47 protein-coding genes (1 of these 47 cut by a window edge) are annotated in these 45,828 nt (G+C 72.5%); 25 read left to right on the top strand and 22 right to left on the bottom strand.

The features are described 5' to 3' along the window. Positions 1–267: 267 nt before the first annotated feature. The 4 genes from tatB to sigE form a co-directional block, all read right to left on the bottom strand. On the bottom strand, positions 268–684 hold the full coding sequence (gene tatB, locus ABZX11_RS27820) for a Sec-independent protein translocase protein TatB (protein ID WP_354918167.1): 417 nt from the start codon (positions 682–684) through the stop codon (positions 268–270). 78 nt (positions 685–762) lie between these two features. Continuing rightward, positions 763–2,280, bottom strand: coding sequence for a trypsin-like peptidase domain-containing protein (locus tag ABZX11_RS27815; RefSeq protein WP_176172966.1), 1,518 nt, complete (start codon positions 2,278–2,280; stop codon positions 763–765). Between the two features lie 212 nt (positions 2,281–2,492). Next, positions 2,493–3,143 carry a zf-HC2 domain-containing protein gene (locus tag ABZX11_RS27810; RefSeq protein WP_354918164.1) on the bottom strand — a complete coding sequence of 217 codons (651 nt, stop codon included), beginning with the start codon at positions 3,141–3,143 and terminating at the stop codon, positions 2,493–2,495. After that, positions 3,140–3,751: an RNA polymerase sigma factor SigE gene (gene sigE / locus ABZX11_RS27805; RefSeq protein WP_176172968.1), complete on the bottom strand. Its 612-nt coding sequence runs from the start codon at positions 3,749–3,751 to the stop codon at positions 3,140–3,142. Before sigE ends, ABZX11_RS27810 begins: the two co-directional genes overlap by 4 nt. A 190-nt stretch (positions 3,752–3,941) precedes the next feature. Between sigE and ABZX11_RS27800 the strand changes: the two genes are divergently transcribed. Then, the gene (locus ABZX11_RS27800; RefSeq protein WP_091304386.1) at positions 3,942–4,586 is read left to right on the top strand and encodes an O-methyltransferase; all 645 of its coding nucleotides are present in this window, start codon (positions 3,942–3,944) and stop codon (positions 4,584–4,586) included. Here the strand turns inward: ABZX11_RS27800 and ABZX11_RS27795 are convergent. Further along, entirely contained in the window at positions 4,579–5,757 is a 1,179-nt protein-coding gene (locus ABZX11_RS27795; protein ID WP_354918162.1) for an MFS transporter, read from the bottom strand. The two genes, ABZX11_RS27800 and ABZX11_RS27795, sit on opposite strands and share 8 nt — an antisense overlap. 62 nt (positions 5,758–5,819) lie before the next feature. Here ABZX11_RS27795 and ABZX11_RS27790 point away from each other — a divergent pair, with 62 nt between their 5' ends. After that, a complete protein-coding gene (locus ABZX11_RS27790; protein WP_354918159.1) occupies positions 5,820–6,785 on the top strand; it encodes a LysR family transcriptional regulator in 966 nt (321 codons plus the stop codon). Here ABZX11_RS27790 and ABZX11_RS27785 read toward each other — a convergent pair. Further along, positions 6,710–8,161, bottom strand: a complete 1,452-nt coding sequence (locus ABZX11_RS27785; RefSeq protein ID WP_176172970.1) for a leucyl aminopeptidase family protein — start codon at positions 8,159–8,161, stop codon at positions 6,710–6,712. The genes ABZX11_RS27790 and ABZX11_RS27785 overlap by 76 nt on opposite strands. A gap of 90 nt (positions 8,162–8,251) precedes the next feature. After that, the gene (locus ABZX11_RS27780) at positions 8,252–8,419 is read right to left on the bottom strand and encodes a DUF3117 domain-containing protein (protein WP_013222969.1); all 168 of its coding nucleotides are present in this window, start codon (positions 8,417–8,419) and stop codon (positions 8,252–8,254) included. Positions 8,420–8,618: 199 nt separating this feature from the next. On the opposite strand from ABZX11_RS27780, the gene ABZX11_RS27775 reads away from it, so the two are divergent. Next, entirely contained in the window at positions 8,619–9,413 is a 795-nt protein-coding gene (locus ABZX11_RS27775; RefSeq protein ID WP_354918156.1) for an enoyl-CoA hydratase-related protein, read from the top strand. A 20-nt stretch (positions 9,414–9,433) separates the two neighbouring features. Here the strand turns inward: ABZX11_RS27775 and ABZX11_RS27770 are convergent, their stop codons facing one another. The 5 genes from ABZX11_RS27770 to ABZX11_RS27750 are packed head-to-tail and all read right to left on the bottom strand — an operon-like array spanning position 9,434 to position 11,753. Next, complete coding sequence (locus ABZX11_RS27770) at positions 9,434–9,997, bottom strand: DNA-3-methyladenine glycosylase I (RefSeq protein WP_354918153.1); 564 nt, start codon at positions 9,995–9,997, stop codon at positions 9,434–9,436. Beyond that, on the bottom strand, positions 9,990–10,448 hold the full coding sequence (locus ABZX11_RS27765) for an SRPBCC family protein (protein ID WP_354918150.1): 459 nt from the start codon (positions 10,446–10,448) through the stop codon (positions 9,990–9,992). Before ABZX11_RS27765 ends, ABZX11_RS27770 begins: the two co-directional genes overlap by 8 nt. Then, positions 10,445–10,774, bottom strand: coding sequence for a DivIVA domain-containing protein (locus ABZX11_RS27760; protein ID WP_354918147.1), 330 nt, complete (start codon positions 10,772–10,774; stop codon positions 10,445–10,447). The genes ABZX11_RS27765 and ABZX11_RS27760 overlap by 4 nt, the downstream gene beginning before the upstream one ends. Next, positions 10,771–11,439 (bottom strand): permease prefix domain 1-containing protein, encoded by a 669-nt coding sequence (locus ABZX11_RS27755; RefSeq protein ID WP_176172975.1) that lies wholly within the window; start codon positions 11,437–11,439, stop codon positions 10,771–10,773. Before ABZX11_RS27755 ends, ABZX11_RS27760 begins: the two co-directional genes overlap by 4 nt. Continuing rightward, positions 11,436–11,753: a helix-turn-helix transcriptional regulator gene (locus ABZX11_RS27750; protein ID WP_176172976.1), complete on the bottom strand. Its 318-nt coding sequence runs from the start codon at positions 11,751–11,753 to the stop codon at positions 11,436–11,438. The genes ABZX11_RS27755 and ABZX11_RS27750 overlap by 4 nt, the downstream gene beginning before the upstream one ends. Before the next feature lie 60 nt (positions 11,754–11,813). Between ABZX11_RS27750 and ABZX11_RS27745 the strand changes: the two genes are divergently transcribed. Genes ABZX11_RS27745 through cydC form a run of 4 tightly spaced genes read left to right on the top strand, consistent with a single transcriptional unit; the run spans position 11,814 to position 17,086 of the window. Further along, positions 11,814–12,974, top strand: coding sequence for a cytochrome ubiquinol oxidase subunit I (locus ABZX11_RS27745; protein ID WP_354918143.1), 1,161 nt, complete (start codon positions 11,814–11,816; stop codon positions 12,972–12,974). Between the two features lie 3 nt (positions 12,975–12,977). Continuing rightward, on the top strand, positions 12,978–13,940 hold the full coding sequence (locus ABZX11_RS27740; RefSeq protein ID WP_354918140.1) for a cytochrome d ubiquinol oxidase subunit II: 963 nt from the start codon (positions 12,978–12,980) through the stop codon (positions 13,938–13,940). A 9-nt stretch (positions 13,941–13,949) separates the two neighbouring features. Continuing rightward, on the top strand, positions 13,950–15,506 hold the full coding sequence (gene cydD, locus ABZX11_RS27735; protein ID WP_354918137.1) for a thiol reductant ABC exporter subunit CydD: 1,557 nt from the start codon (positions 13,950–13,952) through the stop codon (positions 15,504–15,506). Between the two features lie 2 nt (positions 15,507–15,508). Continuing rightward, the gene (gene cydC, locus ABZX11_RS27730; RefSeq protein ID WP_354918180.1) at positions 15,509–17,086 is read left to right on the top strand and encodes a thiol reductant ABC exporter subunit CydC; all 1,578 of its coding nucleotides are present in this window, start codon (positions 15,509–15,511) and stop codon (positions 17,084–17,086) included. Here cydC and ABZX11_RS27725 read toward each other — a convergent pair. Next, on the bottom strand, positions 17,022–17,924 hold the full coding sequence (locus tag ABZX11_RS27725; RefSeq protein ID WP_176172980.1) for a glucosyl-3-phosphoglycerate synthase: 903 nt from the start codon (positions 17,922–17,924) through the stop codon (positions 17,022–17,024). The genes cydC and ABZX11_RS27725 overlap by 65 nt on opposite strands. Positions 17,925–17,975: 51 nt before the next feature. Between ABZX11_RS27725 and ABZX11_RS27720 the strand changes: the two genes are divergently transcribed. Beyond that, positions 17,976–18,650 (top strand): lysophospholipid acyltransferase family protein, encoded by a 675-nt coding sequence (locus tag ABZX11_RS27720; protein WP_176172981.1) that lies wholly within the window; start codon positions 17,976–17,978, stop codon positions 18,648–18,650. Positions 18,651–18,709: 59 nt separating this feature from the next. Here ABZX11_RS27720 and ABZX11_RS27715 read toward each other — a convergent pair whose 3' ends face one another. Together ABZX11_RS27715 and ABZX11_RS27710 are read right to left on the bottom strand one after the other, a co-directional pair. Beyond that, positions 18,710–19,294: a TIGR00730 family Rossman fold protein gene (locus tag ABZX11_RS27715; protein ID WP_354918132.1), complete on the bottom strand. Its 585-nt coding sequence runs from the start codon at positions 19,292–19,294 to the stop codon at positions 18,710–18,712. Continuing rightward, positions 19,294–20,079 (bottom strand): TIGR00730 family Rossman fold protein, encoded by a 786-nt coding sequence (locus ABZX11_RS27710; protein ID WP_176172983.1) that lies wholly within the window; start codon positions 20,077–20,079, stop codon positions 19,294–19,296. The genes ABZX11_RS27715 and ABZX11_RS27710 overlap by 1 nt, the downstream gene beginning before the upstream one ends. Before the next feature lie 204 nt (positions 20,080–20,283). Here ABZX11_RS27710 and ABZX11_RS27705 point away from each other — a divergent pair, with 204 nt between their 5' ends. The 9 genes from ABZX11_RS27705 to ABZX11_RS27665 all read left to right on the top strand — a co-directional run bounded on the left by ABZX11_RS27705 (position 20,284) and on the right by ABZX11_RS27665 (position 33,006). Continuing rightward, positions 20,284–21,213 (top strand): alpha/beta fold hydrolase, encoded by a 930-nt coding sequence (locus ABZX11_RS27705; protein WP_354918129.1) that lies wholly within the window; start codon positions 20,284–20,286, stop codon positions 21,211–21,213. A gap of 26 nt (positions 21,214–21,239) precedes the next feature. Beyond that, complete coding sequence (locus ABZX11_RS27700; RefSeq protein WP_176172984.1) at positions 21,240–21,692, top strand: MarR family transcriptional regulator; 453 nt, start codon at positions 21,240–21,242, stop codon at positions 21,690–21,692. Positions 21,693–21,699: 7 nt separating this feature from the next. Then, positions 21,700–22,521, top strand: a complete 822-nt coding sequence (locus ABZX11_RS27695) for a class I SAM-dependent methyltransferase (protein ID WP_354918126.1) — start codon at positions 21,700–21,702, stop codon at positions 22,519–22,521. Between the two features lie 141 nt (positions 22,522–22,662). Continuing rightward, positions 22,663–23,946 (top strand): tetratricopeptide repeat protein, encoded by a 1,284-nt coding sequence (locus tag ABZX11_RS27690; RefSeq protein ID WP_354918123.1) that lies wholly within the window; start codon positions 22,663–22,665, stop codon positions 23,944–23,946. Positions 23,947–24,197: 251 nt separating this feature from the next. Then, positions 24,198–26,219 carry a M4 family metallopeptidase gene (locus ABZX11_RS27685; RefSeq protein WP_354918120.1) on the top strand — a complete coding sequence of 674 codons (2,022 nt, stop codon included), beginning with the start codon at positions 24,198–24,200 and terminating at the stop codon, positions 26,217–26,219. A 68-nt stretch (positions 26,220–26,287) separates the two neighbouring features. Beyond that, entirely contained in the window at positions 26,288–27,553 is a 1,266-nt protein-coding gene (locus ABZX11_RS27680) for a helix-turn-helix transcriptional regulator (RefSeq protein ID WP_176172988.1), read from the top strand. Between the two features lie 313 nt (positions 27,554–27,866). Next, positions 27,867–30,131: a M4 family metallopeptidase gene (locus tag ABZX11_RS27675; RefSeq protein ID WP_354918117.1), complete on the top strand. Its 2,265-nt coding sequence runs from the start codon at positions 27,867–27,869 to the stop codon at positions 30,129–30,131. Between the two features lie 85 nt (positions 30,132–30,216). Next, on the top strand, positions 30,217–31,821 hold the full coding sequence (locus ABZX11_RS27670) for a M28 family metallopeptidase (RefSeq protein ID WP_354918114.1): 1,605 nt from the start codon (positions 30,217–30,219) through the stop codon (positions 31,819–31,821). Positions 31,822–31,962: 141 nt separating this feature from the next. After that, a complete protein-coding gene (locus tag ABZX11_RS27665; protein WP_176172991.1) occupies positions 31,963–33,006 on the top strand; it encodes a chitinase in 1,044 nt (347 codons plus the stop codon). Between the two features lie 31 nt (positions 33,007–33,037). On the opposite strand, the gene ABZX11_RS27660 is transcribed toward ABZX11_RS27665, so the two are convergent. From ABZX11_RS27660 to dapE, 3 genes are all read right to left on the bottom strand, one after another. Next, on the bottom strand, positions 33,038–34,144 hold the full coding sequence (locus ABZX11_RS27660; protein ID WP_354918111.1) for an NADAR family protein: 1,107 nt from the start codon (positions 34,142–34,144) through the stop codon (positions 33,038–33,040). A gap of 21 nt (positions 34,145–34,165) precedes the next feature. Continuing rightward, positions 34,166–34,957, bottom strand: a complete 792-nt coding sequence (locus ABZX11_RS27655; protein ID WP_354918108.1) for a DUF3152 domain-containing protein — start codon at positions 34,955–34,957, stop codon at positions 34,166–34,168. 126 nt (positions 34,958–35,083) lie between these two features. Further along, positions 35,084–36,154, bottom strand: a complete 1,071-nt coding sequence (gene dapE, locus ABZX11_RS27650) for a succinyl-diaminopimelate desuccinylase (RefSeq protein WP_176172994.1) — start codon at positions 36,152–36,154, stop codon at positions 35,084–35,086. Between the two features lie 23 nt (positions 36,155–36,177). On the opposite strand from dapE, the gene ABZX11_RS27645 reads away from it, so the two are divergent. Genes ABZX11_RS27645 through ABZX11_RS27635 form a run of 3 tightly spaced genes read left to right on the top strand, consistent with a single transcriptional unit; the run spans position 36,178 to position 38,582 of the window. Then, positions 36,178–36,609: a hypothetical protein gene (locus ABZX11_RS27645; protein WP_354918105.1), complete on the top strand. Its 432-nt coding sequence runs from the start codon at positions 36,178–36,180 to the stop codon at positions 36,607–36,609. Positions 36,610–36,637: 28 nt separating this feature from the next. Next, the gene (gene dapD / locus ABZX11_RS27640) at positions 36,638–37,621 is read left to right on the top strand and encodes a 2,3,4,5-tetrahydropyridine-2,6-dicarboxylate N-succinyltransferase (protein WP_354918102.1); all 984 of its coding nucleotides are present in this window, start codon (positions 36,638–36,640) and stop codon (positions 37,619–37,621) included. Positions 37,622–37,649: 28 nt separating this feature from the next. Next, entirely contained in the window at positions 37,650–38,582 is a 933-nt protein-coding gene (locus tag ABZX11_RS27635; RefSeq protein ID WP_354918100.1) for a CHAD domain-containing protein, read from the top strand. A gap of 2 nt (positions 38,583–38,584) precedes the next feature. On the opposite strand, the gene ABZX11_RS27630 is transcribed toward ABZX11_RS27635, so the two are convergent. Further along, positions 38,585–39,997 carry an FAD-dependent monooxygenase gene (locus tag ABZX11_RS27630; protein ID WP_354918097.1) on the bottom strand — a complete coding sequence of 471 codons (1,413 nt, stop codon included), beginning with the start codon at positions 39,995–39,997 and terminating at the stop codon, positions 38,585–38,587. An 81-nt stretch (positions 39,998–40,078) separates the two neighbouring features. On the opposite strand from ABZX11_RS27630, the gene ABZX11_RS27625 reads away from it, so the two are divergent. Beyond that, complete coding sequence (locus ABZX11_RS27625; RefSeq protein ID WP_354918094.1) at positions 40,079–40,696, top strand: TetR/AcrR family transcriptional regulator; 618 nt, start codon at positions 40,079–40,081, stop codon at positions 40,694–40,696. Positions 40,697–40,847: 151 nt separating this feature from the next. Here ABZX11_RS27625 and dapC read toward each other — a convergent pair whose 3' ends face one another. The 3 genes from dapC to ABZX11_RS27610 all read right to left on the bottom strand — a co-directional run bounded on the left by dapC (position 40,848) and on the right by ABZX11_RS27610 (position 42,541). Next, positions 40,848–41,942: a succinyldiaminopimelate transaminase gene (gene dapC / locus ABZX11_RS27620; protein WP_354918091.1), complete on the bottom strand. Its 1,095-nt coding sequence runs from the start codon at positions 41,940–41,942 to the stop codon at positions 40,848–40,850. After that, on the bottom strand, positions 41,939–42,259 hold the full coding sequence (gene fdxA / locus ABZX11_RS27615) for a ferredoxin (RefSeq protein ID WP_003083029.1): 321 nt from the start codon (positions 42,257–42,259) through the stop codon (positions 41,939–41,941). The genes dapC and fdxA overlap by 4 nt, the downstream gene beginning before the upstream one ends. A gap of 108 nt (positions 42,260–42,367) precedes the next feature. Next, on the bottom strand, positions 42,368–42,541 hold the full coding sequence (locus tag ABZX11_RS27610) for a hypothetical protein (protein WP_093948723.1): 174 nt from the start codon (positions 42,539–42,541) through the stop codon (positions 42,368–42,370). A gap of 60 nt (positions 42,542–42,601) precedes the next feature. Between ABZX11_RS27610 and ABZX11_RS27605 the strand changes: the two genes are divergently transcribed. The 4 genes in view from ABZX11_RS27605 to ABZX11_RS27590 are tightly spaced (each overlapping or abutting the next) and all read left to right on the top strand, a layout consistent with a single transcriptional unit that may run on beyond the window. After that, positions 42,602–43,354, top strand: coding sequence for a GNAT family N-acetyltransferase (locus tag ABZX11_RS27605; protein WP_176173001.1), 753 nt, complete (start codon positions 42,602–42,604; stop codon positions 43,352–43,354). Further along, on the top strand, positions 43,351–44,340 hold the full coding sequence (gene cofD, locus ABZX11_RS27600; RefSeq protein ID WP_354918087.1) for a 2-phospho-L-lactate transferase: 990 nt from the start codon (positions 43,351–43,353) through the stop codon (positions 44,338–44,340). Before ABZX11_RS27605 ends, cofD begins: the two co-directional genes overlap by 4 nt. Beyond that, the gene (locus ABZX11_RS27595) at positions 44,276–45,670 is read left to right on the top strand and encodes a coenzyme F420-0:L-glutamate ligase (protein WP_176173003.1); all 1,395 of its coding nucleotides are present in this window, start codon (positions 44,276–44,278) and stop codon (positions 45,668–45,670) included. The genes cofD and ABZX11_RS27595 overlap by 65 nt, the downstream gene beginning before the upstream one ends. Next, positions 45,667–45,828, top strand: the start of a protein-coding gene (locus tag ABZX11_RS27590) for an NUDIX hydrolase (RefSeq protein ID WP_176173004.1). It continues 384 nt past the right edge of the window; the window shows 162 of its 546 coding nt (coding positions 1–162); its start codon is at positions 45,667–45,669; its stop codon lies beyond the right edge, outside the window. The genes ABZX11_RS27595 and ABZX11_RS27590 overlap by 4 nt, the downstream gene beginning before the upstream one ends.

Here is a 45,828-nt window from a genome sequence, read left to right as displayed (position 1 = left end):
GTCGGGTTTGTCAAGGCGGGAAAGCGTGCCTTGACAAACCCGACCGCCGGCTGAACAGATAGCAGGGATGAGGGGCGGGGGAGGTCTGGTGAGGTGTTCTGTCGCCTTGCGCTACCGGCCGCCGGTTCGCATCGGCCGTTCGGCTGCCGGTTCGCGCCGTCTGTTCGGCCGCCGGTTCGCATCGGCCGTTCGCCGCCGGTTGGGCGTCGAGGATCCGGCTGGCGGTTGGCACCGTTCATCCGGCTGCGGGCGTCGAGGACACCGCGACTACGTTGCGTCCGGGTCGATCGGGGGGCGCTCGCCCGGCTTGAGCGGCTCCGGCGGTGTCTGGGTCTGGCCGGCCAGGTAGCCGTTCGACCCGTTGGCCGGGGTGCTGCTGCTGCCGTTCGTGATGCCCTTCAGGCCGAGCGGGTCCGAGTCGCCGTCGAACAGGTGCTGCGTCACCACGCGCTTCGGGTCGAAGTTTCGCAGGCCGCGCAGGTCCTCCAGCGGCTTGCGCAGCTGGTCGAACTCCGGGCCCATCTCCTCGCGGAGCTGCTCCTTCGCGCCGGTCGCGAACTCGCGGACCTTACGGACGCTCTTCGCGAGCCAAGACGCCGCCTCCGGCAGCCGCTCGGGGCCGAGGATGAACAGACCGGCGATGATGAGGACGAGGATTTCACCCCACCCGACGCTCTCGAACACCAGTCAACCTCCGAAGAAGAACCTACCCGCCCAGGGTACCCGCCACCCGCCGCGCGCCGGCAGGCCGAACGCGGGAACTCAGTCGGAAGCCAGGGTTACGTCCACGACGAAACTCGCCCCGTCACGGGCGAGCGACACCGGGACCACTTCGCCGACGTCGTGCGCGCGGACCGCCACCGTCATCTCGGCGGAGTCGCGCACGAGCCGGTTGCCGATCTTCGTGATGACGTCGCCCTCCTTGATGCCCGCGTTCGCGGCCGGGCCGCCCGGCGCGACGTTCTTCACCTGGGCACCCATCGTCGACGAGCCGGCGACCGTCGACGACGCGTTGATGCCGATGTCGGCGTGCTGGACCTTGCCGTCCTTGATCAGCGCCTTCGCGATCTTCACCGCGTAGTCGCTCGGGATGGCGAAGCCGATGCCGATGCTGCCGCCGTCGGCTCCGGACGAGCGGATCGACGAGTTGATGCCGACCAGCGCGCCGGTGGAGTCGACGAGCGCGCCGCCGGAGTTGCCGTGGTTGATCGCCGCGTCGGTCTGGATGGCTTCGTAGGTGACCGGCGGGGCGCCGTTGTCGCCGCCCGCGGTGATCGGCCGGTTCAGCGCGCTGACGATGCCGGCGGTCACCGAGTTCTGCAGGGCCAGCGGGGAGCCGATCGCCATCACGGTGTCGCCGACCTGCAGGTCCGCGGACTTGCCGACCTGCAGCACGGTCGGGTTGGTGACGTTCACCTTCACGACGGCGAGGTCGGTCTTCTGGTCGGCGCCGACGAGCTTGGCCTCGGTGCGGGTGCCGTCGATGAAGACGGCGGTGACCTTGACGCCCGGGTCCGCGGCGGCGGAGGCGATGACGTGCTCGTTGGTGAGGATGTAGCCCTGCGGGTCGATCATGACGCCGGAGCCCTGCTCGCCGGACTCGGCGCCGGGCTTGAACACCTCGAGCGAGACGACGGCGGGCGAGACGCGTTTCGCGATTTCGGCGACGGACCCGGCGGGCCGTTCCTTGCCGGCCTCGGCTTCGGAGATGGTGGCGGACCCGGTGAGCTCGGTGCCGGTGTCGGCGGCCCACCACCCGACGACCCCGCCGGCGGCACCGATGAGGAGGGCGACGACCCCGAGCAGGACGAGCGCCTTCGGCTGCACACGGCGCCCGAAGAGCACCTCGGGCAGGCTCAGGAGCGCACCGGGAGGACGTTTGGCGGGCTTTTCCTCGTCTTCGGCGGGCACGGCGGGCCCGGCGAGAACGGCGGCGGCCCCGGGATCCCGCCACGGGTCGCGGGTGCCGGTCCACAGGGGCGGTTCGACGTCCGGAGCGTCCCCGGTGGCTTCCCGAGGCCGTTCGAGCAGCACCCCTTCGGCCCCGGGCGGCCGCCGGAAGGCCTCGGCGAGCGATTCGGGAGCGGGCGGGGCGAGGTTGACGCCGTTGGCCTTCTGCGGGGAGTAGAGCTTGTCGAACGCCCCGTCGACACCCTGCGGCCTGCCGAAGACGGCGGCCTGCGCGGGATCGACGGCCGGTCGCGCGAGCGGCCGTGGGCCCAGCCGGTCGGCTTCACGCGCGCCGGGCTGCTCGGGATTCACGTTCGGCTCGGTCATCATTCCCCGGTGCAGAAGATCAGGTGGCTGGGCGTGACGATACCCAAGCCCAGTGCCCCGAGTCTGCCGGTCCACGGGTGAAGTGGCTGTTTCTTGGCAGGTCTTCCACAGGGTGCCGCCGTGCAGGTCACCCGGAATCCCGGCAAATCCCACCCGGCCCCGGACAAGTCGAAGGCCGCTGCGAAAGTGGCTTCGCAGCGGCCTTCAAGTTCAACTCAGCGGATGCCCGCCGGCAGCACCGCCGGTGTCGTGCTCCCCGGTGTCGACACCGGGGCCGGCTGCTGGGGCACCGCCATCTGGGCCGGCAGCAGGTTCGCCGGCTGGGGGGCTCCGCCGCCCGTCTCCGGGGTTCCGTCGCCGTCCGCCGAGGTCCCCACCAGGGCCAGCGCGCTCAGCACCAGGCCCGACACCACGACCCCCGCTCCCTGGGCGGCGCGGCGCTTGAACCGGCCGCCGCCGAGGACGTTCGGGGACTGGCCCAGCGGGGCCGATGATCCCAACGGCGCCACACCACCCAGCACGCCCGCATCACGCAGGCCCGCGACCCGGTCGGGGCGCTGGACAGCGACCAGCTGGCCGTCGGCCGTCACGGCCAGGTTGTCCGGGGCGCTCGGCAGCTCCGTGTGCTGCGGGATCGACTGCAGGCTCGCCAGGAACCCGGCCGACATCGACGGCGCTCCGGCGCGGCGGATCGTCTCGCCCATCTGCCGCTGCGCGCGCACTTCGGCCGCGCATGCCGGGCAGCGGGTGATGTGCGACGCCGCGCGGTCGCGTGCGCCGTGGGACAGCTCGCCGTCGACGAACGCCACCACGACGTCCGGCAGCAAGTGCGACTCGGGGAGCGCCCAGCCTCGCGGTGCGGTCATACCGTCACCTTCGCAGACTGCGGTGCGTGACTGCGCCGGCGCTCGAGCGACGCGCGCAGCGCCTGGCGCCCGCGGTGGATGCGGCTGCGAACCGTGCCCAGCTTAACGCCCAGCGTGGCGCCGATCTCCTCGTACGACAGCCCCTCGACGTCACACAGCACGACGGCGGCGCGGAACTCCGGGGGCAGCTCGTCGAGCGCCGCCTGCAGGTCCGGGTCCAGGTGGGTGTCGGAGTAGACCTGCTCGGGGCTCGGGTCGTCGCCCACGATGCGGTCGGTGTCCTCGGGCAGGCCTTCCATCCGCACGCGCGAGCGGCGGCGGGCCATGTCCAGGAACAGGTTGGTGGTGATCCGGTGCAGCCAGCCCTCGAACGTGCCGGGCTTGTAGGACGCCAGCGAGCGGAAGACCCGGATGAAGGTCTCCTGCGTGAGGTCCTCGGCGTCGTGGGTGTTGCCGGTCAGGCGGTAGGCGAGCCGGTAGACCCGGTCACCGTGTTCGCGCACGACCTCGTCCCAGGACGGAGGCGTCCAGGCGGCCTCGTCCAGGGTCACGGGCTGGGCCCCGGCGTCGGCAACGGCGTTCTGCATCGTGGGAGCAGGCACCTCCATCAGCGTTTCTCCTGTCTGCTCCACCCAACGCGGGTCCTCGGCACGGTGTTCCCGTGTGTTCGGATTTCAGTCTCTCCGGGTTCCTTATGGTTCTAGTGAGACTGGACTGAGAGCAGGCTGAGAACTTCTTCCCGGGTGCTTACCAGGGAGCCTGCGCGGATTTATCGACAACCAACGCTAACCTCCGTGCGTGAACACGCCCACCCCTGCGGCCGCACCGGCCGATTCCGGGTTCGTCGACGGGTACCTGCCCGACGACGAGGTGCTGTCTTCGGCGCGGGCACGGGCCGAGGACCTGGGCTGCACCCCGCTCAGCGCGGGTGCGGGCGCGACGCTGCGGTTCCTGGCCGCGACGCTGTGCGCGAAGGCGGTCGTCGAGGTCGGCACGGGTGCGGGCGTGAGCGGGCTCAGCCTGCTGCGCGGCATGGCCCCCGACGGCGTCCTGACCTCGATCGACGTCGAGCCGGAGTACCAGCGGGCGGCGCGCACGACGTTCCGCGAGGCCGGTTTCGCACCGGGCCGCACCCGGCTGATCATCGGGCGCGCGCTGGACGTCCTGCAGCGGCTCACGCCCGGGGGCTACGACCTGGTGTTCGTCGATTCCGCGCACATCGAGTACCCCGGGTGCTACGAGCTGGGCGTGTCGCTGCTGCGGCGGGGCGGGATCATCGCGTTCCACAACGTGCTGGCCGGGGGCCGGGTGATCGACCCGGCGCACCGGGATCCGGAGACGCTGGCGTTGCGCGAGGTGGCGCGGGCGTTCCGGGAGGACGAACGGCTGGTCCCGGCGCTGCTGCCGGTGGGTGGCGGGCTGCTGGTCGGCGCGGCTACCTGACCGCCGCCAGCTCGAGCCGCTCCGCCCGGACCCGCGTCCCGGCCACCACCGCCGCCACCGCCAGCAGCAGCCACACCGCCACCACCGCGATCAGCCACGGCCACCCCGCGTGCCCGTACACCCACGCCCCCGCCGCGCCGCCCACGCTGCTGCCCAGGTAGTACGTCGCCGTGTACGTTCCGCCCACCTGGCCCCGGGCCGTCTCCGGGGCGTCCGCCGCGGCCCAGCCGTTCGCCACCGCGTGGGCCGCGAAGAACGCGCACGTCAGCACCAGGAACCCGGCTATGACCAGCGGCAACGAGTCCGGCAGCGTCAGGGCCGCCCCGGCTGCCGTCAGCAGGAGCGCTCCGATCAACGCCCGGCGGCGGCCCACCCTGGCCACCAGCCTCCCGGCCGCCGCCGAGGACACCGAGCCCGTCGCATACGCCAGGAAGACCAGCGAAGCGACCGCCGGCGACAGCTCCAGCGGGGAACCGGTCAGCCGGAAGCCGGCCGCGTTGTAGAGGGCGACGAACGACCCCATCGCCAGCAACGCCACCGCGTACTGCGCCAGCAGCACCGGCTTGCTCAGCGCCGTCAGCAGCCCCCGCCCGACGCCGTGGACGCGGCCGGGACGCGAACTCGGCGGCAGCGTCACCACCGTGATCGCCGAGCAGACCGCCCCCACGCACGCCACCACCAACAGCGCGCCGCGCCAGCCGAGGGGGCCCGCCGTGAAGCCGCTCGCCAGCCTGCCGAGCATGCCGCCGATCGTGTTGCCCGCGATCATCGCCCCCACCGCCGCCGCGACGCCCGCGCGGCCGAGGCGTTCCGCCAGGTACGCCGCCGCCACGCCGGGGAACCCCGCGATCGCAACGCCCTGCAGCGCGCGTAGGACCAGCAGCGCCGGGTACGTCGGCATCAGCGGCAGCAGCAGGCCGAACACCACCGACGCGATGACCGACGTCAGGATCACCGGACGGCGGCCGACCACTTCGGACAGCGCCGCGATCGGCAGCACCGCGATGGCCAGCGCGCCGGTCGCCACGCTGACCGCCAGCGCCGCGCCGCCCGGGTCGAGGTGGTACTGCGCCGCCAGCTGGGGCAGCACCGGCTGCGGGGCGTAGAGCAGGGCGAACGAGGAGATCCCGGCCGCGGCGACGGCCGTCTTGACTCGGCGGGTGGAAGTCACGTCCTGAAAGTAAGCAGGACTAACCAATACGTCTAATGCACGAAGGTGGCAGTATTGATGCGGTGACGTATGACTCGCTGTCCGCGCAGGTCGCGCCGCACCTACCGTTGCTCGCCGCCCTCCGGGAGACGAGGAACGTCACACGCGCGGCCGAACTGCTGGGCGTCCCGCAGCCCACCGTCAGCCGTCGGCTCGCCGCGCTGGCGGACGCGCTGGGCGCCCCGCTGACGGTCCCGGACGGCCGTGGCATCCGGCTGACGCGCGCGGCGGAGCTGCTCGCCGAGGCGGCCGAGCGCGGCCTCGCGGCGCTGGACACCGGTGTCCGGCTGGCGCGCGAGGAGGTGGCGCCGGAGTCGGGGCACGTCGTGCTGGGGTTCCTGCACCTGCTCGGGCGGTCGCTGGTGCCGTCGCTGCTGCGCGGGTACCGGGCGCGCCACCCCGGGGTGCGGTTCACGCTGGTGCAGGGCTCGCGGCAGGAGATGGTCGACCGGCTCGTGGGCGGCGAGCTGGACCTGGCGCTGCTGGCCCCGCTGCCGGACGTCCCGGCGCTGGCCTGCGCGGGCCTGGTCGACGAGGAGATCCTGCTGTCGGTCCCGGCGGGCCACCGGCTGGCGGAGCGCCGCGAAGTCCGGGTGGCCGAACTGGCGGACGAGGAGTTCGTGCTGCTGGAGCCGGGCTACGGCGTCCGGACGCTGACCGACGAGCTCTGCGCGGCGGCCGGCTTCACGCCGCGGATCGCGTTCGAGGGCCAGGAGTCGGACACCGTGCGCGGCCTGGTCGCGGCCGGGCTCGGGGTGGCGTTGCTGCCGCGGTTCGGGCCGGGCACGCCGGCGGGCGTGGCGGAGGTGCCGCTCTCGCCGCCGCCGTTCCGGACGATCGGACTGGTGTGGCGGGCGGCCGAGCCGATGACACCGGCGGTCACCGGCTTCCGCGACCACGTGCTGGCCAGCCGTCAGGCCAGCGAGGCGGCCAGCTCCACCAGCGTCCGCGCCGCGAACCCGGTCGCTCCCGGCACGACCTCGTCGTAGTTCTTCTCCGACCGGGCCGGCCCGGCGATGTCCAGGTGCGCCCACGGCAGTCCCGCCGTGAACTCCCGCAGGAACAGCGCCGCCGTGATCCCGCCCGGGCCTCCCGGCGTCTGGCGGACGTCGCCGAACTCGCCGCGGACGTTCTCCGCGTAGTCCTCCACCAGCGGCATCCGCCACCACGCTTCGCCCACGCGCGCGCCCGCCGCGGTCACCGCGTCCGCCAGCGCCGAGTCGGAGGCGAACAGGCCGCCCGTCCGCAGGCCCAGCGAGACCTTCATCGCGCCGGTCAGCGTGGCCGCGTCGACCACGTAGTCCGGCGTGTACTTCTTGATCCCGTAGGCCAGCGCGTCCGCCAGGACCATCCGGCCCTCCGCGTCCGTGTTGCCCACCTCGGTCGTCTTGCCGCCGTAGTGCCGGACGATGTCGCCCGGGCGGTACGACGAACCCGACACGTGGTTCTCCGCGCACGGGACCAGCGCCGTCACCCGGACCGGCAGCCCCAGCGCGGCGACGGCGCGGATCGCCGCGATCACCGCCGCGCCGCCCGCCATGTCCGTGCGCATCAGGTGCATGCCGTCGGCCGGCTTGATCGACAGGCCGCCCGTGTCGAACGTGATGCCCTTGCCCACCAGCAGCAGGTGCGTCGAGGCCCCGGACGGCTTGTACGCCAGCTCGACCAGCCGCGGCGGCCGGGCCGAACCGCCGCCGACCGCCAGGACGCCGCCGAAGCCCTCGGCCGCGAGCCACTTCTCGTCCCGGACCGTCGCCTCGACGCGCGGGCCTGCCACCCGCGCGGCCGTGTCGGCCAGCCAGGCCGGGGTCTTCACGTTGGACGGCGTGTTCGCGAGGTCACGGGTCAACGCCGTCGCCGCGGCCAGCACCGAAGCCCGCTCCACCAGCGCAGGCAGCGCCGGGTCCGGCGACACGAGCCGGATGGTGCGCACCGACGGCGCGGGGTCCTCGCCGGTCACCTTGTAGCGGTAGCCGCCCAGCAGCAGGCCCAGCGCCAGTTCGGTGACGTGCTCGCCCGCGGCCTCCTCCGGCAGCTCCAGCTGCACCGCGCGGAACGCCTTGGCCCCGGCCTTGACGTCCTCCGCCAGGGCCGCGTTCACCGCGCGGACCAGCGCCGCGCCGGTCTTGCGGTACTCCTTCGGCTCACCGCCGCCGAGCCCCGCGATCCAGCGGGGGTCGCCGCCGGGCACCGTCTGCACGTCGCCCGCCTTGCCGGTGATCCGCACGCCCTCGATCTCCAAGGGCTCGACGTCATCGTTGTCGGGAGCGGCCACCAGCCGGGCCGCCGGGACGCCGCGGCGGAGCTCGGCCGCGACCTCGATGTCGAGCAGGGTAGCCGGAACGGGCGGTAGCGGATTACGCACAGTGAGCAACCTTAGGGCGCAGAGGAACCGCGACCCCGGCCTCCGAGTGGAGACCGGGGTGCGACGGAAGGACGGTTCGGGAAGGCAGGCTCAGCCGGTGACCTCCGCCAGCGCGGCGCCGAGGTCCTTCGCTTCTTCCGCGGAGAGTTCGACGACGAGTCGCCCACCACCCTCGAGCGGTACGCGCATCACGAGGCCCCGCCCCTCCTTAGTCACTTCGAGGGGACCATCTCCGGTCCGGGGCTTCATGGCCGCCATAGCGTGCTCCCTCCGTCTCAACCGGCGCGCCCGGGTCGCGCTCGCGTGAAAGCCAGCCGGGTCTCGGGTCCATTGTCCCTCATCAGCGGGCGGGCGCATCAGCGGAGGGGATCTTTTGCCGCCGTATCGGTGCTGGTATGCGGCCCGCGCGAGGTGAAAGACTCTCGGCCGACCGAAGTTTTCCGCGCAAGGAGAAGACGTGACCACATCCGACGTCCTGGTGACCGCCGACGCCGACGGGGTGCGCACCCTCACCCTCAACCGGCCGCAGGCGTACAACTCGCTGACCGTGGAGCTGAAGGAAGCACTGCTCGCGGCGCTGCGCGAGGCGTCCGGCGACGAGGGGGTCCGCGCGGTCGTGCTGACCGGTTCGGGCAAGGCGTTCTGCGCCGGGCAGGACCTCAAGGAGCACGTCGGGCTGCTGCAAGCGGGTGACCCCGCCCCGCTACACACGGTGAAGGAGCACTACAACCCGATCGTCCAGGCGATCGTGTCGATGGAGAAGCCGGTGATCGCGGCGGTCAACGGCACCGCCGCGGGCGCCGGGGCCGCCTTCGCCTACGCCAGCGACTTGCGGATCGCCGCCGAGTCCTCGTCGTTCCTGATGGCCTTCGCCAACGTCGGGCTGGGCCCGGACTCGGGCGCGTCCTGGACGCTGCAGCGGCTGGTCGGCTACGGCCGCGCGGCCGAGCTGATGCTGCTGGCCCGGACCGTCGACGCGGCCGAGGCGCTGCGGCTCGGCCTGGTCGGCGAGGTCGTCCCGGACGAAGAACTCGCCGCCCGCGCCCAGCAGGTGGCGGCGAAGCTGGCGAACGGCCCGACCGTGGCCTACGCGAAGATCAAGAGCGTGCTGAACCTGGCCGCGCAGTCGACGTTCGAGGAAGCCCTCGACGCCGAGGACGCCGCCCAGACCGCACTCGGCGCGACCGCCGACCACGCCGAGGCCGTCGAGGCCTTCGTCGGCAAGCGCAAGCCGAACTTCCAGGGCAAGTGACGCCGCGGCTGCTTCCGGGCTCAGCCGGCCCGGAAGCAGCCGGCGACGTGGTCGTCGACCATGCCGGTCGCCTGCATCAGCGCGTAGCACGTCGTCGGGCCGAGGAAGACGAAGCCGCGCTTCTTCAGCTCCTTCGCCATCGCCTTGGACTCGTCGGTGATCGCCGGGACGTCGGCCATCGTCTTCGGGCGCGGGTGCGAGGCGGGCGCGAACGACCACAGCAGGTCGTCCAGCGGCGTGTCCAGCGACGCGATGGCCTGCGCGTTCTTGATCGCGGCCAGGATCTTCGCCCGGTTCCGCACGATCGAGGCGTCCTGCATCAGCCGCTCGACGTCGGCGTCGCCGAACTTCGCCACCTTCGCCGGCTTGAACTGCTTGAACGCCTTCCGGAAGCCCTCGCGCTTGCGCAGGATCGTGATCCACGACAGCCCGGACTGGAACGACTCGAGGCAGAGCCGTTCGTACAGCTCGTCCTGCCCGTGCAGCGGCGTGCCCCACTCCTTGTCGTGGTAGTCGGCGTAGTCCGGGGTCGAATTGCCCCAGCTGCACCGCGCGACGCCGTCGGTGCCGATCAGCTCACTCATCCCCACCCACCGAATAGTTCTCCGCGAACCGCGCGAACCGCCGCAGCGACTGGCGCACCCCCAGCGCGAACACCGGCCGCACCACCGGCCAGCCGAGCCTGCCCGGCGGCCCGAACGGCAGCCGCAGGTGCTCGGCCCAGACGAACGTCGAGCGCGCCGCGCCCTTCGGGACCACCTGGAACACGCCGGTGCCGGACACGAAGCTGCCGAGGTGCCGGACCCCGCACCGGACCGGCGGCTCCCAGCTGGTGATCTCCATGGTGTCGGTGAAGCCGACACCGGCCACGCCGGTGAACGCCGAGAGCCGCGAGCCGACGCTGCGGCCGTTGCCCTCGACCACCTCGACCTCGGTGCCGAGCATCCACTCGCCCTGCCGCGCCCAGTCGGTCAGCGCGAGCCAGGTCGTCCCGGCGGGGGCGCGGACGTCGACCGAGAGGATCAGGTCCGTCACGGGGAAGCCTCGGGCGAGGACGTGCTCTCCCACTCGCGTTCGCGCTGCTCCAGCTCGGCGACGCGGGCGCGCAGCTCGTCGAGCTCGGCACCCAGCCGCCGCATCACCCAGTCCACTTCGGACATCTTGTAGCCGCGCAGCACCAGCTGGAAGCGGACGTCGGCCAGGTCCTCGCCGGTGATGTCCTCCGCGGGCAGCCGCGTTGGCGAGCTGCCCGGCGGCAGCGGGGCGAGCTCCTCACCCCGGCCGAACACCACCGCGGCGAGCAGGAACACCACGGCCGCCACCAGCAGCATGACTACGAGGTAGATCAGCGCGGTCGTCACGCGACGATCGTGGCATACCCACCCCAGGATCGTCTCGCGAGCACGACGAGCCGGACCGAAAGCGCCACCCAGGCGAACATCAGCAGGGCGCACGGGACGCTGAGGAACAGCCGCGAGACGTCGACGACGCCGGTCGCGGCGATCAGCATGCCGACGGAGGCGAGGTTGACGCCGACCGCGAGCGCGATCAGCATCCCGCAGAACCGCGCGAGCCCGGTGCCGTCGAGGCGGCGGCTCAGCCAGCGGATGCCGAGCAGGGCGAGCACGCCGATCACCGGCACGACGAACACCGCGCCGTGGGAGGCGTGCGCGACGACCTTGTACCAGCCGGGCGTCGGCGTCGACAGCTTCGTCCACTCGCCGAAGGTGAGGATCCGGGCGTAGTCCCAGAGGATCTGCATCGCCGGGACGCCGATGACGAGCTTCCACAGCGTGCGGACGCCGCTGAGCATGCCCAGTTCGGCCTGGTAGTCGCGGGCGACGACGGCCGCCGGGCCGAAGTCGGCGACCGCACGGCGCTGCGCTTCCTCGTCGGTCCAGCCGCCCGCGCGGTAGGCGTCGGCGGCGTCGTGCAGGCCGTCGCGGGCCTCTTCCAGCAGGTCGGCCTTGAACCGGCCGCAGCCGTGCAGCCTGCGGTCCAGCTCCCCCAGGTACTCGTCGATCATGCTTCCAGCACTCCCCCGATGACCGCGGTGAACTCCCGCCAGTCCGCGCGTTCGGCGGCCAGCGCCTGCTCGCCGGAGCGGGTCAGCCGGTAGGTGCGCCGCTTGCGGCCGGACACGACGTCCCACTCGCTGGCCAGCCAGCCGGCCCGCTCGAGCCGGCGCAGCGCCGGGTAGACGGTGCCGGTGGGCAGGTCGAGCGCGCCGTCGGTGCGCAGCTGGAGCGCCTCGATGATCGCGTAGCCGTGCAGTTTCCGGCCGTCGAGCACCGCCAGCAGCAACGCGTCGAGGTGCCCGCGCAGGGTGTCCGCCTTCATGGGTACGCAGTCTACACATCGCCTCGCTACATGTAGGCAGGCTATGTGTAGGCTGGCTACATGAACGCTCTCCCGATCGCGAGACTCCAGTTCGCGACGACGACCTCGTTCCACTTCCTGTTCGTGCTGCTCACGCTGGGGTTGGTCACCTTGGTGGCCGTGATGCAGACGCGCTGGACACTCGGCGGCAAGCCCGAGCTCCTGCGGATGACGCGGTTCTGGGGCCGCCTGTACGTGATCAACTACGCCCTCGGGATCGCCACCGGCATCGTGATGGAGTTCCAGTTCGGGCTGACCTGGACCGGGCTCTCCACGTTCGCCGGCGACGTCTTCGGCGCGCCGCTGGCCATCGAGACGCTGGTCGCGTTCTTCCTGGAGTCGACCTTCCTCGGCCTGTGGATCTTCGGCTTCGGGCGGCTGCCCCGGTGGCTGCACCTGGCGCTGATCTGGCTGGTCACGCTGACCGCGTACGCCTCGGCGCTGTTCATCATGGTGGCCAACTCGTTCCTGCAGAACCCGGCAGGCAGCCGCCTCGAGAACGGCCGACTGCGCCTGGACGACTTCGGTGCGCTGTTCTCGAACCCGGCGCTGGTCGCCTCGCTGCCGCACGTGCTCAGTGCCGCGCTGGTGACCGGCGGCTTCTTCGTCGTCGGCGTCAGCGCGTGGCACTTCCTCAGGCGCACGGCCGAGGTCGAGTTCTTCCGCCGCTCGATGCGGATCGGGGTCGTCACGGCGCTCGTCGGCTCGATCTTCGTGGTCAACCAGGGCTTCGCGCAGTTCGGCGAGCTGAAGGCGTACCAGCCCGACAAGCTGGACGAGCGCGTCGTCGGGATGCCGCTGGGCGCCATGATCGGGCTCGGGTTCCTGATGTTCGCCTGCTCGCTGCTGGGCACCCTGCTGCTGGTCCGCGACTGGCTCACCAAGGCCCGGTTCCTGCACTACCTGATGGTCGCGGCGATCCCGCTGCCGTTCGCCGCGGCGATCATGGGCTGGCTGGTGCGCGAGCTCGGCCGCCAGCCGTGGCTGGTCTGGGGGAAGCTGCGCACCGCCGACGCGATCGCGGACGTCCCGGCCGGCCAGATCCTGTTCTCCTTCATCGCTTTCACACTGCTGTTCGCCGCGCTCGCGGTGGCCGACTGGGTGCTCATGGCGCGGGTCGCCAAGCGCGGCCCGGACCCGGTCGACGCGCCCGCCGCACAGCCCGTCCTGAGCGGAGTCTGACCGGTGGCGATCTTCTGGTGGTGCCTGCTCGGCCTGCTGACCTGCGGGTACTTCGCGCTGGCGGGGTACGACTACGGCGTCGGCATGCTGCTGCCCGGCTTCGAAGCAGGTGAGCGGCGGCGGCGTGAGACGCTCGGCGCGCTCGGGCCGTTCTTCCTGGCCAACGAGGTGTGGCTGGTGGCGGCGGTCGGCCTGCTGTTCGGGGCGTTCCCGCACCTGGAGAGCGAGGTGTTCGCCGGGGCGTACGTCCTGGTCGTGACGCTCCTGCTCGGCCTGGTGACGTTCACCGCGTCGATGCAGCTGCGCAGCCGCCGCCCGGACGCCCGGCGCGGCGCGTGGACGGCGGGCATCGTCGGCGGCGCGCTGGTGACGGCGCTGTCGTGGGGCCTGTTCCTGGGCAACCTCGTCCTCGGGTTGCCCCCGGTCGGCGACGTGCTCGGGCTGTTCAGCCCGTACGCGACCGTGTGGGGCCTCGGGTTCGTCGCGCTGTTCTGCCTGCAGGGCGCGGCGTTCCTGGCCGTGCGGGCGCCGGTCGAGCTCACCGGCCGTGCGGTGCGGCTGGCCAAGGCCTTCTCGGCGCCGGTGCTGGCTTTCCTGGTGATCGCCTCGGGGTGGGGGTACTTCGCGCTCGACGGCGTTTCCGGGCTCGGCGCGGGGGCGGTCGTCCTGGCCTTCGCGGCTTTCGCCGTCACACGGGCCGGGCTGGCGGTGCGGCGGTACCGGGTCGCGCTCGTCGGGTCGATGACGCTGTCGGCCTGTCCGGCACTGCTCGCCGGGACGCTGCGGTTTCCCACCGTCCTGGCCTCGCCGGCACTGACGCTCGACCAAGCGGCGACGGCGCCGGAGACGTTCGCGGTGCTGGCCTGGTTCGCGCCGCCCGCGGTGCTGGTGCTGCTGGTGGTGCAGTGGCTGACCTGGCGCGCGCACCGCGGTCCCGTCGACCGGCACTCGCTGCTGCACTTCTAGGAGGACGCCGTGCCTGCTCTGCCCGGACTCCGGCGGTATTTGTCCTTCTTGGGCCTGCTCGGCGTGCTGACCGCCGGTGCGGTGCTCCTCCAGGCCGAAGGGCTCGCCACGCTGCTGACCGGCGGCGGGATCTCTCTCGCCCTGGTCGTGGCCATCGTGGCCCGGGTGCTGCTCTCCTGGGGCCATGGTGTCCTCAGTGGACGGTTCGCGGCGTCGGTGCGGACTGCGTTGCGGCTTCGCCTGCTCGGGTCCGCCTCGGACCGCGCGGGCGTCGTCGCGACGCAGATCACGCGCGGGGTCGACGCCACCGACAGCTACCTGACCGGGTACCTGCCGTCGCTGGTCGTGTCGGTGGTGGTGCCGGTCGCGGTGATCGTGCGGCTGTTCACGGCGGACCTGGCGTCCGCGCTGGTCGTGGTGGCCACCCTGCCGTTGATCCCGGTGTTCGCGGTCCTCGTGGGGAAACAGGCGAAGGCGGCGACGCAGTGGGAGCTGCTGACGAAGCTGGGCGGGCACTTCCTGGACGTCGTCCGCGGGCTCGGGACGTTGAAGGTGTTCGGCCGGGCGGCGGCCCAGGCGGCGACGGTGCGGTCGATGGCGGCCGCCCACGCCGACGCGACGATGAAGGCGTTGCGGGTGGCGTTCCTGTCGGCGCTGGTGCTGGAACTGGTGGCGACGCTGTCGGTGGCGCTGGTCGCGGTGCCGATCGGGTTCCGGCTGCTCTCCGGCGGCCTGGAGGCACGGCCGGCGTTGCTGATCCTGCTGCTGACCCCGGAGGCGTACCTGCCGCTGCGGGCGGCGGGCACGAAGTTCCACGCGGCGGCCGAGGGGCTGGCGGCGTTGCGGGAGGCCCTTTCGGTGCCGGTCGTCGTGTCCCGGCCGGCCGCGCGGACCCGGCGGCGGGGTGCGCCTTCGGTGGTCTTCGAGCGGGTCTCGGTGGTTTACGACGGGGTTCCCGCGCTGTCCGAAGTGGACCTCGCGGTGCCGGCCGGTTCGCGGATCGCGCTCGTCGGGCCCAGCGGGTCGGGGAAGAGCACGCTGCTGGCGGTGCTGCTGGGGTTCGTGGCGCCGACGTCGGGCCGGATCCTGGTCGACGGCGTGGACCTGCGGACGCTGTCTTCGCCGGAGTGGCTGGCCGAGGTGGCGTGGGTGCCGCAGCGGCCGACGTTGTTCCGGGGGTCGCTGGCCTCGAACATCGCCCTCGGCCTGCCTTCGGCCGACGTCGCATCGGCAGCACGGGCCGCGGCGCTCGATTCGGTGGCGGCCGGGCTGCCGGCGGGCTACCGGACGCCGGTCGGCGAGCTGGGCGACGGGTTGTCGGCCGGACAGCGGCAGCGGGTGGGGCTGGCGCGGGCGCTGGCCAGGACCTCGGCGGGGCTGGTGCTGCTGGACGAGCCGACGGCCCGGCTGGACTCCCGGACGGAGGACGCGGTCCTCTCGGCCACCCGGCGCCTGCTGCCCGGCCGGACCGCGGTGCTGGTCGCCCACCGCCCGGCGATGGCGGCACTGGCGGACCGGGTGGTCGAACTGCGCGACGGCCGGATCCGCGCGGAGGTGGTGGCGTGACCATGTCCACAAAGGACGTCCTCCGGCTGCTCCGCGCCGCCCTCCTCGGGGCCGCCGCCGAACTGGCCGCGCTGGCGCTCATGGCCACCGCGGCCTGGCTCCTGCTCCGCGCCGCCGAACGTCCGCCGCTCGCCGCGCTGACCGTCGCCATCGTCGCCGTCCGGACCCTCGCCCTCCTCCGCGGCGGCCTCCGGTACGCCGAACGGCTCGCCGGGCACGACGTCGTCCTCCGGTGGCTCGGCTCGCTGCGGACCCGCGTCTACCAGGCCCTCGTCCCCGGGACCCGGTACTCCGGCGGTGACCTCGTCACCCGGCTCGTGTCCGATGTGGACGCCCTGCAGGACGCCGTCCTGCGGTGGCTGCTGCCCGCCGGGGTGGCCGGGATCGTGGGTGCCGTCGCGGTCGGCGTCACGGCCACCGCGTCGGCGGCCGCCGCCGGGGTGCTCGCGGCCGGGCTGGCCGTCGCCGGCGTGGTGCTCCCGCGGCTGGTCGTCCGGCTCACCGCCGAAGCCGCCCGGGAAAGCGCGCCGAAGCGGGCCGAACTCGCCGAACGGGCCGTCGAGCTGGTCACCGGGCACCGGGAGCTCGTCGCCGCCGGGGCGCTCGGTGACCACCGGCAGCGCGCCGCGCGGGTCGTCCACGAAATCGCCGCCGGTGAGCGGGCGGGTTCCGGCCGGACCGCGCTGCTCGGCGCCGCCGGCGTGCTCGTCCAGCTGGCCACCGCCGTCGCCGTCGGGCTGCTCTGCCACGCCTCCGTGCCCTGGACCGCCGCCCTCACCCTCGCCGCGGTGACCGCCTTCGAGGTCGTGCTGCCGCTCATCGGCGCGGCCCGGCGGGTGCCGGAGATCCGCGCGTCCGCCGCGCGGGTGCGGGCCGTGTTGGCCGAACCCGCGGCCCCCGAAGGGACCCGGACCGCCGTCCGGGGCCACTTCCGGCTCGACGGGGCCGGCGTCCGCCACCCCGGCCGGGCGCCGGCGCTCAAGGGCGTCGACCTCGACCTGCCGCCCGGCAAGCGCGTCGGGATCCTCGGGCCCAGCGGCGCCGGGAAGACGACGCTGCTCCGCCTCCTGCTCGGCAGCCTGCCGCCCACCGAAGGCCGGGTCACCCTCGACGGGCACCCGCTCGGCGAGTACCGGGACCTCGCGAAGGTCATCACGGCCGCCGAGGCCGACGCCCACGTCTTCGACACGACCGTCCGCGAGAACCTCCTGCTCGCCAAGCCGGACGCGACCGACGACCAGCTGCGGGCGGCCTGCGAGACCGCCGGGTTCGACCTGGACCTCGACCGCGGCACCGGCCCCGACGGCGACGAGCTGTCCGGCGGTCAACGGCAGCGGCTGATCCTCGCGCGGGCCGTCCTGGCCGCACCGGACGTCCTCCTGCTCGACGAGCCGGTCGAGGGCCTCGACCCGGCCCACGGCGACGCCGTCCTGGCGCGGGTCCTCGCCGAGGCGAAGGGCAGCGTGGTGCTCGTCACCCACCGCCCCGAGCACCTCGACGGCTTCGACGAAGTCCTCACCCTCGAGGACGGGCGCGTACTTCCCGCATCGGCGGCCGGTCGGCGACGCGGACGTCCGTGACGTCCGGCAGCCACTCCTCGTCGACCTGCACGAACTGCGTGAACGGCGCGTCGGCGGCCGGGACACCGCAGCGGTCCAGCGCCGTCCCGAGGATCTGGCGGGCCATCGGGCCCAGCTGGGCCAGCGACCGGTTCCGGTGCTTGCGGACACCCAGGTTGACCTGCGCGAGCCCGTCGAGGCCGTACCGCGCCTCGGCGTCGAGCAGCAGGCCGATCTCGACGCCGTAGCCGGCCGCGAACGGCACCGACTCGAGGAACTCGCGGGTGCCCGCGTACTCGCCGCCGAGGGGCTGGACCAGGCCGCCGAGCGCCGGGCGCAGCGCCGACAGGACCGGGCGCGCCAGCAGCTCGGTGACGCGGCCGCCGCCGCTGCTCTCCAGCCGCAGCGGGCGGCGGTAGAAGCCCTTGACCAGGTGGACGCCGCTCTCGGTGACCAGCGGCCCGAGCAGCGACGGCACGAACGCCGGGTCCGGGTCGACCAGGTCGGAGTCGAGGAAGACGACGAAGTCACCACTGGTCGCGGCCAGTGACCGCCACAGCACCTCGCCCTTGCCGGGCACCGGCGGCAGGTCCGGCAGGACGTCCTCGCGGCGGACCACCCGCGCGCCCGCGGCCTCGGCGGTTTCCACGGTGGCGTCGGTCGAGCCGGAGTCGACGACGACCAGCTCGTCGACGACGCTTCCGACCAGCGGACGCACCGACGCGACGACGGCACCGACGGTCCGTTCTTCGTCCAGCGCAGGTAGCACGACCGAAACCGTCCGGTCACCCTTCGCGGCGACGATGTCCGCGGGCGTCCAACCGGGCTCCTGCCACGTACGCCGCTCGAACCAACTCACGAGTAACGATCGTGCCATGCTGGGAGCACCGCCACCGAGGAGGAGGACCACTTGATCGCGCTGCTTGTCCGGTTCGTGCTGGGACCGCTCGTCAGGGCGGTGTACCGGCCCGAAGTGCACGGCGTGGAGAACGTGCCGCTGACGGGCCCGGTGCTCCTGGCGGCCAACCACCGCGCCGCCCTCGACACCGGCGTGATCACGTTCGCGACCCCGCGGCAGGTCAAGTTCCTCGGCAAGGCGGAGTACTTCGTCGGCAAGGGTCTCAAGGGCAAGGCACTGGCGGCGTTCCTCGGCGGCCTCGGCTACGTCCCGGTCGAGCGCGGCAACGCCCAGGCCGGGCTGGCGGCCCTGGAGGCGGCCCGCAAGGTGCTCGACGCGGGCGGCGTGTTCGCGATCTACCCGGAGGGCACCCGTTCCCTGGACGGCCGCCTGCACCGCGGCCACACGGGCGTGGCGGCACTGGCGCTGGCGACGGGGGCGAAGGTGGTCCCGGTGGCGTTGACCGGCACGGAGAAGCTGCAGCCCAAGGGCGCCCGGATTCCCCGGTTGGCGAAGATCGGGATCACGTTCGGCAAGCCGCTGGACTTCTCGCGGTACGAGGGCCAGGACTACGCCCCGGCGATCCGGCGGTCGGTCACCGACGAGGTGATGTACGCGATCCTGGAGATTTCGGGGCAGGAATACGTGGACACCTACCACAAGCGGCCGAGCGAGGGCGTGGCCTGAGCCACCGGACCGCGGCTCGGCCGGCCGCGGTCAGTCGACCTGCGGCCGGCGCCCGCGGCTCAGATGCCCGGCGGCTCCGCGGCCCACTTCGGCGCGGCCGGCGGCTCGTACGTCTCGAACCGGTCCAGCAGGGCCGCCGGGTCCGCGTCCGTCAGCAGGAGGTCGCGGTAGCCGGGCCGCACGAAGCCCTCCGTCACCATGTGGTCGGCGAACTCCAGCAACGGCCCGTAGTACCCGTCCACGTCGACCAGGCCGATCGGCTTGCCGTGCAACCCCAGCTGGGCCCACGTCCAGACCTCGAACAACTCCTCCAGCGTCCCGGCACCGCCCGGCAACGCCAGGAACCCGTCGGACAGGGCCGCCATCTTGGCCTTGCGCTCGTGCATGTCCGCCACCACGTGCAGCTCGGACAGGCCCGCGTGGGCGATCTCCACCGACGACAGCGCCTGCGGGATCACGCCGATCACCTCGCCGCCCGCGGCCAGCGCGGCGTCGGCCACCACGCCCATCGTGCCGACGCTCGCGCCGCCGTAGACCAGGCCGATGCCGCGCTGGGCCAGGAGCTTGCCCAGCGCCGCCGCCTGCTCGGCGTAGCGGGGCGAGAAGCCCATCGACGAACCGCAGAAGACACAGATCCGCCGCATCAGTGCGTGTCCTCCCACGCCTGGTAGGACTCCTGGACCACGCGGACGGCGTCGTCGATGTCGTCGGTGACGTGCAGCAGGTCCAGGTCGTGCGGGCTGATCTTGCCCTCGGCCATGACCGAGTTCTTGATCCAGTCGTACAGCCCGCCCCAGTACGCGCTGCCGAACAGCACCACCGGGAACTTCGTGACCTTCTTCGTCTGCACCAGGGTCAGCGCCTCGAACAGCTCGTCGAGCGTGCCGAAGCCGCCGGGGAGGCAGATGAAGGCCTGCGAATACTTGATGAACATCGTCTTGCGGGCGAAGAAGTAGCGGAAGTTGACGCCGAGGTCGACCCACGGGTTCAGGCCCTGCTCGAACGGCAGCTCGATGCCGAGCCCGACGGAGAAGCCGCCGGCCTCGGCCGCGCCGCGGTTGACCGCCTCCATCGCGCCCGGGCCGCCGCCGGTCATCACGGCGAAGCCGGCGTCGGCCAAAGCGCCGCCGATCTTGCGGCCGAGCTCGTACTCCGGGTTGTCGCGCTTGGTGCGGGCCGAGCCGAACACGGTGACCGCGCGCGGGACCTCGGCGAGCGCGCCGAAGCCCTCGACGAACTCGGCCTGGATCCGCAGGACGCGCCACGGGTCGGTGTGCACCCAGTCGCTCGGGCCGCGCGAGTCCAGGAGCCGCTGGTCGGTGGTGCTGCCCTGGTCGCGGCGGTCGCGACGCAGCACGACCGGGCCCTTGTGCCGCTCCACCGGGCGTTCGGGGTACTGGCCGTCCGGCCATTCAGACTGTTCGCTCACTACGCCATGCTACGGCCTGCCCACCGGCGGAAAGGGCGGCAACGCCGTGGCGGCGCGGCCCGGTGGCGGGCGGGTTGCCGGGCCGTGAACCCGGGGTGTCCCTCCACAGTGGATGGTCCAGGGCCGGGCTGGACACCGGCCGAAGTCTTGCCATATATTTCAGTCGTGACTGAAACAACTAGCATAAGAACGGGACCAGAACCCGTGGTGTTCACCAGCCTCGGCACCCGCTGCGCGGGCGACCTCTACGTGCCGGACGCGGTGTCCGCGGACGCACCGGCCCCGGCGCTGGTGCTCGGGCACAGCGGCGTGATGGTGAAGGAGGCGCTGGCCTCCTTCGCGCCCTACTTCGTGGCGGCGGGTTTCGTCGTGCTGGCCATCGACTACCGCACGGTCGGGTCGAGCGAGGGCGAGCCGCGCGGGCTGGACCACCCCGAGCGGCAGGTGGAGGACTTTCGCAGCGCCATCTCCTACCTGCAGACCCGGCCGGAGGTGCAACCCGAACGCATCGGCCTCTGGGGCGTCAGCATCGGCGGCTCGGTCGCCGTCCAGGCCGCCGTGCTCGACCGGCGCGCGAAGTGCGTCGTCGTGCAGAGCCCCAGCGTGTGGAACGGGTGGCGGTACCTGGAACGGCTGCTCGGCCGGAACGGGCTGCACGCGCTGCGCGGGCGGCTCGACGAGGACTGGCAACGCCGCTACGAGACCGGCGAAAGCGCCCGGGTCCCACACCTGAACCTGGACCACGAGAACGCCAAGGGCGCCCAAGACCTGTCGATGGAGCTGTATCCCACCTACCGCAACGAAAAGACCCTCGACTCCACCGAGCACCTGCTCACGTTCGCCCCGGAAAACCTGATCGACCGGCTCGCGCCGACGCCGCTGCTGATGATCGCCAACGGCGGCCACGACCCGTACCACGTGCTCGAGGAAGCCCAGTCCGCCTTCGCCAGGGCCGGGGAGCCCAAGCGGCTGGCCGTCCTGCCCTACGACGTGCTCGGCCTCTACACCGGCCCCGGGCTCGAGGAGGCCATGGAGCTGGCCGTCGAGTGGTTCGACCGCTACCTGCGCCGGACCCGCCTGGCCACCACCACCCCGGCGCCCACGCACGAGTCCGTCGCCGCTATGAAACGGTGAGCAGCGGACACAGGGAGTGAGGCGTCATGGGCGACGAACGGCAGGACCGGCTCATGCGGTGGGTGGAACGGGTGGCCACCTTCTGCGTGGAGGAGTGGGGGCTGCCCCCGATCACCGGGCGGGTCCTCGGCTGGCTCATGATCTGCGACCCGCCCGAGCAGTCCGCCGGCGCGATCGCCGACACGATCCAGGCCAGCCGGGCGTCGCTGACGTCCAACATGCGCCTGCTCACCACCATCGGGCTGGTGCGCAAGGTCCGCCACCCCGGCGACCGCACCGCCTACTACCGCATCGAGGACGACGCCTGGCACAAGGTCGTCCAGCGCAAGCTCGAGAGCATCGGCTCGTTCGGCGACATCGCCGACGAAGGCTTCGCCATCACCGGCCGGGAAGGCACCGGCACCGAGCGCATCAAGGCGGCCAAGGAGTCCCTGACCTGGCTACGGGACATCGCCGCCCGCAACCCTCCTGACCATTAGGAATCCCATGCCTGTCCCACTCCGCCTGGACCCGGTCCGGGAAACCCTGCTGCTCACGTTGTCCGCCCGCGCCCTCGACAGCCGGGCACCGGCCCCGATCCTCGGCGACGCCGGGGCGGCGGCGGTCGCCGACCGGATCGCCGAGGACACCGGCTACGACTTCCGGAAGCTCAAGCTCAAGCCGAGCCTCGTCACCAGCACCGCGCTGCGCGCCCGGAAGCTCGACGACGTCGTCCGCCGGTTCGCCGCCGCGCACCCCGGCGCGGTCGTCGTCGACCTCGGCTGCGGCCTCGACACCCGGTGGTCCCGCTGCCGCCCGCCGGCGGGCGTCGACTGGTACGACGTCGACTTCCCCGACGTCATCGAGCTGCGCCGGCGGTACCTCCCGGACCGGACGCACCTGGTCGCCGCCGACGTCACCGAGCCCGGCTGGCTGCAGGTCCTGCCCGAAGACCGGCCCGCCGTGCTGGTGGCCGACGGGCTGCTGCCGTTCCTGCCCGGCGATTCCTTCCGGACCACGGTCCGCCGGCTGACCGAGCGGCTCCCGAGCGGGGAACTCGCCCTGAACGGCTACACCCGCTTCGCCGCCTGGGCGATGAAGTACCACCCGTCGGTCAAGGCCCTCGGCATCGCCGCCGCCCAGGGCTTCGACGACCCGCGCGAGCCGGAACGCTGGGACGCCGGCCTCACCCTCGCCGAGGAACAGCTCCTCACCCGGGCTCCGGAAGTGGCCGCGTTCCCGCAGCCCCTGCGAGCGCTCACCCGCTTGGTGGCGCTCAGCACCGGGCTGTCCCGCCAGGGCGCGCGCATCCTCCGCTACCGGTTCTGACGCCGGCGAAAGACGCGGTGGGCCCGGCCGGAGCACACACCGGTCGCCGAATCCAGTCGACAGAAAGCGCTCTCCTGCAGACCCGCCGTCGGCGATATGTCCGTTTCCGCGGCTGCCGCGCCGATGACCTACCGTGGGGAGATGACCAGTGCCCCCGCCGAACCGCTCGGAGCGCGGATCCGGCGGCTGCGCACCGGCCGCGGCTGGACCCAGCGCGAGCTGGCCGAGCCGGGCTACGACCGCGGGTTCCTGGCGAAGGTCGAGACCGGCAGCCGCCCGCCGTCGGAGGAGATGCTGGCCTACCTGGCGCAGCGGCTCGGGCTGACCGTCGACGAGCTGCGGTTCGGCCGGCCGCCCGGCGTCGCCGACGAGCTGCGCGCGGCACTGGACGAGGGCTACCGCGACCTGGAGCAGGGCCGGGTCGCCGCCGCGGAGGCGCGGTTCGCCGCCGTCGGCGAGCAGGCGGCGGGCTACCACCTCGAGGACGTCGAGTGCTACGCACGCTTCTGCCAGGCCGAGGTCAAGTGGCAGCTCTTCGACGTCTCGGGGGCGCAGCGGGCGCTGGAGCACGCGGAGGAGCTGGCCGGGTCGGCGCCGCCGTGGCTGGCGGCGATGATCGTGCACCGGTGGGCGGGCTGCCGGTTCCAGAGCGGCGACCCGGGCCCGGCGATCGCGCGGATCGAAGCCGGGCTGGCGGCCCGGCCCGCCGACCCGGACGCGGAGTTGTGCCTGCTCACGGCGTTGATCCACCCCCTGATGGAGATGGGCGGCCTGCACCGGGCCCGCCGCGCGGCCGAGGACGGGCGGCGGCTGGCGCGGGCGGCGACGCGGCCGGACTTCGTCGCGCGGTTCCACCGGCAGGCGTCGCAGGTGTGGCAGGCGACCGGCCGGGCGGACCGGGCGGACGCGGACCTGACCGAGGCGTGCCGGCTCTTCGCGTCGGTGGGGTTCGAGCGCGACGCGGCCCGCTGCCGCTGGGCCCGCGGCTACCTGCTGCGCCACCTGGGCCGCCTCGACGAGGCCCGCGCGGAGCTGGCGGCGGCCCGCGACCAGCTGGCGGCGATCGGCGCGGACGAGGGCTTCGCCGGGGCGACGCTCGAACTGGCCGAGGTCCGGCTCCGGCAGGGCGCTCCGGAGGAGGCGGCGAGCCTGGTGTCCGAGGTCCGAGCGCTGCTGGCCCGCGACGTCGAATCGCTGGCCGAGGCGACGAGCCTGCTCGGCCAGGTCGCCCGGGCCCGCGGCGACCTGGAGACGGCGGCCCGGCTGCTGCGCGAGGCCTTCGGGATCCAGACCGGGGCGTCCCTGCACGGCGCGGCGGTTTCGACGGCCCTGCGGCTCGGCGACACGCTCCGGCAACGTGGTCATCTGGACGAGGCCGTCGAGGCCTACCGCCGCGGGCTGGACTCGGCGGCCCGCGCCGAATAGCGGACCAACGGGCTCAGTGGTCCGAACCAAAGCAACTTCCCTACTAAAGTCTGTGAATTGGTTCAGACCAGTCTGCACCGTGGTTCCGACCTGGGGATTTGCTCGAAATCCGACGATCGTCACGCGGCCGCACTGCTCCGTTCGGCCCATTGACCCCGCCACGGGTGGAACCTTTACTCGGACGCGTCCGGCGCAATAACACCAGTTATTCCACTGGACACACTCCTCCCCGGTCCCCGGAAAGGTTCCCCATGAGATCCCCACGTGGGCTGGCGGCGATCGCCGGCCTGGCCCTCTCCTTCGCGGTGCCGGCGATCCCGGCCGCCGCCGCTCCCGCACCTCCCGCCGCCACCCCGCCCGAGGCGCTCGCCGCCCGCGCCGCCGACCAGGCCGCCCTCAGCGGCGCCGACCGGCTCGCGAAGGGTGCCGGGGAGGCCTTCGTCCGCACCGGAGTCACCCCGGGTGGCGGCGGGCTCTACTACGCCTCCTACCAGCGCACCTACCACGGCCTGCCGGTCGTCGGCGGCGACGCGGTGGTGGTCGCCGACGGCGCCGGGAACGTCCGCGGCACCGAAGCGGCCCGCACCGCCCCGATCACCGTCGGCACGCAGGCCGCCCTCAAAGCCGAGCAGGCCACGAAGATCGCCGCGGCCAAGGTGTCCGAAGTGGACACGGCCGACGCGCCGAAGCTGGTCGTGCTGGCCGGGGACGCCCCGAAGCTCGCCTACGAGGTCGTCGTGAGCGGCCGGACCAACGGCAAGCCCACCCACCTGCACGTCTTCGTCGACAGCGCGACCGGGAAGGTCCTCGACACGCGCGACGACGTCCGCGAGGCCGGCACCGGCAACTCCTACTACGCCGGCACCGTCTCGATCGACACCTCCGGTTCCGGCAGCTCGTACTCGATGACCGACCCGGGCCGCCGCGGCATCGCCTGCGGCCGCGAAGGCGGCTCGATCTTCACGAAGAGCTCCAACACCTGGGGCAACGGCTCGGGCACCGACCTGGAGACCGGCTGCGTCGACGTCCTCTACAGCGTCCAGACCGAGTGGAAGATGCTCGGCGAGTGGCTCGGCCGCACCGGCATCGACGGGGCGGGCGGCGGGTTCCGCGCCAGCGTCGGCCTCAACGACGTCAACGCCTACTGGGACGGCTCCTCGACGCACTTCGGGCACTCGCAGGACAACCAGCGCCAGGCCACGCCGATGGACGTCGTCGGGCACGAGTTCGGGCACGCGATCTTCCAGACCACGCCGGGCGGCGCGGGCTCGGGCAACGAGAACGGCGGCCTCAACGAGTCCACCGGCGACATCTTCGGCGCGCTGACCGAGTTCTACGCCAACAACCCGAAGGACACCCCGGACTTCAGCGTCGGCGAAGGCGTCAACCTCGTCGGCCGCGGTCCGATCCGCTACATGGACAACCCGTCGAAGGTCGGCGATCCGAACTGCTACTCGTCGTCGATCCCGAGCACCGAGGTGCACGCGGCCGCGGGCCCGCAGAACCACTGGTTCTACCTGCTGTCCCAGGGCAGCGCCGCCAGCCCGACTTGCAACAACTCCAGCGTCACCGGGATCGGCATCCAGAAGGCGGGCAAGATCTTCTACAACGGCCTGCTGAAGAAGACCTCGTCGTGGAACCACAAGGCGGCCCGCAAGGCCACGCTGGAAGCCGCGATCGCACTCTTCCCCGGCAGCTGCACCGAGTTCACCGCCACCAAGGCCGCCTGGGACGCGGTGAGTGTCACGGCCGTCAGCGGGGAGCCGACCTGCAGCGGCCAGCCGCCCGCCGGCAACGACTACTCGCTGACGCTGTCGCCGACCTCCGCGACCGTCCAACCCGGACAGACCGCGACCACCACGGTGACCACCCGGATCACCTCGGGCAACGCCCAGACCGTGCAGCTCGTGGCCAGCGGCCTGCCCGAGGGCGCCAAGGCGACCATCAGCCCGGCGACCATCTCCTCCGGCGGCACGGCGACGCTGACCATCACCACCTCGGCGACCACGCCCGAGGGCACCAGCCAGGTGACGGTGACCGGTGACGGCACCGACGCCGACCACACCGCGCAGTTCTCGCTCACCGTCGGCACCGGCGGCCCGCCGCCGACCGGCTGCGACGGGCTCGCCGAGTGGGACTCCGCCAAGGCGTACGTGCCCAACGACGTCGTCGGCCACAACGGTCACAAGTGGACGTCGCTGTGGTACTCGACCGGTGCCGAGCCCGGCGCGCCCACCTCGTGGGCCGTCTGGAGCGACAGCGGCGCCTGCTGATCCCGGCCGCGCGGTGGCGGACCACGCCACCGCGCGGCCTACCCTGAACCGGTGGAAAGGCGGCCTTGGTGAGCGAAAGCGTCGGCGAACGCCTGCGTGAGCTGCGCACCGAACGCGGGCTCACGCAGCGCGAGCTGGCCGGGCCGCAGTACTCGGCGGCGTACGTGTCGTCGGTCGAGACCGGCGCGCGGACGCCGTCCGGGGACGCGCTGCGGTTCTTCGCCCAGCAGCTGGGCATCGACCCGGACGAGCTGCTGGGCGGCCGGTCCCCGCGCGAGCTGATCGAGCTGGACCTCGAGCTGATCGAGACGGCGGAACGGTTCCTGGCCGGCGACGCCCGCCGCGCGACCCCGCGGATGCAGCGGATCCGGCGGCACGCCGAGCGGCTGGACCGGCCGCGGCAGGCCGGCATCGCGCTGCTGTGGCTGGCCGGGTACTCGACCGGCGACGTCCGCACCAAGTACGTCGCCGACGCCGAAACGGCGCTCTCGGGCGAGCCGCCGCCGGTGCGGGCGATGGTCGTGCCGCTGCGCGCGGCCGTGCTGACCGCATGGGGCGAGGTGCAGTACTCAGTGCACCTGCTGGAGACCTGCCACGCCGAGCTGCTGCGCGACGGCTACCCGCAGCCGTCGATGCTGCTGACGCTGCGGGCCTGCCTGGCCGAGCGGCACCTGCGCCAGGGCGACCTGGAGCGGGCGGCCGAGTACGCCGAGTCGGCGTTGCGGCTCACCCGCGGCGGCCCGGCGGTGCTCGCCGAGCTGACCCGCAGCCACGTCGAGGTGTGCCGCAGCCACCTGGCGGCGGACCGGTTCGCCGACGCCGCCGCGTCGGTGGCCGCGGCCTACGACCTGATGCAGGAGCGGGCGCTGCACCCGGCGATGGCCTACTGCCTGCTGGCCAGGGCCCGGATCCGCGGCCGCGCGGGTGACGTCGAGGGCGCGCTGGCCGACCTCGGCGCGGCGCGGGAAACGGCGTGGCCGGACGACGTCCCGGCGATCACCGTCGAGCTCGCCGCGGAGTACCTGGCGGCGGGCCGGCTGGAGACGGCGGCGGCACTGCTCGACCAGGTCCGCCCGGCCGTCGTCTCGGGCACGCCGCTGGCCGCGGAGCTGCGGTTGCAGCTGGGCTCGCTGGCCAGGGCCCGCGGGGACGCCCGGCGCGCGGCCGAGGACCTGCGGGCCGCCGTCGAGCTCGCCACCGGCCTCGGCGCCCGCGGGGTGCTGGTGCGCGCGCTGCGGCCGTTGAGCGAGCTGCTCGGCGAGACCGGGAAGCAGGCGGAGGCGGCGGACGTGCTGCGGGACGGGCTCATCGCGCTGGGCGCGGAAGCGGAATGAGCAACCGTTTTCCGATCCGTACCAAGGAATCCCGATGATCGAGACCGTCCGGCGTTCGGATGGTGTCGCGGACAATCCCTACGAAAGTCGTTCCGGCGCGGAACGCGGGGAGAATCCCCTGCTGCAGCGGGGTTTGTACGTTTTGATTCGATAATCCGGAACGTGGCATTGGTCCGTTCGGCGCATTGACGCCCCGATGCGCTGATCCTTTACTCGGATGCGTCCGGACGCATACCTGCAGTTAGCACCCCGGACACGTCTCCCATTCCCCCTTACCGGACCTCGATTCTGCCTTCATGGAAGGAAGACCTCGATGACCCATCGTGGGTTCAGCACGGGCTTGGCGGCCGCCGCCGGGCTCGCCATGACGCTCGCGTTACCGGTGACCCCGGCGAGCGCAGCGCCCCAGGCCCAGCCCGCCGCCCCCGAAGCGGCGGCCGCCCGCGCCGCCGACCAGGCGGCCGCCAGCGGCCTCGACGCCCTGCGCCGCGGCGCGGGCGAATCGTTCCAGCGCGTCGGCCTGACCGCCGGTGGCGGTGGCCTCTTCTACGGCGCCTACCAGCGCACCTACCAGGGCCTGCGGGTCGTGGGCGGGGACGCGGTGGTCGTCGCCGACGGCGCCGGCCGCGTCCGCGGCACCAGCGCCGCGGAGACCTCGGCCATCACCGTCGGCACGCAGGCATCCCTCGACGCGGCCAAGGCCGCCGCCACCGCGCGCGCTCAACTGCCCACTGTGGACAGTGTGAGCACGCCGGAGAAGGTGGTGCTGGCCGGGGCGAGCCCGAAGCTGGCCTACGAGGTCGTCGTCGCCGGGCGCACCGCAACGGCACCGAGCAACCTGCACGTGTTCGTCGACGCGGCGACCGGTGCGGTGCTCGACAAGCGGGACGACGTGAAGACGTTCGCCTCGGGCGCCCGCACGCAGGCCCAGCCCGCCACGGTGAACGTGGCCGGCACCGGCAACAGCTACTACGTCGGCAACGTCTCCATCGACACCACGCAGTCCGGCAGCACGTACACGCTGCGTGACCCGGGCCGCACCGGCATCAGCTGCGGCCGCGAGGGCGGTTCCGTCTACAGTGGACCGGACAACAACTGGGGCAACGGCTCCGGCACCGACCTCGAGACCGGCTGCGTCGACGTCCTCTACAGCGTCCAGACCGAGTGGAAGATGCTCGCCGACTGGCTCGGCCGCAACGGCATCAACGGCAGCGGCACCGGCTACCCGGCTTCGGTGGGCCTGGCCGACGTCAACGCGTACTGGAACGGCTCCTCGACGCACTTCGGGCACTCGCAGGACAACCAGCGCCAGGCCACCTCGATGGACGTCGTCGGACACGAGTTCGGGCACGGCATCTTCCAGTTCACCCCGGGCGGCGCCGGTTCCGGCAACGAGAACGGCGGCCTGAACGAGTCGACCGGCGACATCTTCGGCGCGCTGACCGAGGCGTACGCCAACAACGCCAAGGACACCCCGGACTACGAGGTCGGCGAGGGCGTCAACCTGGTCGGCCAGGGCCCGATCCGCTACATGTACCAGCCGTCCAAGGTCGGCGACCCGAACTGCTACTCGTCGTCGATCCCGAGCACCGAGGTGCACGCGGCGGCCGGCCCGCAGAACCACTGGTTCTACCTGCTGGCCGAGGGCTCGAACCCGGGTGGCGGCAAGCCGGCCAGCCCGACCTGCAACAACTCGTCGGTCACCGGTCTCGGCATCCAGAAGGCCGGCAAGATCTTCTACAACGGCCTGCTGAAGAAGACCTCGTCGTGGAACCACAAGGCCGCCCGCAAGGCGACCCTCGAAGCCGCGATCGCGCTCTTCCCGGGCAGCTGCGTCGAGTACAACACCACCAAGGCCGCGTGGGACGCCATCTCCGTCACCACGGTCAGCGGTGAGCCGACCTCGTGCAGCGGCGGCGGGCCGGACTTCTCGGTCGCGCTGAACCCCGCGTCGGGTTCGGTGCAGCCGGGCGCCTCGGCGACCACCACCATCAGCACCGCGATCACCTCCGGCGCGGCGCAGTCGATCACGCTGTCCGCCTCGGGCCTGCCCGCCGGCGCGACCGCGACGTTCAACCCGGCCACCATCTCCTCCGGTGGCAGCTCGACGCTGACCATCGCGACTTCCGCGTCGACCCCGACCGGCACCTTCCCGATCACCATCACCGCCGACGGGGCCAGCACCGACCACACGGCGACCTACTCGCTGTCGGTCGGCACCACCGGGTCCTGCGCTCCGGTGACCAACTCGACGCGGCTGAACATCCCGGACTACCCGGCGAGCGCGGTCAGCAGCACCAGCACCGTCAGCGGCTGTGCGCGCAACGCGTCCGGCACCACCAAGGTCGAGGTGCACATCACCCACACCTACCGCGGTGACCTGGTCCTCGACCTGGTCGCACCGGACGGCACCGCCTACCGGCTGAAGAACTCCAGCAGCGACTCCACGCCGAACATCGACACCACCTACACCGTGAACGCTTCTTCGGAAGCGGCGAACGGCGCGTGGCAGCTCCGCATCCGAGACGTCGGCCCTGCCGACACCGGTTACCTGTCCTCCTGGACGTTGACCGTGTAACCCGCCCCGCCCCGTGAAGGCCGCACCCGCCAGGTGCGGCCTTCACGGCCGTTCTCCCCAACCCCCACCGAAGGAATTCACCGCCATGAAGTGGAAGACACGACTCGGCGCCGGGGTCACCGCCCTGGCCGCCGTCCTGGGTGTGGTGACCGCGCCGGCGGCCACCGCCGCCCCCGCCACCGCGCTCGCCGCGCCGGACATCTCGCTGGCCAACATCAAGACCCACCTCAACCAGCTGCAGACCATCGCCGGCAACAACGGCGGCACGCGTTCGCCGCGCGGCGGCGGGTACGCGGCCTCGGTGTCCTATGTGGAAAACCTGCTGAAGAACGCCGGCTACACCACGAGCAGGCAGACCTGCACCAGCTGCATCGGCCAGTCGCAGAACCTGATCGCCGAGTGGCCGCAGGGTGACGCGAGCCAGGTCATCATGCTCGGCGCGCACCTCGACAGCGTGAGCGCCGGCCCCGGCATCAACGACAACGGCTCGGGCAGCGCGTCGATCCTCGAGGTCGCGCTGACGCTGGCCCGGACCAACCCGGCGATGGCCAAGCGCGTCCGGTTCGGCTGGTGGGCCGACGAGGAGTCCGGCCTGGTCGGCTCCAAGTACTACGTCAACAACCTGCCGAGCAGCGAGCGCACGAAGATCAAGACCTACCTCAACTTCGACATGATCGGCTCGAAGAACTGGGGCTACTTCGTCTACGACGACGTCGCTTCGATCAAGGCGGTCTTCGACGAGTACTTCTCCTCCATCGGCATCCAGACCGAGGGCGACAGCGAAGGCGACGGCCGGTCCGACCACGCGTCCTTCAAGAGCGCGGGCATCCCGGTCGGCGGCCTGGCCACCGGTGCCGGTGACATCAAGAGCTCGGCGCAGGCGCAGAAGTGGGGCGGCACCGCGGGTTCGCCGTTCGACAACTGCTACCACCGCGCCTGCGACACGACGGCCAACATCCCCGACACCCCGCTGGAGAAGAACTCCGACGCCATCGGGTACGCGCTCTGGAAGCTCGCCGTCGCCACGACGCAGGGCAACGACTTCTCGGTGACGCTGAACCCGACGGCCGGCACCGTCCAACCGGGACAGTCGCTCCAGGTCGCGGTGAGCACCGCGACGACGTCCGGCTCGGCTCAGTCGATTTCGCTGTCGGCCTCGGGCCTGCCCGCCGGCGCGACGGCGTCCTTCAGCCCGGCCACCGTGCAGTCCGGCGGTTCCTCGACGCTGACCATCACGACGTCGTCGAGCACCCCGACCGGGACCTTCCCGATCACGGTGACCGCGGACGGCGCGAACGCCGACCACACGGCGGCGTTCTCGCTCGGGGTCGGCAGCTCGTCGTGCGCGCCGGTGACCAACTCGACGCGGCTCGACATCCCGGACTACCCGGGTGCCGCGGTGAACAGCACCGCGAACGTCGCGGGCTGCGCGCGCAACGCGTCCGGCACCACCAAGGTCGAGGTGCACATCACCCACACCTACCGCGGTGACCTCGTCCTCGACCTCGTCGCCCCCGACGGCACGGCGTACCGGCTGAAGAACTCCAGCAGCGACTCCACGCCGAACATCGACACCACCTACACCGTCAACGCCTCCTCCGAGGCCGCCAACGGTGCGTGGCAGCTGCGCATCCGGGACGTCGGCCCCGCCGACACCGGTTACCTGTCCTCCTGGACGCTGACCGTCTGACCGGCCGCTGTGGGGCGCCCTTCTCCGGGCGCCCCACAGTTGTCTAGACCACCACCCGTTCGTAGGTAGTCAGCGGTTCCCCGCGGCGCTTATGTTGGGCGGACACGCCGCGTACGCCCCTCAACGACGATGGGAGCCGGTATGTCCGGTCGCTTGTTCGGAACCCTGCTGGGCGCCTTGCTGGCCGTCCCGCTGCTCGTGTCGGCCCCCGCGCAGGGGGCGGTGCAGGCCGACACGTGCGCGGTGAAGTCGCGCCCCGCGGGCAAGGTCCTCCAGGGCTACTGGGAAAACTGGGACGGTGCCGCGAACGGCGTCCACCCGGGATTGGGCTGGATCCCGATCACCGACAGCAGGATGGCCCAGCACGGCTACAACGTCATCAACGCCGCCTTCCCGGTGATCCGCTCGGACGGAACCGTGCTGTGGGAGGACGGGATGGACGCCGGCGTCAAGGTGTCCACGCCGGCCGAGATGTGCGCGGCGAAGGCCGCGGGCGCAACGATCCTGCTGTCCATCGGCGGCGCGGCCGCCGGGATCGACCTGTCCTCCTCGGCGGTGGCCGACCGGTTCGTCGCCACGGTCGTGCCCATCCTGAAGAAGTACAACTTCGACGGGATCGACATCGACATCGAGACCGGCCTGACCGGCAGCGGCAACATCAAGACGCTGTCGGCGTCGCAGAGCAACCTGACCCGCATCATCGACGGCGTGCTCGCGCAGATGCCGTCGAACTTCGGGCTCACGATGGCCCCGGAGACGGCGTACGTGACCGGCGGCAGTGTCGCCTACGGCTCGATCTGGGGCGCGTACCTGCCGATCATCAAGAAGTACGCGGACAACGGCCGCCTGTGGTGGCTGAACATGCAGTACTACAACGGCTCGATGTACGGCTGCTCCGGCGATTCCTACCAGGCCGGGACCGTCCAGGGCTTCACCGTGCAGACGAACTGCCTGAACACCGGTCTGGTGGTGCAGGGAACAACGATCCGGGTGCCGTACGACAAGCAGGTCCCGGGCCTGCCGGCCCAGCCCGGCGCGGGCGGCGGGTACATGTCGCCGAGCCTGGTTTCCCAGGCGTGGCGGTCGGTTCCGGGGCTGAAGGGCTTGATGGACTGGTCGATCAACTGGGACGGCTCGAAGGGCTGGACCTTCGGCGACAACGTCAGGTCGCTGCAGGGCCGGTGAGCGGTCGTGAGTGGTGAGGCGGGTTCCTGCCTCACCACTCGCGGGTGACCAGCTCGGAACGGACGAGTTCCAGCAGCCGGCCCAGCCAGTCGGCGCCCCTCGAGCTCCAGAACTCCGAACCCCGGTCGTTGTAGCGCAGGCGAGCGTCTCCCGTGCTCAGCAACGTCTCCGCCATCGCCGGGTGGCGCTCGAACTTGTCCCGCAGCAGCGCGGCCATCACCCCCAGCCGGGCCGCCGGCCAGCCCGCCCGCCGGGGCGCCTCCTCGCCGAGGCTCCGGGCATCGATGCCCCGGGGGGCGGCGGCGATCCGGTCGTGCCAACCGGTGTCATCGGTGGACAGCGCCCAGTAGGCGTGCATGACGCTCGCGTACTCCCGGCCGCCGTGGGTCACCGCCGCCGGGTAGTCGATCTGCAGGACCTCCAGGCCCGCCGGATCGGGCCAGCCGCTCGGGTAGACGGTGCCGCCCACGACCAGCGGAACGGTCGTCTCCGGTCCGTCCGCCACCCGCCGCGCCTGCTCTCCGGCGACACCGGCCTCGCTCCGGCGGAAGTAGCCGAGCGCCCACTCCCGGAGTTCCGGGGTCACCGTGAGCGTCCGGTCCGGGTTCCGGGCCGGGATGGTTTCGCCTGCCTCGGCGAGCAGGATCCGCACCGGGACGTCGTGGTGGTCCATGTCGCCGAGCACGAAGACCCGGCGGTGCCCGGGCACCGCGTGGTAGGCCTCGCGGACGAGCTCGAGGTGGGCCGCGGTCGGATCCGCGGCGTACGCCAGCACCGCGTTCCAGCAACGCCGGGAGGAGTCCGGCCGGTCGTTGAGCCGGTCCACCTCGTCGGCGAGCTCGCCGATCACCAGCTCGGGGGTCAGCCGCGACTTCAGTGCCGGCACCGTTCCCGTTGCCGTGCCGTCGATGACCAGTGGGGCGCCTTCGGGTGGGGTCAGGGTCAGGGTGCCGTCGTCGAACGCGGCGCGAAGACCATTGAAATCGGTCGTTTCGTGGTTCCAGAGGACGGCGCCGTCCGCGAAGACGCCGAGCGTGCCGAGTGCGTAGTAGTTGCTGTTGCGGATGAAGACGAGACGTTGCCGCCCCTCGACGACGTCGTCGCCGACCGTGCGCGACGTCGGAGTGCTGTCCGGCATACCGGCGAGGCTAGCGGCTGATCAGGAGTCGCCCGCGGGGATCGGGTCGTTGTACTCGCCCGGGGGGCCCGCGTACTCGCGCCCTCCGGGATCCGGGAACGGCCACGGGTTCGGGACGCAGCCGTGCAACCCGAGCGTCTGCTGCTCCATCACCGGCGCCGGGCGGCCCGGGCCGGGGCACAGCTCGTGGCCCTGGCCGAGCCGGTGGCCGGTCTCGTGGGTGACCATGTACTGGCGGTAGACCTCGAGCGGGGCGCCGTAGCCCGGCACGGCGTTGGCCCAGCGGGCGACGTTGAGCACGACGTTGCTGCCGTTGCGGCAGGAGGTGTAGCTGTCCGGTGTGCCGCCGCACAGCTTGTCGCGGCTGGCCGGCGTCGCCAAGTAAACGGTGAAGTCGGCGCTGTCGGCCGGGCCGACCTGCTGCAGGCGCCACTGGCCGCCCGCGGTCCAGCCGCGGGGGTCGCCGAGGATGGTGCGGATGTCCTTGGCGAAGCCGGCGGGGCCGACGCCGTCGATGTCGGTCTCGACGGCGATCCGGTAGCGCATCAGCCGCCCCGCCTGCCCGGTGACCTCGTCTGTGCCGGGGACGAACATCCACTGACCCGAGCCGGTGCGCGGAAAGGTGATGACGGGCGCGCTCTGCACCACGGGCTCCCGCTCGGCAGGCGGCGGCGGAACGGAGGTGGCGTCCCCGATGGCGGTGAGGACCGGCCCGGCCGCGGGCGCGGCGACCGGCTGTCTTTCCCCGCCGCAGCCGCTCACCGCCAGGGCGAGCACGGCCACCGCCGCGGCTCGTCTCGCGGTTTTCGGCATGGGTCCTCCCGGGGTGCGCGGCTTCAGAAGGACATACGGGCCGCGGCCGGGAAAAGTTGCGGTGACCCGCGGTCGCGGAGCATCACCGCAGGTCGGCACCCACAGGTGTGACGACGACCACAGAACTCAGCCCAGGAACTTGCGCAGCACCTCGGTGACCTGCCGGATCTCCGCCGTCCGGACGTTCTCCTGCTTCGTGTGCGCCAACGTCGGGTTGCCCGGGCCGAAGTTGACCGCCGGCATGCCGCGGGCCGCGAAGCGCGCGACGTCCGTCCAGCCCAGCTTGGCCGCCGCGCGGCCGCCCGCCGCGGCCACCAGTTCCGCCGCCGCCGGGGCGGACAGGCCCGGCAGCGCGCCCGGCGAAAGGTCCACAACGGACAGTTCGAACCCGGCGAACACCTCGCGCAGGTGCCGCTCGGCCGCCGCCGGGTCGCGGTCCGGGGCGAAGCGGTGGTTCACCGTCAGCACCGCCGCGTCCGGGACCACGTTGCCCGCGACGCCGCCGCTGATCGCCGTCGCCTGGAGGCCTTCGCGGTAGGTCAGGCCGTCGATGTCGACGATCCGCGGCGTGTACTCCGCCAGCCGCCGCAGCGGCTCGGCCAGCGCGTGGATCGCGTTCTCCCCCATCCACGCCCGCGCGGTGTGCGCCCGGGTGCCCGAAAGCCGCAGCTCGACGCGCATGGTGCCCTGGCAGCCCGCCTCGATCACGCCGTTCGACGGCTCGCCGACGATCGCCAGGTCACCGGCCAGCCACTCGGGTAGCTCGCGCTCGATCCGGCCGAGGCCGTTCTTGACCGCTTCGACCTCTTCGTTGTCGTAGAAGACGAAGGTGACGTCGTGCTTCGGCGACGGCAGCGTGGCCGCCAGGTGCAGGAAGACCGCGTCGCCGCCCTTCATGTCGACCGTGCCGAGGCCGTGCAGGATCTCCTCGTCGCCACGGCCTTCGCGCCGCGAGGGCAGGTTGCCGTTCTCCGGCACGGTGTCCAGGTGCCCGGCGAGCACGACCCGCGACTCGCGGCCGAGGTTCGTCCGCGCGAGCACGGCGTCACCGTTGCGGACGACCTCGAGGTGCGGCGCCTGCTTCTCCAGCGCTTCCTGCACCGCCGTCGCGAGCTCCGCTTCGGCGCCGGACACGCTGAAGACGTCCACCAGCGCTGCGGTCAGGTCCACCGGATCGGCGTGCAGGTCGAGGCTCATGACCCGCACGCTACCGTGGGGGTGTGCCCAAGTTCCCGGTCGCCGTCGGCGGCGCGTTGCTGGTCCTGGTCCTGGCGGGCTGCGGGAACGAGGCGGGCCCGACGCCGCCGCGCCAAGGCGGCGAGCCCGGCCCGGACGCGCTGCCCACCAAGCTCGACGCGCTGACCGTCGACCAGTGCTACGCCAGCCCGCGCACCCAGCTGCCGAAGGGCTGCGAGAAGTACGTCACGGAGGTCGGGAACGTGCCGGGCGCGGCCCGCAAGCGCGCGGACGACCGCGACCCGCAGCTGACCGCCGAGGCCGCCAGGCTGGACCAGGCGGTCGGGGAGTTCCGGAGCGCGGGCTGCACCACCGTCCCGGCCGCGGGCGGCCCGTGCTCGCAGGCGCTGGTCGACATCGCCGCCGCCCTCTCGGGCCTGAAGAAGCAGGTAGACGCGCGGCCCACGGGTGGTTGATCCGCGTCACTCCACTACGGTGAGGGTCGTGAGCGAGCAGAGCCCGAACCCCGAAACGACCGGCGCCAGCGGCGTCGGGCTGGCCACCGTCACCCCCGACGGGACGGTCCTCGACACCTGGTACCCGCACCCGAAGCTGACCGAAGGCGGCACCGGCGGCACCGAGCGCCTGAGCGCCGAAGAGGCCACCGAGCTGCTCGGCGAGGCCGCCGTGGCGCTGCTCGGCCCGGACACCGACCGCGGGGTCGAGGTCGTCGCCGTCCGCACCACGATCGCCCGGCTGGCCGACGCGCCCGCGGACACCCACGACATGTACCTGCGGCTGCACCTGCTCTCGCACCGGCTGGTCCGTCCGCACGGCCAGAACCTCGACGGCATGTTCGGCCTGCTCGCGAACGTCGTGTGGACCAACCACGGTCCCTGCCCGGTCGAGGGCTTCGAGACCACCCGGCTGCGGCTGCGCTCGCGCGGCACGGTGACCGTCTACAGCGTCGACAAGTTCCCGCGGATGGTCGACTACGTCCTGCCGTCGGGCGTGCGGATCGGCGACGCCGACCGGGTCCGGCTCGGCGCGCACCTGGCCTCCGGCACGACGGTGATGCACGAGGGCTTCGTCAACTTCAACGCCGGCACGCTCGGCGCGTCGATGGTCGAGGGCCGGATCTCGGCCGGCGTGGTCGTCGGCGACGGCTCGGACGTCGGCGGCGGCGCGTCGATCATGGGCACGCTCTCCGGTGGCGGCAAGGAAACGATCTCCCTCGGCGAGCGCTGCCTGATCGGCGCGAACGGCGGTGTGGGGATCTCGCTGGGCGACGACACGGTCGTCGAGGCGGGCCTGTACGTCACGGCGGGCACGAAGGTCGTCGTCGAGGGCAAGGTCGTCAAGGCCCGCGAGCTCAACGGCATTTCGGGCGCGGTGTTCCGCCGCAACTCGGCGACGGGCGCGGTCGAGGTCGTGCCGCGCACCGGCGCCGGCGTCGAGCTGAACGCGGCACTGCACGCCAACGACTGAGGTCGGTTGTTCACCTACCATTCATGAGGTGGCCACCGAATCGTTGCACCGCACCCTCGCCGAGCTGGGCCTGCCGGACGCGCCCGTCGAAGCGCGTCCGGCCGATCCGGCGGTCCACCACGTGCGGGCCAAGCTGGACCGCGAGATCCGCGCGCTGCTGGCCCACGAACCGGGCACCCGCTCCGGCGCGGACCCGGAGGACCTGCACCAGATGCGCGTCGCGCTCCGGCGGATGCGCAGCGTGCTGAAGCTCTCCGGCCGCCTGGTCGGGGCCGGCGCCGAGCCGGTGCGCGCGGAGCTGGGCTGGCTCGGCCAGTCCCTCGGCGAGGTGCGCGACTACGACGTGCTGATCGGGCACCTGCGTGAGGTCATCGCCGACTTCGAGGTCCGCGACCAGGCCCCGGGCCACCGCCTGGTGTCGAAGTTCGTCAGCGAGCGCGCCACGGCGAAGCGGCGCCTGACGCGGGCGCTGTCCAGCGCCCGGTATTCGACGTTGCTGCGCGAGGTGAGCCTGCTGACGCGGGCGGAGGCGGCGGCGGAGGAGGAGGTCCCGCACAACCTGGTGACCGGGCTGGCGAAGCCGCACCGCAAGCTGGCGAAGGCGGTCGGCGCCCTCCCTGCCGACCCACCCGACGACGACCTGCACGCCCTGCGCATCCACGGCAAGAAGCTGCGCTACGCGGCCGAGCTGGCCCAGACGTCGGCGAAGAAGAAGCAGGCGGCGAAGATCAAGGAGCTGCTGAAGGCGACGAAGGACTTCCAGACGGTGCTGGGCGACCACCAGGACGCGGTGGTCGCGGCCGAGCGGATGCGCGCGGTCATCGAGTCGGCGGACGGCCCGATGGGGTTCGTGGCGGGCCGCATCGCCGAGCGCGAGCTGGCCCGCCGCGCCGAGGCCCGCGCGGTCTGGCGCTCATCGTGGAAGGCGGTCGACGCCGCCGCCAAAGCCCTTCACGCCTGAGCTCAGGACATCGACCAGACGTACCCGTCCGGCCGGATCACCACCCGCCGCCCGCCGTCGGCCTCGTAGGCCGCGTACGCGTGGCCACCCTCGTCCACCAGGTCCGCTCCGGTCGCCACGCTGCCCGACGGCAGGATCCGGTGGCCGTGCTCGCCCGGAGCGCCGTCACCGAAGACCAGCTCGGTCGCGTGCGGGCCGCGGAACAGCTCGAACAGCCGCACGCGCTTGCCGTTCGCGTCCACCAGCGGCGCGTCCGGCGCCCGGTCCCCCGGCCGCAGCTCCCCCGTGCCCGCCGGTGACAGCGGGCCGCCGCGGTAGGTGATGTCCAGCTGCTGGGTGTCCTCCCCGCGCCGGTGGGCGTCGTCGTCGCCGTCGACGTACTTCTGCAGCAGGCCCGCCGAGACCCCCAACACCCGGGCCGCGACCGTGCGGCGCTCGATCTCGTAGCTGTCCAGCAGCTCCGGTGCGCCGTCCGCGAGCTTCCAGCCCAGGTTGTAGCCGTCCTGGATGCCGGTGTTCAGCCCCTGGCCGCCCGTCGGCGGGTGGACGTGCGCCGCGTCGCCGGCCAGGAACACCCGGCCCTCGCGGAAGCTCGCCGCCAGCCGGATGTTCGGCCGCCACACCGTCGACCATGCCAGGTCGGACAGCTTGACCTGGCCGCCGCTGAGCGCGTCGAGCCGGGCCTGGACCGCGGGCAACGCCGTCTCGACGTCCGTCTCGCCTTCGCCGAGGGCGGCACCGAACTGGAAGTGCGGCGTGCCCGGCAGCGGGCTGAACATCATGCCGCTCATCGGCTCGTCCGGCGTCGCGAACCAGTGGCCGTAGCTGCGATCGAGCCCCTCGGCCACGACGTCGCCGAGCAGCATCCGGATCGACTCGTCCGTGGTGCCCTCGAACGCGATGCCCAGCGTCTTGCGCACGAAGCTCTTGCCGCCGTCCGCACCGACCAGGTACTCCGCGCGGACCGTCTCGCCCGTGCTCAGCGTCGCGGTGACGCCGTCGGCGTCCTGCTCGAAGCCGGTCAGCGCGGTGTCCAGCTCGACGCGCACGCCGAACTCGGCCAGCCGGTCGCGCAGGATGCCCTCGGTCTGCGACTGGCCGAGGAACCAGCCGGTCGGGTACGGCCGCGACGGCGTCGGCTCGACCGGGTCGAACATCACCCGCTCGCCGACCACCTCGCCGCCGAGGTGGATCTTCATCGGCACCGGGGCCATGCCCGCGGCCAGCACCGCGTCGAGCACGCCCAGGTCCTCGAACACCTCCAGCGTGCGCGGCTGCATCCCGTCGCCGCGCGAGCCGACGAAGTACTCCGAAGCCTTGTCGATGATCCGCACCGCGACGTCCCGTCGCGCCAGCTCGATGGCCAGCGTCAGCCCGGTCGGCCCGGCTCCGGCGATCAGCACGCGAGTGTCCATGTCGTCCTCCCAGTGAATCGTGATTCAGTGAATCTGGATTCAGCATTACGCTGATAGCGTCCCGTGTCAAGGGAGGTGGCGATGACGGCGACGAGCCGGAAGGAAAAGGCCGCGGAGACCGAGGCCGCGCTCAAGGCCGCGGCCAAGCGCGTCTTCGCCCGCAAGGGCTACCTGAACACGAAGATCACCGACATCACCGCCGAGGCGGGCCGGGCCGCGGGGTCGTTCTACAACCACTTCGCGGGCAAGGAGGAGCTGCTCGAAGCGCTGATGGCCGACATCGCGGCCTCCGGCGACCAGAGCGCCGACAGCGAGGACCACCTGGCCGACTTCAGCAGCCCCGAGGCGGTGCGCTGGCACGTCAAGCAGTACTGGGAGTTCTACCGCGACAACGCCGCAACCATGCTGGCCCTGCGCCAGGCGGCGATGGTCAGCGAGTCGTTCGCACGCACGCTGGCCCAGTTCGGCGCATCCCAGGCCGCCGACCTCGACGACCACCTCGCGTACATCACCCGAGCCGGCCTGCGGCTGCCGACGTCCCCGGACCGCTGCGGGATGTTGATCTACAACCTGGTGGACGCGTTCGCGGCAACGTGGCTGCACGGTGTGCCGAACGGGTGGACCCCGCCGACGGACGAAGAGGCGATCGAGCTGCTCACCCGGTTCGTCTACCGGGGCCTCACCGGCCGGGACTACTGAGTCAGCCCCTCCGGCCACGGCGCTGATCAGCCGGGGAGCGCCCGGCTGATCGAGCCGGCGATCGCGGGGCCAGGACGCCTACATCGACCTTGAGGCAGCCCGACTCGATCGTCAATGGCCAGGTCGGCATCTGGGCCGGTGGACCGATCGCTCAGCCCGCGGTCAGCCGCTCCACGGCGGTGTCCACGCGCTCGTCCGTCGCGGTCAGCGCGACGCGCACGTGCCGGCCGCCCTTCGGGCCGTAGAAGGTTCCAGGCGCGACCAGGATCCCCCGCTCGGCCAGCCACGCGACCGTCGCGGCCGCGTCTTCGTCACGGGTGGCCCAGAGGTAGAGCCCCGCTTCGGAGTGGTCGATGCGGAAGCCGTTGTCCAGCAACGCCTTCCGCAGGACGAGCCGGCGGCGGGCGTAGCGCTCGCGCTGGATCTCCAGTGCTTCGTCGTCGGTCAGCGCGGCGACCATCGCCTCCTGGACCGGGCGCGGCACGATCATGCCCGCGTGCTTGCGGACCTCCAGCAGCTGCCTGATCAGCCGCGGGTCGCCGGTCAGGAACCCGGCGCGGTAGCTGGCCAGGTTCGCCGACTTCGACAGCGAGTGGACCGCGATCAGCCCGTCGGTTCGGCCGTCGCAGACGTCCGGGTGCAGCACCGAGCGCGGCTCGCTCTCCCAGCCGAGCGCCAGGTAGCACTCGTCGGAGACCACGACGACGTCCCGCTCGCGCGCCCACGCGACGACCTTGCGCAGGTGCTCGGCCGGGAGCACCTGGCCGGTCGGGTTGGACGGCGAGTTCAGCCAGAGCATCGCCGGTTTCTGCGGGCCGAGCGCGAGCGTGCTGTCGGCCCGCAGGATCGACGCGCCGGCCAGCAGCGCGCCGACCTCGTACGTCGGGTAGGCCAGCTCCGGGATGACGACGACGTCGCCGGGACCGAAGCCGAGCAGCCGCGGCAGCCAGGCCACGGCCTCCTTGGACCCGATCGTCGGCAGCACGGCGTCCGGCTCGATGCCGTCGACACCGTGCCGCCGCGAAAGCGCTCCCCGCGCGGCTTCCCGGAGGGCCGGGATGCCGTGGGTCGTCGGGTACCCGGGGATCTCGGAGACCGACGCGAGCGCCGCGCGGATGCCGTCCGGGACCGGGTCGACCGGCGTGCCGATGGAGAGGTCGACGACCCCGCCGGGATGCGCCTGCGCCGTGGCCTTGACCTCGGCGAGCGAATCCCAGGGGAAGTCGGGCAGTGCGATCCGGTTCATTCGCCCTGCGGGGGCAGCGCCTTGATGAAGGCCGGGTCGTGCGCGGTCTTGCCCACCTTGGACGCGCCGCCGGGCGAGCCCAGCTCGTCGAAGAAGTCGACGTTCGCCTTGGTGTAGTCCGACCAGTTGTCCGGGACGTCGTCCTCGTAGTAGATCGCCTCGACCGGGCACACCGGCTCGCAGGCGCCGCAGTCGACGCACTCGTCCGGGTGGATGTACAGCATCCGCTCGCCCTCGTAGATGCAGTCCACGGGGCACTCGTCGATACACGCCTTGTCGAGCACGTCGACGCAGGGCTCGGCGATCACGTAGGTCACTGCGCACTCCTGCTTTTCTCTGCAAACAGCCAGTCGGTGCCGACATTACGCGGCGACGGCACCCGTTCGGTCGGTGAGGCAAGCCTTAGCCATACTCCGGGTACGGGCTCACCTCTGGCGGCGGCGCGGGGGCGGGGTCGCCCGTGCGTCGCCGGTGATGACGAAGCGCGGCTTCGGGGCTTCGTCTTCGGTCTTCTTCTCCCCCACTGCTCGGTTGAACCCTTCGGCGATCTCGTCGACCAGCTTCTCGTTGTGCCGCTCGTCCTTGCGCTGGATACCCACGACCCGCCTCCTGCCGAAATCCGCTCCCGCGACTTTCACCGCCTCCGTCACAATCTAGCGGTGAACGCCGCCGAGAAGCTGGAAATCACGTGCAGCAAAGCATGGCCACCCCTGGTCGAGGATCCCTTGGGTGAGTGGCGACTGCGCTGGGCCGACGGCTTCACCGGGCGCGCCAACAGCGCACTCGCCGTCGGCGACCCGCATCGCCCGCTCGGCGAGGCCCTGCGCGCGGTGTGTGATTTCGCCCACGACCGGGCGATCCCGGCGATGGTGCAGGTGGTCAGGGACAGCCCGAACGAGCGCGCGATCGCCGCGGCGGGCTGGGTGCCGGCCACCGGGCACGGAGCAGGCCACGAGGTCGTCGTCCTGACCGCGCCGCTGCACCCGGCGCCGGCCACCCCGGGCGTCACCGTGCGCGACGAGCCGCCGCCGGGCTGGTGGGAGCTGGTGGTGCGGCCCGGCGAGGACTCGCCCGCCGCCCGGCAGGTGCTGACCGGCGGCAAGGTCGGCTACGGCGCCGCGACCGCCGGAGGCACCCTCGCCGGCGTCGTCCGCGGGGCCGTGGTCGAGGACTGGCTGCACGTCGGCCGGCTCGAGGTCGCCCCGGTGTTCCGCCGCCGCGGGCTGGCGTCCGCGCTGATGGGCGCGGTGCGGACGTGGGGTGCGGAACACGGGGCCGTCCACTCGGTGTTGCAGGTCGCGGAGGGGAACACGGGCGCGCTCGCGCTCTACGCGGGACTCGGCTACGTCCCGCGCCACAGATACCGGTACTGGGTGCCTGCACCCGGCTCGTGCGAGGATTCGACGTCGTGAAGATCGTGGTAGTGGTCGGCGGAGTGGGCGGGGCCCGCTTCCTGCTGGGTGTCAAGGCGGCTCTGGGCATGGCCCCGGAAGGTGCCTCCGAGTCCGAGCACGAGGTGACGGCGCTGGTCAACACCGGCGACGACGTCTGGATGCACGGGCTGCGGATCTGTCCCGACCTGGACACCTGCATGTACACCCTCGGCGGTGGCATCGACAAGGAACGCGGGTGGGGGCACTCGGGCGAGACCTGGGTGGTCAAGGAGGAGCTGGCCGCCTACGGCGCCGACCCAGACTGGTTCGGGCTCGGCGACAAGGACATCGCCACCCACCTGATCCGGTCGCGGATGCTGCGCGCGGGCTACCCGCTCTCGGCCGTGACCGAGGCACTGTGCGACCGCTGGCAGCCCGGCGTCCGGCTGCTGCCGATGTCGGACGACCGCGTCGAGACGCACGTCGTGATCGACGACCCGGAGCAGGACGGCCAGCAGAAGGCCATCCACTTCCAGGAGTGGTGGGTGCGCTACCGCGCCGAGCCGAAGGCGCACTCGATCGTCGCGGTCGGGGCCGACGAGGCCAAGCCGGCGCCGGGCGTGCTCGAGGCGATCAAGGACGCGGACGCGGTGCTGTTCGCGCCGTCGAACCCGGTGGTCTCGGTGGGCACCGTGCTCGGCGTGCCGGGCGTGCGCGACGCGCTGCGCAAGACGTCCGCGGGCGTGGTCGGGGTGTCGCCGATCATCGGTGGCAAGGCGCTGCGCGGGATGGCCGACGCGTGCCTCGACGCGATCGGCGTCGAGACGTCGGCCGAAGCGGTGGGCCGGCACTACGGCTCGCGCAAGGACGGCGGCGTGCTCGACGGCTGGCTGATCGCCGAAGGCGAGACGGCCGACGTGCCGGGCGTGACCGTCCGCGACGTCCCGCTGCTGATGTCCGATGTGGACGCGACCGCGGCGATGGCCCGCGCCGCCCTGGAACTGGCCGGAGCCCCCGTTGAGTGACCACGCCTCCCCCAAGCTGGAGATCCTGCCCGTCACCGGGCTGCCGGAGTTCCGCCCCGGCGACGACCTGACCGGCGCGATCGTGGCCGCCGCACCCTGGCTGCGCTCCGGCGACGTCCTGGTCGTGACCAGCAAGATCGTCTCCAAGACCGAGGGCAGGCTGATCCGCGTGCCGTCGGACCCCGAAGCCCGCGACGCCGAACGCCGGAAGCTCGTCGAGCAGGAGGCCGTGCGGGTGGTCGCGCGGATCGCGCGGACCGTGATCACCCAGAACCACCTGGGGATCGTGCAGGCCGCGTCCGGCATCGACGCGTCCAATGTGGCCGGTGACGAGGTGGCGCTGCTGCCCGCCGACCCGGACGCTTCGGCGCTGGCGCTGCGCAACGGGCTGCGGGAACGCCTCGGCGTGGAGGTCGCCGTCGTCGTCACCGACACGATGGGCCGCGCCTGGCGGGTCGGGCAGACCGACGCCGCGATCGGCTCGTCCGGGCTGCGCGTGCTGCACGCCTACCGCGGTGAGGTCGACGGGCAGGGCAACGAGCTGGCCGTCACCGAGGTCGCCGTCGCCGACGAGCTCGCCGCGGCCGCCGACCTGGTCAAGGGCAAGCTCGGCGGGACGCCGGTGGCGGTCGTGCGCGGCCTGCTCATCGAGGACGACGGCTCGACCGCCCGTGACCTGGTCCGCCCGCTGGAGGAGGACCTGTTCCGGCTCGGCACCGAAGAGGCGATCGCGCAGGGCCGGCGGGAAGCCGTCCCGTCGCGGCGTTCGGTGCGGCAGTTCGCGGACGAGCCGGTGGACCCGGCCGCGTTGCGGCGGGCGGTGGGTTCGGCGCTGACCGCGCCCGCGCCGCACCACACGCACCCGGTGCGGTTCGTCTGGCTGCGCGACGGCGGAACGCGCAAGCAGCTCCTGGACGCGATGCGCGAGTCGTGGCGGGCGGACCTGGCGGGCGACGAGTTCACCGAGGAGCAGATCGCGAAGCGGCTCAGCCGCGGCGACATCCTGTACCGGGCCCCGGAGGTGGTGATCCCGTTCCTCGTCCCGGACGGCGCGCACACCTACCGCGACGCCCGCCGCAACGACTGCGAGAAGACGATGTTCACCGTGGCCGCCGGGGCCGCGGTCCAGGGCCTGCTGGTCGCGCTGGCGGCCGAGGGGCTGGGCTCGTGCTGGATCGGGTCGACGATCTTCGCCGCGGACCTCGTCCGGGACGTCCTCGGCCTGGACGAACGCTGGCAGCCGCTCGGTTCGGTGGCGATCGGCGTCCCCCTGGAACCGCCGGCCCCGCGGGGCCCGGTTTCGCCGGGCGAAGGGCTGTTGGAGCTGTGAGCCTGCACGCGGACGCCGTCTCGGTGCTTTCGTCGTGGCGGCCCGAGGTCGCTTCGCAGGAATCGCTGCGGCAGGCGTTCCTCGGGTTCCTGGCCGCCCGCGAGGACGCGTGTCAGAGGTCCTGCGCGGCCGGGCACCTGACGGCGTCGGCGGTGGTG

It is taken from the genome of Amycolatopsis sp. NPDC004169, assembly GCF_040610315.1.
Taxonomy (GTDB): domain Bacteria; phylum Actinomycetota; class Actinomycetes; order Mycobacteriales; family Pseudonocardiaceae; genus Amycolatopsis.
This window is presented reverse-complemented; position numbering and strand designations above follow the sequence as displayed.

Excerpts from the sequence above, each read along its gene's own strand:
- ABZX11_RS27815 (WP_176172966.1), bottom strand. The coding sequence starts at position 2,280 with ATGATGACCGAGCCGAACGTGAATCCCGAGCAGCCCGGCGCGCGTGAA.
- ABZX11_RS27810 (WP_354918164.1), bottom strand. The coding sequence starts at position 3,143 with ATGACCGCACCGCGAGGCTGGGCGCTCCCCGAGTCGCACTTGCTGCCG.
- sigE (WP_176172968.1), bottom strand. The coding sequence starts at position 3,751 with ATGGAGGTGCCTGCTCCCACGATGCAGAACGCCGTTGCCGACGCCGGG.
- ABZX11_RS27780 (WP_013222969.1), bottom strand. The coding sequence starts at position 8,419 with ATGGCGGCCATGAAGCCCCGGACCGGAGATGGTCCCCTCGAAGTGACT.
- ABZX11_RS27770 (WP_354918153.1), bottom strand. The coding sequence starts at position 9,997 with ATGAGTGAGCTGATCGGCACCGACGGCGTCGCGCGGTGCAGCTGGGGC.
- ABZX11_RS27755 (WP_176172975.1), bottom strand. The coding sequence starts at position 11,439 with ATGATCGACGAGTACCTGGGGGAGCTGGACCGCAGGCTGCACGGCTGC.
- ABZX11_RS27750 (WP_176172976.1), bottom strand. The coding sequence starts at position 11,753 with ATGAAGGCGGACACCCTGCGCGGGCACCTCGACGCGTTGCTGCTGGCG.
- ABZX11_RS27745 (WP_354918143.1), top strand. The coding sequence starts at position 11,814 with ATGAACGCTCTCCCGATCGCGAGACTCCAGTTCGCGACGACGACCTCG.
- cydC (WP_354918180.1), top strand. The coding sequence starts at position 15,509 with ATGTCCACAAAGGACGTCCTCCGGCTGCTCCGCGCCGCCCTCCTCGGG.
- ABZX11_RS27715 (WP_354918132.1), bottom strand. The coding sequence starts at position 19,294 with ATGCGGCGGATCTGTGTCTTCTGCGGTTCGTCGATGGGCTTCTCGCCC.
- ABZX11_RS27700 (WP_176172984.1), top strand. The coding sequence starts at position 21,240 with ATGGGCGACGAACGGCAGGACCGGCTCATGCGGTGGGTGGAACGGGTG.
- ABZX11_RS27695 (WP_354918126.1), top strand. The coding sequence starts at position 21,700 with ATGCCTGTCCCACTCCGCCTGGACCCGGTCCGGGAAACCCTGCTGCTC.
- ABZX11_RS27690 (WP_354918123.1), top strand. The coding sequence starts at position 22,663 with ATGACCAGTGCCCCCGCCGAACCGCTCGGAGCGCGGATCCGGCGGCTG.
- ABZX11_RS27685 (WP_354918120.1), top strand. The coding sequence starts at position 24,198 with ATGAGATCCCCACGTGGGCTGGCGGCGATCGCCGGCCTGGCCCTCTCC.
- ABZX11_RS27675 (WP_354918117.1), top strand. The coding sequence starts at position 27,867 with ATGACCCATCGTGGGTTCAGCACGGGCTTGGCGGCCGCCGCCGGGCTC.
- ABZX11_RS27670 (WP_354918114.1), top strand. The coding sequence starts at position 30,217 with ATGAAGTGGAAGACACGACTCGGCGCCGGGGTCACCGCCCTGGCCGCC.
- ABZX11_RS27665 (WP_176172991.1), top strand. The coding sequence starts at position 31,963 with ATGTCCGGTCGCTTGTTCGGAACCCTGCTGGGCGCCTTGCTGGCCGTC.
- ABZX11_RS27660 (WP_354918111.1), bottom strand. The coding sequence starts at position 34,144 with ATGCCGGACAGCACTCCGACGTCGCGCACGGTCGGCGACGACGTCGTC.
- ABZX11_RS27655 (WP_354918108.1), bottom strand. The coding sequence starts at position 34,957 with ATGCCGAAAACCGCGAGACGAGCCGCGGCGGTGGCCGTGCTCGCCCTG.
- dapE (WP_176172994.1), bottom strand. The coding sequence starts at position 36,154 with ATGAGCCTCGACCTGCACGCCGATCCGGTGGACCTGACCGCAGCGCTG.
- ABZX11_RS27630 (WP_354918097.1), bottom strand. The coding sequence starts at position 39,997 with ATGGACACTCGCGTGCTGATCGCCGGAGCCGGGCCGACCGGGCTGACG.
- ABZX11_RS27625 (WP_354918094.1), top strand. The coding sequence starts at position 40,079 with ATGACGGCGACGAGCCGGAAGGAAAAGGCCGCGGAGACCGAGGCCGCG.
- dapC (WP_354918091.1), bottom strand. The coding sequence starts at position 41,942 with ATGAACCGGATCGCACTGCCCGACTTCCCCTGGGATTCGCTCGCCGAG.
- ABZX11_RS27595 (WP_176173003.1), top strand. The coding sequence starts at position 44,276 with ATGTGGACGCGACCGCGGCGATGGCCCGCGCCGCCCTGGAACTGGCCG.